Genomic DNA, 57,671 nt, shown 5'->3' with positions numbered 1-57,671 from the left:
GGACCTAAATCGATAATCCAATCGGCACATTTGATTAAATCTAAATTGTGCTCTATGACGATAATCGAATGGCCTTTTTCAATCAACGCATCAAACGAAGCCAAAAGCTTTTTAATGTCGTGGAAATGCAAACCGGTTGTTGGTTCGTCAAATACGAATAGTGCTTTTTCTTTGGTTACACCTTTTACCAAGAATGAAGCCAATTTGATTCGTTGTGCTTCTCCGCCTGAAAGTGTAGAAGACGATTGTCCTAATTGTACATAACCCAAACCAACATCTTGTAACGGTTGTAGTTTTTGAGTGATTTTAGTCTGTTTGTTTTCCGAGAAGAACATAATTGCATCATCGATGGTCATCGTCAAAATATCGTCAATATTTTTGCCTTCGAATGCGACTTCCAGCACTTCTTTTTTGAAACGCTTTCCGCCACAAGTATCACAAGGCAAAGAAACATCTGCCATAAATACCATTTCTACATTGATTGATCCTTCGCCTTTACAGGTTTCACATCTTCCGCCGTCAACATTGAAAGAAAAATGTTTGGCTTGATAACCGCGCACTTTTGATAGCTTTTCTTTGGCATACAAATCACGGATGTCGTCGTAAGCTTTAATATAAGTCACCGGATTCGAACGCGAACTTCTACCGATTGGATTTTGGTCAACGTATTCGATGTGTTTGATATGTGAAAAGCTTCCGGTCATTTCGGTAAATTGTCCGGCTTTATCTCCAATACCTTCGAGTTTCTTTTGCATCGCCGGAAACAATATTTTCTTCACTAACGTACTTTTTCCGCTGCCGGAAACTCCGGTGATTACCGTTAAGCTTTCTAAGGGGAAAGTGACGTCAACATTTTGCAAATTATTTTCTCTTGCGCCTTTGATTTCAATAAAGTTGTTCGACTTTCTGCGTTTTTTTGGTACCGAAATTTCCAATTGTCCATTTAAATATTTAGCTGTCAATGAATCTGCTTGTAGTATTTCGTCAAATGTTCCTTCGGCAACCAATTCACCACCAAAAGTTCCGGCTTCCGGACCAATATCGATGATTCTGTCAGCAGCTTTCATAATATCTTCATCATGTTCGACAACGATTACGGTATTGCCTAAATCACGAAGATTTTTCAACACTTTGATTAATCTCTCAGTGTCTTTCGGGTGTAAACCAATACTGGGTTCATCCAAAATATACATCGAACCAACTAAACTGCTACCTAATGAAGTCGCCAGATTGATGCGCTGTGATTCTCCGCCGGAAAGCGAAGCAGAGTTTCTGTTTAGCGTCAAATAATCCAAACCAACATCGCTCAAGAAAGCCAATCGGTTATTGATTTCTATTAAAAGGCGTTTAGCGACTTTGGCATCATATTCTGAAAGATTTAATTCGTTAAAGAAAGGAATCAATCTTTTAATCGACATATCGACCAATTCGGATATGGTTTTGCCGCCAACAGTAATGTAATTAGCTTCTTTTCTTAATCTCTTCCCTTTGCAAGTGTTGCACTTGGTTTTACCGCGATAACGGGATAACATCACACGGTTTTGGATTTTATAATTTTTTTCTTCGAGTTCTTTAAAGAAATCATCTAAACCCGTAAAGAGTTTGTTGCCTTTCCAAATCAGGTCTTTTTGTTCTTCTGTTAACTCGAAGTAAGGTTTGTGAATCGGAAAATCAAATTTATAAGCATTGTTGACCAATTGATCTCGATACCAACTCATACTTTCGCCACGCCAAGGATAAACAGCATTTTCATAAACAGAGAGTGAGGTATTCGGAATCACCAATTCTTCATCTATTCCAATGATATTGCCGTAACCTTCACAAGTTGGGCAAGCGCCATAAGGATTGTTGAAACTGAATAAATGAATATTAGGCTCTAAAAAAGTAATCCCATCTAATTCAAAATTGGCACTAAATTCCAATCGTTTTTTGGTGTCCAATTCTTGTAGGTAACAAATGCCTTTGCCTTCAAAGAAAGCGGTTTGTACAGCATCTGCCAAACGATTGTAAAAATCTTCATCTTCAGATGTTTCAGCATTTAACACGATTCGGTCGATAATCAGTAAAATGTCTTTATTGTCTAGCGAATGTTGGTCGATTTCATCCAAACGCACCATTTCGTTATTGACTAAAATACGAGCAAAACCTTGTTGAAGTAAAACTTTTAATTTGTCTTCCAATTGTCTTCCTTCTTCTAAATGAATAGGGGAAAGAAGCAACCATTTGGTGTCTAAATCAAACTCTTTAACCGCGATAACGACATCAGAAACAGTATCTTTCTTTACTTCATTGCCTGAAATTGGGGAGAATGTCTTCCCGATTCGAGCAAAAAGTAATTTTAAGTAATCATAGATTTCAGTAGAAGTGCCAACGGTTGAACGTGCATTAGTTGTATTTACTTTTTGTTCAATAGCAATAGCCGGAGCAATGCCTTTGATATATTCAACTTTAGGTTTGTCTAAACGACCCAAAAATTGACGTGCGTAGGAAGATAAACTTTCTACATAGCGACGTTGTCCTTCGGCGTATAAGGTATCAAAGGCCAAACTTGATTTTCCTGATCCGGAAAGTCCGGTGATGACGACCAATTCATTGCGCGGAATGACCACATCCAAATTCTTTAGATTGTGGATTTGTGCGCCTTTAATCAGGATATTTTTCTTTGGTTCTAACGTAGCAATTTCTGTACTTTTCATGGCTAAAAAGGAATGTTTGCAAAGGTAATCATTTCTCATATGGGAAATGATACCAATGGAATTACATTTTTTTGTTTTTTTATATTGATGAATTAAAAATGAAACGATATTTTTACCTATTCATAACAACCAAACCAAGTTTATGCGTTTTTTCCAATCGTTTTTTAATGCCATTTTGATTGTATTGTTGTTTGTTTCACAACTTACTGCTCAAGAATTACCACCCATTGTAAAATATGGCTCAACGGTTTATGGTGCAGGAAATCAAAACTGGATGGTTACGCAGGATAATAATCAATTTGTTTACTTTGCCAACAATGAAGGTTTGTTGGAATTTAATGGTTCAAATTGGTCACTATATCCATCTCCTAACGAAACAATTATACGTTCTGTAAAAGTGGTTGGTGATAAAATTTATAGCGGTTGTTATATGGAGTTTGGTTTTTGGAAACGACAAGCTAACGGTACTTTAAAATACAATTCATTAAGTCAAAAAATTAAAAGTAAACTTATAGAAGATGAGCATTTTTGGAACATTATCAACTTAGATCATTGGGTTTTATTTCAATCTTTTAACCGTATTTATGTTTACAATTCAAAAGACGGTAGTTTTCAGTTTATTGACAATCATCCCTATATTTTCAGATGTTATAAAATCAATAATTCTATTTATTTTCAGGCTGTAGGAGAAGGTTTTTATGAGGTAGTCAATGGTAAAAGTGTCTTGGTTTGTGATGATGACAGAATTAAAACCAACAGGATTGTTGAAGTTTACAAGCATAAAGACGGATTATTGTTTCAAACAGAAAGAGCAGGCGTTTTTAAATTGGAAGATAAGGTTCTGACACCTTTTTACTTTGAATCTGAGAGCGAGTTAAAACCAAATTCTATTTTTTGTGCCAAAATGTTGTCTGATGGTGGTTTTGCTTTGGGGACGATTTCAAACGGAATTTTCATACTTGATAAGCAAGGAAAAACTCGCTATCACATCACGCAGAACAGTGGTTTGAGTAACAATACTATTTTATCGATTAATGAAGATGATGATAATAATTTATGGTTAGGATTAGACAATGGAATTGATTGTATCAACTTGCAATCGCCTATCAAAAGCTACAAAGACGACTCGGGATTCTTAGGAACTGTTTATGCCTCGATTAAATTTAAAGACAAAATTTATGTTGGAACCAATCAAGGGTTGTTTTCCAAAAGTGCTTTAACCAATGAAGGTTTCAGTCTAGTTAATGGAACTAAAGGTCAGGTTTGGACGCTATTTGAGTATGATAATCAATTGTTTTGCGGACATGATTTGGGAACATTTTTAATAGGTCAGACCGGTATAAGTTTAATTTACAAGCAATCCGGAACATGGAAATTCAATAGTTTACCCAATCGGCCAAATATAATGTTACAAGGGAATTATAATGGAATTTCTGTTTTAGAGAAGAAAAATGGCAGTTGGACTTTTCGAAATAAAATTGAAGGTTTTGATATTTCCTCACGCTATTTCGAAGTAGACAATAAAAACGAGATTTACGTTGGACACGAATATAAAGGCATCATAAAAGTTACCGCCAATGCCGATTTTTCAAAAGCCAAGAAATTTGAGGTGTTAAAATCACCGAGTAAAGGTAAGCACATCAGTTTGGCCAAATATAATGGGACTATATATTATGCAGGAAGAAGCGGTATTTTTAGACTTAACGCTAAAACCGGTTCCTTTGAAAAGGATCATAATTTGAGTAGTATCCTTAAGAATAACGAGTATATTTCCGGAAAGTTAAACGTTGATAAGTCTAACAAAATGTGGTTTTTTACTAAAAATTACATTTATTATTTCACTTCAGGAAATTTTGACAAAGGCTTAAAAAAGCATAAAATCTCTATTCCTTTTTCTATAACTAATCCGATGATTGGTTATGAAAATATCACTCAAATATCTGATAATGAATATTTTGTTGGCAAAACGGATGGTTATTTTATCATTAACCTCTCGGATTTCAGAGTCAAAACGCACAATATTATACTCACTGAGGTAAGTGTAAATAAATTGAGCCAACCTCTTGTAAACTTGTCCATTTCCGAAGTTGGTGAGTTATCGCATGATGAAAACAACCTCATTTTTAATTATGCTGTTCCACAATACAACCGTTTTATAGACGTTGAGTACCAATTTATGTTAGAAGGACAGCAAGGACAATGGAGTGAATGGAGTGCTAAATCGAGTGTCAACTTTAAGAACTTAGAACCGGGAGATTATACTTTTAAAGTAAGGGCCAAGATAGCCAATTCTTTACCCGGAAATATCGTTGAATATAAGTTTACTATTTTAAAGCCTTGGTATGCGACCAATTTGGCTTGGTTAGTTTATTTATTACTGTTTATCACTATGGCATATTACATCAACAAAGCCTATAGAAATTACTACCGTAAACAAGAAGAAAAATTGATTGAGGAAAACAATTTATTGTTGGAAATAGCCGCTTTAGAAAATGAGCAACAGTTAATGAAACTTAGAAATGAGCAACTTTCACAGGACGTTGATGCTAAAAATAGGGAACTGGCTGTATCTACTATGAGTTTAATCAAGAAAAATGAGTTATTGAATATCATCAAAGAAGATTTGAAAAAATCATCAGAAGAAAATAGCGGCAGAAATATAAAGTCAGTGATATCAACGATTAACAGAAATATTACTGAGGATGATTCTTGGAATGTTTTCAAAGAAGCGTTTGATAATGCAGATAAAGACTTCCTTAAAAAGATAAAAGCCGCTCATCCGAGCTTGACACCTAGTGATTTGAAATTATGTGCTTATTTAAGGCTCAATTTATCCTCAAAAGAGATTGCTCCAATGTTAAATATTTCGATTCGAAGTGTCGAGATAAAACGATATCGTTTGCGTAAAAAACTCAATTTATTACATGACGATGGGTTGGCGAACTACATTTTAAGTGTATAACTATACAAGTTCTAGTTAAAATACCACAACATTACCTTTACAACAACCTTTTCGTAAACTACTTTCAATCTTTTTTTGGGGACTATTTTGTATAGTTACCTTTTTGTTTTATTCGGTTTTATTGACTGTTTTGTCAAATTCATAATTATCATTGCTTTAAATTTCATTATGTATATTTTTTGTTGTGGTTGATAATGCATATCGTATTTTTTAAATAAATAATTTAACAACATCTTAACAAGGCATAAAAAGTGTCTTAAAAAATTAACCAAAACCAATATAATATTAATCGCTTATGAATTTAAAGCTATTTTCTGAAAGAACTAGGAAAAATCTTTTCCTATTTTCTATGTTTTTTGTCTTTATTGTATCAGCCCAGGCTCAAAAAACAGTCACCGGAAGTGTTAATTCCGGAGGCTTCCCTTTACCGGGAGCCAATGTCGCAGCTAAAGGAACAACGGTAGAAACTTCTACAGATATTGATGGTAAGTTTTCCATTAATGTCCCTGCTAATGTTACAAAACTAGTTGTGTCATTTATAGGCTATGCAACTAAAGAAGTTACCATAACTGATGGTGACATGAAAGTTGAACTTACCGAAGAAAGCAACAACTTAGATGAAGTTGTGATCAACGTAGGGTATGGTACACAAAAGAAAAGTGTTGTTACAGGCGCTATCTCCAAAGTAACAGCTAAAGATTTGGAAAAAGTACCTAATGGAAGGATTGAACAATCGCTTCAAGGAAGAACAGCCGGTGTAACTATTGCTATGAATGCAGGTCAACCAGGAGCAGGATCTACGGTTCGAGTTAGAGGTATTACTACTTTGAATGGAGGAAACAATCCTATTTGGGTAGTAGACGGTGTAATTGTTGATCCGGGAGCTTTAGGGGCAATCAATCAATCCGACATCGAGTCGATTGAGGTATTAAAAGATGCCGCTTCTGCTATTTATGGAGCCAGATCTGCAGCGGGAGTAATTTTGGTTACCACTAAAAAAGGAAAATCCGGAAAAATGACGGTATCTTATAATGGATTCGAAGGTATTTCTTCTCCTGAAAGAACTTTAAGTTTGTTAAATGCAACTCAATATGGCGCTATTATGAATGAGCGTTATTTAAATGGTGGCGGAACAGGAAATGTTCCTTACCCGGATTTAGGTTCGCTTGGGAAAGGAACTGATTGGCAAAAAGCTATTTTTAATGATAATGCGAGACGTTATTCACACGAGTTAAGTTTGAGCGGAGGCGGTGAAGTGTCAAATTATTACTTTTCTTTTGGAACTCAAAATCAGGAAGGAATTGTGATGCCGGAAATTTCTAGTTATCAAAAGAAAAACATCCGTTTAAATACTACTCATAAAGTTAAAGACTGGCTTACTGTTGGTCAGACTATTGCTTATACTCATCAAAAATCAGTTGGAATTGGAAATACGAATAGTGAATACGGAGGACCTTTGAGTTCAGCTATTCACTTAGATCCAACCACGCCTATTATTGAAACAGATCCAATTTTAGCTAATGGAATAGCCTATACTAATCCATACGTAATAAGAGATGCAGATGGGAATCCTTATGGAATTTCACCTGTTGTTGGACAAGAAATGACTAATCCATTGGCTTATGCCAAAACCAGACAAGGTCAATACAACTGGTCAGACGATTTTATTGGAAATGTTTTCGCAGAAGTGAAACCAATGAAAGGATTAAAATTCAAAACGGCCATGGGAGCAAAGCTTGCTTATTGGGGTGGACAAGGATTTACACCATTGTATTATTTAAGTCCAACAGTCAACAATACTACATTGAATAACATTTCAAGAGTGGAAAACAGAGCTTTCAATTGGAATATTGAAAATACAGTTATTTATGACAAAGTGATTGATAACCATACTTTCTCAGCATTATTGGGACAAGGGTTTTACAAGGACAATGAGTTTTACAAGGTAACAAGTGCTACTCATTTTGGTTTATCAACGAATAGTTTTAGTGAAGCATCTTTTAATGATGATACTGTAATACAAGATAACAAAATAGGTTATGCCTACGATGTTGCCCCAAAAATAACCTCTTCATTATTTGCCCGTTTAACTTACGATTATAAAGAAAAATATTTGTTTACAGGACTGATTAGAAGAGACGGTTCTTCTCAATTTGGTGCCAATAATAAGTACGGAATTTTCCCTTCTTTATCAGCAGGTTGGGTTCTTACTAAAGAAGATTTCTGGAAAGAAAACAAAATCTTGAACACTTTGAAGATAAGAGGTGGATATGGAGTTACCGGTAATGATGTGTTTGATAATTTTTCTTATTTAGCACTTATTGGAGGATCACGTAACTATACTTTCGGAAATTCTGGAGCGGTAACACCGGGTTCAAGCCCGGGAAGGATTTCAAACCCTGATTTAAAATGGGAGGAAACTACTTTGACAAACATTGGTTTTGATGCCAAAATTTTAAATGATTTCACTTTAACTGTTGAATGGTATAACAAGGAAACATCAGGAATTTTAAGAGACAACCAAATTCCAGGCTATATAGGTGCTGAAGCACCACCATTTGCAAATATTGCAGATATGGAAAATTCAGGTTTTGAATTCGAATTGGGATACAGAAAATCAATCAATGAATTCAATATTTCAGCCAATGCTAACTTTGCAACGGTAAGAAATGAAATCACAAATTTGGGGACAAATGTTGATTTCTATGCAGGTCCTGGATTCCAATCTATGGGAGCTGTGACCAGAACACAAGTTGGTCATGCCTATAATACTTTCTATGGATACCAAACTATGGGAATCTTTCAAAATCAAGAAGAAATCAATTCTTACACTAACTCATCGGGAGGTTTAATTCAGCCAGGTGCAGTTCCGGGTGATTTCAGATGGAAAGATGTTAATGGTGACGGAAGTATAACTGCGGATGATAAAAAATTCTTGGGAAGTCCATTACCAAAAGTAACTTTCGGATTTACTTTAAATTTGGATTATAAAGGTTTTGATTTTATGGTTTTTGCTCAAGGAGCGGCAGGAAACAAAATTTTCCAAGGTTTACGTCGTTTGGATGTAGCTAACGGAAACTACTCAACCGAAGCTTTGAGCAGATGGACAGGTGAAGGAACTTCAAACTCATATCCAAGATTATCAACCAGTGATGCGAATGGAAACTTCACAAATATGTCTGATTTTTATTTAGAGGATGGAGATTATTTAAGATTTAAAATCGTTCAGTTTGGTTATTCTTTACCTTCTACAATTGTTAGTAAAGCAGGTTTACAAAAGGTACGTTTATATGTAACAGCTGAAAACTTATTTACTTTGACAAAATACACAGGTTATGATCCTGAAATTGGAGGAGATGTTTTTGGATTAGACAGAGGATACTATCCGCAAGCACGTTCTATCATGTTTGGAGCTAACTTACAATTCTAAATATTAAAAAAATATGAAAAATAACATAAAAATTTTAGCAATAGCAACATTAGCATCCTTGACGTTTGCCTCTTGTAGTACAGAAGATTTAGAGGTTGATCCAAAGGGATTGGAAGTTGAAAGCAATTATTACCAAAACGAAGCAGAAGCTTTCAGTGGTTTGGTTTCAGTATATGATTTGATGAGGAAAAATTCCGGTGGTTTCGAAAATATGATAACCATGTTTAATGCAGGATCAGATGATCATTATGCTGGCGGTGGTAACTCATCAGATGGTGCCGGTATACAATCATTTTCAAATTATACAATCAATACCAATACTGTACCGGACAGTTATTTTAGTGATTATTACAGAGGAATTTACAGAGCCAATCTTTTGTTGGTAAAATTACCGAATGTACCAATGCCTGATGCGACTAAAGCGAGATTTGCAGCTGAAGCCAAAGTATTAAGAGCATTTTATTACTTCAACTTGGTGAGAATGTTTAAAAATGTTCCTTTGATTTTGGAACCGCTTTCTGCCTCTCAGTTTTATTCAGTTACCCAAGCAGCTCCGGCTGATGTTTACGCTCAGATTGAATTAGATATCACAGAATCTATCGCAAATTTGCCGGTAACCGTAAATGTTTCCAGTGATGGGGGTCGTTTGACTCAAGGATCTGCCCGAGCCATTCTCGGTAAAGTATATTTGTACCAAGGTAAGAATTCTCAGGCTGCTGCTGAGTTGGCTCAAGTTAACGGAACTCCGGGAGGAACAAGTCAATATGGTTATAGCTTAGTAGCTAATTTCAATGACTTGTGGAACTTTTCTAACAGATTCAATTCTGAGTCAGTATTAGAAGTTTCTCATTCTGCTCAAGGCTCTTCTTGGGGAACTTGGGGAGGAAATCAAGATGAAGGAAATACCGTAAATCAAATGGTAGGTCCAAGAAGTTATGTGAGATTAAATCCAGCATTCGCTCCTGATCTTCCATCAGGATGGAGTTTCAATGTTTTCACAGAAGACTTTTATACTTTCATGCAAGGCGATCCAAGATTTAATGCTACAATATTAGATTTGAAAGCACTAAAACAAGCAGGACATGCAGATTACATTGGTGCTTATCAAGATACAGGCTATTTCCTTAACAAGTTCATGCCTAAACAATCAGATGTTTATTCAGGTCCCGGTGATGCAGTTTTGAATTTCAAACAAAACACTTACGCAATCCGATTGGCGGATACTTATCTAATGGAAGCAGAAGCTTTAGGGGCGACTGGTGCAAGAGCTCAAGCTTTATTAGATGCAGTTAGAGGCAGAGTTGGTTTAGGATCAGTTCCGGTATCTTTAACGGCTATCAAAAACGAAAGAAGAAGAGAATTAGCAGGTGAAGGACACAGATGGTTTGATTTAGTACGTTGGGGTGATGCGCCAACTGTATTGGCTAGCAGAGGGTTTGTGGCAGGGAAAAATGAAATCCTACCCATTCCGGCAAGAGAATTAGAAGGTACTCAATTAGTTCAAAACCCTATTTATTAAAATATTATGAAAAAAATAATTTTAAGTTTTGCAATTTTCTCATTATTGGCAGTTACCAGTTGTAGCGTTCCAGATGGAATTGATTCGGATTTATCATCGTTAAATTCTGCCGGATCAGCTAATTTTGATAGAATATTTGATATAAGTGCTGATAATTCAGGACGCGTTAAAATTACTCCTTTAGGAGAAGGTGTTTCAAAATCAGTTGTTACACTAGGTCACGGAAGTTCGGGAGAAATTACTTTATATCCGGGACAAAGTACTACGCACAGTTATCCGGAAGGAAGTTACACGGTTACTATAGTCTCTTTTGATATTGCCGGTAACCAAACCACCAATACCTATCCTTTACAGATGACTTATGTTGCACCAACAGATATTAATGCTACACAAAATTTTGCAGGAACAACATTGACATTAACGGCGACAGCTAATTTTGCCAATGGAATGTTGGTTACTTGGGGAGATGGAGGAGTAGGAGAAGCCCCAACGGTAATGTCAGGTACACTTGGTGGAACATTTACAGCTCCGGCACATACTTATGCTCCAGGTGTATACACTATGACAATTACAGCTTTAAGTGGTGGCGCTGCTACAACAACGGCAACTTATCCAATCACTGTTTTTGCACCCTTTACACTTCCAATCACTTATGATAGTCCAATACAAAATTATGGTATAGGCGGAACTTTTGGTGGTGTTGGAGTAGCTGTAGTGGCTAATCCATTTCCGGGAGGTTTAAATTCTAGTGCCAATGTTTGGAAATATACTAAACCAACAGGTGCCGCTTCTTGGAGTGGAACATGGACTCCATTGGCAACGCCTAATGGAACTCCAATAAACATCGACAACGGTAACAAAATTAAAGTTTTAGTGTATTCAACGGAAGTTGGAAAAATGTTAAATGTTGAAATCGAGCAAGGATCAAATGGAGTACCTAATCAAATTTTAAAAGTAGCTTCTACAGTGGCCAACCAATGGGAAGAACTTGTATTTGATTTCGGACCTGCTGGAATTCCTGCCGGAACTACTTTTAACCAATTGGTTTTCCGTTACAACGATATCGCCGATGGTGTAGGTGAAGTTATTTATATAGATAATGTTAGACAATCAAATTAGAAATACTATGAAAAACAATTTTAAATATTTGTCAGTGGTTTTCCTTTGTGTTGCATCTCTTTTTACAGGATGTCAAAAGGACGACTATTCTTTAGGAGAATTAACTGCTCCTTCAGGTTTGGTTATTCAGACCGATATTGTAGGACAAAACGGAGCTAATCCTAATGGTGATGGTTCAGGAAAAGTTAACATAACCGTAACTGCAGATGATGCTATGTCATTCAAAATAGGATACAATGATGTTACCGATTTAACAAGTGCTGTTGAATATGTTAGTTTACCAAGTACAATTACAGGTGGTATGCCAACAGGTTCTACCACTAAAAAATTCACTTCTCTTGGTTTACATACGTACCGTATTACTGTAGTAGCTTATGGAAGAGGAGGAACTTCAACCACTGCAACGACAGAAGTAGAAGTGATTAGTACTTTTGCTCCGGAACCGTCAATTGTTACTTATTTGACTAATGATTCCTCTAAAACTTGGAAAGTTGATAAAAGCGTTCCGGGACATTTAGGTGTTGGACCATGGTTAGGAGAAGTTACTCCGGTATGGTGGACTGCCGCTATTGATGAGAAAGTGGTTTGTTGTAATTGTTTTTACACTTCTACTTTTACTTTTACAAAAGTGGTAGCTTCCAATTCATTTACCATTCAATCCTCAACACCTGATGGTGCCTTTACTAAAACGGGTTCTTTAGCCTCAATACCGGGAATTCCTGGCTCTGGAGATGAAGGTTGTTATAGTTATGGTGGTGGAACAACTCCGTTCTCATTCATTCCTGCAAGTACATCAATCCCTGCAGAAACACCTTCGACGCAAACAAGTATCATGTTATCCGGTAGCACAACATTTATCGGATATGGTGCTTTGCAAAAAGAATATGAGATAATGGTTATTACAGAAAACTATATGTATTTGAGAGTTCAAGGTACCGAAACAGGAAACGCTTGGTATCTTAAACTGATACCAGCACTTTAATTTATTAATAGCCAACAGGAGTTGTATTTGATTTAACTCCTGTTGGTTTATCAGTTGCATTTTTTTATTAATTTTTAAAAGTATCATTTTGAAGTATAATCTTGCGTTGAAAAGGACTGGTTTTTTATTTAGCCTTTTAGCTGTGTTTACATTGTTGTTTATCAGTTGTAGTAGTGGCGGAAGTGATGGTGAAGAAAATACATTGCCAACAAACTTAGTCGTTAATTCTGTGATAGTTGGAGCAAACGCCTCTAATCCAAATGGAGACGGAAGTGGTGTCGTCAATTTTACAGTTTCGGCTGATAATGCTACATCCTATAAAATTTTAATTGGTACCGATGTTATTAACACAACAACAGGTGTATTCAGTCATACATTCACCCAATCAGGAACTAATAGCTATACAATTTATGTTTCTGCTTATAATGGTGCTCAATTTATTTCAACCTCAGTAGTAATAACCGTTTTTGTTACAACTACATTGGCTTGGAGTGACGAGTTTAATACTGATGGTCCACCGGACAGTTCAAAATGGACTTTTGAAACCGGCGCCGGAGGTTGGGGTAATAATGAATTACAACATTATACCAACAGACCTGAGAATGTTACCGTTCAAAATGGTGTTTTAAAAATTAAGCTTATCAAAGAATCATACAACGGAAGTAATTATACTTCTGCCAGAATTGTTACCAAAAACAAATATGAATTTCAATATGGAAGAGTAGATATCAGAGCAAAACTTCCTGCAGGTGGTGGTACTTGGCCAGCCCTTTGGATGCTAGGTTCTGATATAAATACAAACCCTTGGCCGGGTTGTGGTGAAATTGATATTATGGAACATGTGGGTAATAATCTCAACAGAATCTATGGTACTTTACACCATCCGGGTCATTCAGGTGGAAATGCTGATGGCGGCAGTGTAGTCATTAGCGATGCAACTACTCAGTTTCATATTTATTCTTGTGAATGGTCTGCTACAAACATTAAGTTTTATGTGGATAACGTATTGTTTTACACCTTTAACAACAATAGCAATCTACCATTCAACAAGCCTTTTTTCTTTATTTTCAATTGTGCTATGGGTGGAAATTTTGGCGGCGCAGTCGATCCGAATTTCACTTCAGCCACACTTGAAGTTGACTATGTTCATGTTTATCATTAATATTTTGTTTAAGTTAGATTAGATGTCCATTCATAGCTTCTATTAGCTGTTTAATAGAAGCTGTATTGGACTATTTTACTTCAATCTTAAAACAACAATTTACAGTCTCAAAGTCTCAATTAGAAACCAATTGCCTCACAGTATAGTTTTTATTAAAACATACTTAACCCCAAAAAACAAACTCTTACATAAAGTTAAAGGAGTAAAAAATTTCACCATAAATAATGATAAAATTTAATAAAATAAAGATTTTTTTCTTTGCCTCAATCCTAGGTTTTTTAACCAGTTGTGCTCAATCATCGGATGCTTCAAGTCCGGATCCCGATCCAACACCTATAACTAATGATGTCAGTTTTTGGCTTACCAAAGGCAACGGTACAGTTAAGTTAGAAAAGCAAACTGCAATACTCGGATTCAACAACAATAATAATGTTTATCCGAATATTGAAGTAAATGATACTCAAACTTTCCAAACTGTTGACGGCTTTGGCTATACTTTAACCGGCGGAAGCGTTCAGGTAATGAATCAATTGTCTGTTTCCAAAAGACAAGAACTTTTACAAGAACTTTTTGGTTCTTCCATCAACTCCATTTCGGTAAATTATTTGAGAATTAGCATTGGTGCTTCTGATTTGAACAGCACGGTTTTCACTTATGATGATATGCCTGCCGGACAAACTGATGTAAATCTGACCAATTTCAGTCTTGCTCCGGATGCGCAATTAATCCAAATGCTTAAAGATATTCTGCAAATCAATCCCAATATCAAAATCATGGCTACACCATGGTCACCACCAGTTTGGATGAAAGACAATGGAAGTTCCATAGGCGGAAGTTTATTACCGCAATATTATGGTGTTTATGCTCAATATTTTGTAAAATATATACAAGCAATGCAAGCAGAAGGAATTCGCATAGATGCTGTAACGCCTCAAAATGAACCCTTACATCCCGGAAATAATCCAAGTTTATTGATGTTGGCCACAGAACAAGCTGCTTTTATAAAAAATAATTTAGGACCTGCATTTCAAGCTGCTGGAATTACCACTAAGATTGTTGCCTATGATCATAATTGTGACAATCCTCAATATCCGATGACTGTGTTATCAGATTCAGGAGCCAATGCTTTTATTGATGGTTCGGCATTTCATTTATATGCCGGAGATATTTCTGCTTTAACGACTGTTCGCAATGCATTTCCAGCAAAAAATTTATACTTCACAGAGCAATATACTGCCTCAACCGGAAGTTTTGACGGAGATTTGAAATGGCATTTAAAAAATGTGATTATTGGCTCAATGCGAAACTGGAGTAAAACAGCACTTGAATGGAATTTGGCCAACGACGCCACATTCGGACCTCATACAAATGGCGGTTGCACCACTTGTAAAGGTGCTATTACAGTAACGGGGAATTTTAGCTACGAGAGAAACGTAGGCTATTATATTATTGCCCATGCTTCAAAATTTGTACCGGCAGGTTCAGTTAGAATTGCCTCAACACAATCAGGAAGCTTATACAATGTTGCCTTTAAAACACCCGAAGGGAAAAAAGTCCTAATCGTTGAAAATGACGGAGCAACACCGGCAGTATTTAATATCAAGTACAATGCAAAATGGGTTGCAGTTTCGTTAGAAGCTGGTTCTGTTGGAACGTTTGTTTGGTAACAAATTCAAAAAAACTTAAGATGAAAAAAGTAATATTAGTAATGTTGATGCTTTCAGTTTCTGCTTTTGCACAAAAAAAGCCGAAATCAAAACCATTACCATTTTCAACAAAAAACAAAACTGTTACTGTATACACTACTGCAGACAGTACCAATTTAAAATTGACTCAAACGGATAATTTACAGTTTAAAGAGTTGAAACAACCCTTGGAAACGCAGATTTGTATCTTTGTAAATCCTGATAAAACGTATCAAACATTTGTTGGTATTGGCGGAGCAATTACCGATGCAAGTGCGGAAGTGTTTGCCAAATTATCTCCCGAAAAACAGCAAGAATTCTTAAACGCTTATTTCTCTAAAGAGAATGGAATTGGTTATACTTTGTTGAGAACCAATATGAACAGCTGCGATTTTAGTTCAGGTTCTTATACTTACATTCAGGACGGCGATAAAGAGTTAAAGACTTTTGACATTCAACCCGACAAAAAGTTCAAATTGCCAATGATCAAAAAAGCCATGGCAATGATTGGAAACAAAGCCTCATTTTATATCAGTCCGTGGTCGCCACCGGCTTTTATGAAGGATAACAAAGACATGTTACACGGTGGAAAATTATTACCTGAATACCGTCAGTCTTGGGCAAATTATTACGTGAAATATATCAATGCATTACAAAATGAAGGCATTCCGGTTTGGGGTTTAACCATTCAAAACGAACCGATGGCCAAACAAATTTGGGAGTCTTGTATTTTCTCTGCTGAGGATGAAAGAGATTTTCTTAAAAATTATTTGGGACCAACATTGCAAAAAGCAGGTTTAGGTGATAAAAAAATAACCGTTTGGGATCACAACAGAGATTTATTATTACAAAGAGCGACGGCAATTTTGGAAGATCCTGAAGCCAGTAAATATGTTTGGGGAATAGGTTTTCATTGGTACGAAAGTTGGAGCGGTGGTGAACAAATGTATGATAATGTTGGTAAGGTAAACGAACTTTATCCATCCAAAAAATTAATGTTTACCGAAGGTTGTGTAGAAAAATTTGATGCCAATAAGTACCAATTATGGCAAAATGGTCAACGTTACGGAAAATCAATGATCAACGATTTTAATAATGGAACGGTAGCTTGGACCGACTGGAATATTCTGTTAGACCAAAATGGTGGGCCAAATCACGTGAAAAATTTCTGTTTTGCACCAATACATGGTGATACCAATACCGGCGAATTGATTTATACCCCTAGCTACTATTTTATTGGTCACTTTTCAAAATTCATTGATAAAGGCGCTAAAAGAGTTAGCAGCGCGGCCAGTAGAAGTCAGTTATTGACCACTTCTTTTATCAATAATGACGGAAAGGTCGTAACGGTTGTGATGAACCAAAGTAATTTGAAAATCACTTATAATTTATGCATCGGCACTACTGCCAGTGAAGTGACTATTTTACCAAATGCTATTCAGACATTAGTTTACTAAATTCAAATTTCCCTATCAAATCTTAACTATTAATGAAAATTCTACTCTTTAAGAAAATCAATGTTGTCTTTTTATTGTTATCAGTGACTTCTTTCGGTCAAGGGTTTTTACATAGAGACGGACAAAATATTGTCGATGGTAATGGTAAAAATGTTCTTTTACGAGGATTAGGAATTGGCGGATTAATGGTTCAGGAAGGTTATATGTTAAAAACAGCCGATTTCGCCGGACCACAATACCAAATCAGACAAAAAATAACCGATTTAATCGGTGAAAAAAATACCGAAGAATTCTATCAAGTTTATAAAAAAAATGGACTAACCAAACGCGATGTAGATTCATTAGCCGCTTGGGGATTTAATTCTATCAGGTTACCAATGCACTACAATCTGTATACTTTACCTATCGAAAAAGAGCCGATAGCCGGACAAAACACTTGGTTGCTTGAAGGGTTTCAAATGACTGATGACTTATTGAACTGGTGTGCTGCCAACAAAATGTATCTCATTTTAGACCTTCATGCTGCGCCGGGCGGACAAGGAATGGATGCCAATATTTCGGATTATGACACTTCAAAACCATCGCTTTGGGAAAGTACAGCCAATCAAGATAAAATGGTTGCTTTTTGGAGAAAATTAGCCGAGCGCTACAAAGACAATCCTTGGATTGGAGGTTACGACATTATCAATGAACCCAATTGGAATTTTTCCGGAACCAATAAAAACGGTTGTGACGAAACTAAAAACGAACCTTTGCGTGCGTTGCAAATGAGAATCACCAAAGCCATTCGTGAAGTCGATACCAATCATCTGATTATCATTGAAGGCAATTGTTGGGGTAATAATTACAAAGGAATGTTCCCGCTATGGGATGAGAATATCGCTTTGAGTTTTCATAAATATTGGAGCTATAACGATATGGCAACCATTCAGGAAATTGTAAATTACAGAAAAGAATACAATGTTCCGATTTGGCTAGGCGAAACCGGTGAAAACTCTAATGTTTGGTTCAAAGATGTTATCAGTTTAATTGAATCGAATAATATTGGTTGGGCTTTTTGGCCAATGAAAAAAATTGAGAATATCGCCGGAGTGACTTCTGTAAAAGGAACTGAAGGTTACGACAGACTTTTGCAATATTGGAAAGATGGAAAAAACAAACCGTCAGTAGAAGAAGCCCAAGCTATTTTGATGCAAATCGCTGAGAATTTCAAAATGGAAAATGTTATTGTAAAACCGGATGTTATAGATGCGATGTTCCGACAAATACAAACTACAGAAACAAAAATCTATAAAAAACATACTTTACCCGGAAAAGTATTCGCTTCAGAATATGATTTAGGCCAAATCAATCATGCTTATTTTGACAAAGATGTAGCCAATTATTGGGTTTCCAATGGTGGAAAACGAAGCGAATGGAACAGTGGTAACCAAATGAGAAACGACGGCGTTGACATTCAAAAATGTGATGATGTAGTTACCAATGGTTATGCCGTAAGTTATATAGAAGAAGGCGAATGGATGCAATATACTTTCGATTTGAATACGGATAAAACACTTGAAGTCAGCATAAGATTTTCAGCTGAAAAAGCAGGCGCGAAACTCTATTTAGCGGATGATAACGGCACCAAACTTTCAAAAGTAATTTCGCTTCCTGCTTCGGGTGGAAATTCTAAGTGGAAAACATTCTCTGTGGATACTATAAAACTAAAAAAAGGAATAAATAAAATTAGAGTTCACTTCGAAAATGGAGATTTTAATTTCAATTATTTGGAATTTAAATAGATAATTAATAAACCCAACCAAACCAACAGAATGAAAAATATCATTGCTACTTTCTTTTTAGCGACTTCACTGCTAGGATATTCCCAACAAAAAACCATAGACCAAAAGGTTGAAGAGTTGTTGAAAAAAATGACTTTGGAAGAAAAAATTGGTCAGTTGAATCAATACACGGGAGACAATACTGTGACCGGACCGTTGACTATTAATCCAAACAAGCAGCAAGAAATCAAAGAAGGCAAGATTGGTTCAATGCTGAATGTTATTGGTCATAAATACACGCGTCAATACCAAGAATTAGCCATGCAATCGCGTTTGAAAATTCCATTGATTTTTGGTTTGGATGTCATTCACGGACACAAAACAACATTTCCTTTGCCTCTTGCAGAAGCTGCTAGTTGGGATTTAAAAGCCATGGAACTTTCTGCCAGAATAGCCGCTACAGAAGCTGCTGCTTCGGGAATTCACTGGACATTTGCGCCAATGGTTGATGTTTCTCGTGACCCAAGATGGGGAAGAGTGATGGAAGGCGCAGGTGAAGATACTTACTTAGGTTCTCGAATTGCTTATGCTCGTGTAAAAGGTTTTCAAGGCAATCAATTAGGTGATTTAAATTCGGTTATGGCTTGTGCCAAACATTTTGCAGCTTATGGCGCAGCGGCTGGTGGAAGAGATTACAATTCAGTAGACATGAGCGACAGAATGTTGTGGGAAACTTATTTGCCACCATTTAAAGCGACAGTTGATGCCGGTGTGGCTACTTTTATGAATTCATTTAACGATATCAATGGCATTCCGGCCACTGCAAATAAATATATTCAGCGCGACATTTTAAAAGGCAAATGGAATTTCCAAGGATTTGTGGTGTCCGATTGGGGTTCTATCGGAGAAATGATTGCACACGGCTATTGTCAAGATGGCAAAGAAGCTGCTGAAAAAGCTGTTTTGGCCGGAAGTGACATGGATATGGAAAGTAATGCTTACCGCAATCATTTGGCACAATTAGTCAGTGAAAATAAAGTTCCCATGAGTGTTGTGGATGATGCCGTAAAACGTATTCTTCGCAAGAAATTCGAATTGGGTTTATTCGACGATCCTTTTAAATACTGTAATAAAGAACGACAAGAAGCTGCTTTAAACAATCCGGAACATACAAAAGCCGCGAGAGAAATGGCAACCAAAAGTATCGTTTTACTTAAAAACGAAAAAAGCATTTTACCCCTTTCCAAAGACACTAAAACCATAGCTTTCATTGGTCCGATGGTGAAACCAAAGCGTATCAATCACGGCTTTTGGGCTGTGGATTTAAAAGATGTAGATTCGACTTATATCGTTTCGCAATGGGAAGGTTTGCAAAATAAAGTGGGCAAAAAAGCCAAATTGCTTTACGCCAAAGGTTGTGGCGTTGAAGATACCAGCAAAGCCGGTTTTCAAGAAGCCATAGATGTGGCTAATCAAGCCGATGTCGTAATTTTAAGTATTGGTGAACGTTGGAATATGAGTGGTGAAGCCAAAAGCCGAAGCAATATTCATTTACCCGGAGTTCAAGAAGATTTAATCAAAGAATTGCAGAAGACAGGAAAACCAATCGTTATCCTAATGAATGCCGGCAGGCCTTTAATTTTTAATTGGACAGCCGATAATATGCCAACCATTGTCTATACTTGGTGGTTAGGTTCTGAAGCCGGAAATGCTATCGCAGATGTTTTATTTGGCGATTATAATCCTTCGGCTAAATTACCGATGACCTTTCCGAGAGAAGAAGGACAAATTCCGATTTACTATAATCATTTCAACACAGGACGACCATCAATTAATGAAGATAAAGTATACAAATCAGCTTATATAGATTTACCAAATTCGCCTAAATTCCCTTTTGGTTACGGACTAAGTTATACGACTTTTAAGTACGCTGACTTAAAGTTGTCAAAGCAAAAAATCAACAGCAATGAAACAATCGAAGTGACAATGACTATTAGCAATTCCGGAAAGTTTGCCGGAGAAGAAGTGGTTCAATTGTACCTTCAGGATAAATTTGGATCCGTTGTTCGTCCAATTATTGAATTAAAAGATTTCCAAAAGATTAAATTGGATGCCGGAGAAACCAAAACCTTAAAGTTTATCATCGACAATGAAAAATTATCATTTTACAATCAAGCCTTGGAATTCAAATCAGAACCGGGTGAATTTAATCTAATGATAGGTTCTTCTTCCACTGATATTCGTTTAAATAGTACCTTTGAATTAATTCCGTAATTTGTTGACATGAAAAAGTTATTGTTGTTAAATTTATTGTCTTTTAGTTTTTGCTTGGCGCAAAATGAGTCCCGAAAACTAGTTTGGGAAGAAAATTTCAACGGAAAGCAATTAGATGAAACCGTTTGGAATTTTGAATTAGGTAATGGTTGTCCAAACAATTGCGGTTGGGGAAACAATGAAAAGCAACTTTACACGAATAGAAATCATTCGCTTCAGGAGGGCAATTTGGTTATTAAGATTGAGAAAGAAGCCACGCATTATACTTCAACGAGAATTACCACAGCAGGCAAGAAAGAATTCCAGTATGGTAGAATGGAAGCCAGAGCCAAAATCCCAATCGGTAAAGGCATTTGGCCTGCTTTCTGGATGTTAGGTTCCAATATTGGTAAAGTGGGTTGGCCGCAATGTGGCGAAATTGATATTTTGGAATATGTAGGTAGAGAACCGGATATGGTTTACACATCATTACACACCCAAGACAGTCACGGCAATACCATTAATTCCAAAAAAACGGCTTTTCCCAACATAGAAGAAGGTTTTCATGTATATGCTATCGAATGGACAAAAGACAAGATTGAGTTTTTTGTTGATAACCAATTGGTTTACACCTTTGCACCCGAAGTAAAAGATGGAAACACTTGGCCGTTTGACCAGCCGTTTTTTTTCATAGTGAATGTTGCTGTTGGAGGTAATTTTGGAGGTCATGACGTTGATAATAGTATCTTTCCGCAAGAATATTTAATAGATTATATAAGAGTTTACCAATAATTTGGTGAGTTCATCGTTTTTTTAAGTTTTTTTCAGATTTTATTTGTTTTTTAAATAAATTTTATGTTAAATTTGGCTTATAATTAACTCTTAAACCCGATTTGCCTATACACGACCATTACTTTTTAGATTAAAAATTCTTTTTTTAACCCTTACTAAAAGGTAATGTTATGGCTAAATCTCAACTTCCGGATGCTATATTAGTTGATAAATACGTTGCAGGCGATGAAAACTCGTTGGCAATTCTTATCGAAAGGCACCAATCAAAAATTTATGGGTATATCTATTCCAAAGTTTCGGATAGAGATGTGACTGAAGATATTTTTCAGGAAACATTCTTCAAAGTAATCCATACACTCAAATCAAGAAAATACTATAACGAAGAAGGTAAGTTTTTATCTTGGGTTTTGCGTATAGCCAGTAATCTGATTATCGACAAATTCCGTAACGATAAAAAAATGCCATTGAATCGCGATACCGATGAGTTATTAATTTTCTCCAGAATCACTGATGACTCCCTAAACATTGAGCGCCGATTGATTAAAAATCAAGTAGAAATTGATATCAAATCCATCATTGAAAAGTTACCTCATGACCAAAAAGAAGTGATTATGATGCGCTATTTTTTAGATATGAGTTTTAAAGAAATAGCTGATTTTACTGGTGTTAGCGTAAATACCACTTTGGGAAGAATGCGTTATGCTATCACAAATCTGAGAAAGGTGATTGAAAAAAATAAAATTTATTTGCCTTCTTAGACAATAAAAAGTATTTTTTTGCGTTTTTATATAAACATCTCAAACCAATAGATTTTATATATGGCAAAACTTTACTCTAAAAGAAAATTAGCACCAAAAAAAATGTTACCTAAAAAAGAAACCATACGTCTAATACTTCAATATTCTTGTGCATTGAATATTATAAAAGTGGGCAACATGAACTTCGAATCAATTGCTAATTAAAAAACATCCCGGTAAAACTATCGGGATGTTTTTTTATAGTATTCTTCCAAAACGTCTTTTCTACCAATGGTTTTGGTAATGATATCTTTTTCTAAATCCCAACCACGCGCAGGCGAATATTGGCGACCATACCAAATGATTTGCAAGTGTAATTCGTTCCACAATTCTCGTGGAAAAATGGCTTTTGCATCTTTTTCTGTTTGCTGAACGTTTTTACCGCTAGTCAAATTCCAACGATACATCAAACGATGAATATGAGTATCAACCGGAAAAGCCGGAACACCAAAAGCTTGTGACATCACTACACTGGCGGTTTTATGGCCTACTGCCGGTAATCTTTCCAAAGCTTCAAAACTTTGTGGTACTTCGCCATGGTGTTCTTCAATTAAGATTTTAGACAATCCGTAAATTCCTTTTGATTTCATGGGAGATAATCCACAGGGACGAATAATATCCTTGATTTCTTCGACAGAAAGTTTGACCATGTCATAAGGATTATCAGCTTTAGCAAATAGAATAGGAGTAATTTGGTTTACTCGAACATCGGTGCATTGTGCCGAAAGCAAAACTGCAATCAACAAAGTGTAAGCATCTTTATGATCAAGCGGAACAGGGATTTCGGGATAGTATTCTTTTAACGTATTTATAACGAATGTTGCACGCTCTTTTTTGGTCATTTTAACTAAATTTGAGACGTAAAAATACTAAATAAAACCCAGCAACTTTAAAAAATGACAACACTACAAAAAGGCGACAAAGCACCCCATTTCTCCGGAAGTGACCAAGATGGAAACGTTCATACTTTAGCCGATTACAAAGGCAAAAAATTAGTAGTTTTCTTTTATCCAAAAGCCGATACACCGGGTTGTACCGCGGAAGCTTGTGATTTGAGAGATAATTTTGAACGCTTTAAAGCCAATAATTATGCTTTGCTTGGCGTTAGTGCCGATAGTGCTAAAGCACAAAGCAAGTTCAAAACCAAATATGAATTTCCTTTTCCTTTATTGGCTGACGAAGATAAATCGGTGATTGAAGCCTTCGGTGTTTGGGGACCTAAAAAGTTTATGGGAAGAGAATACGACGGCATTCACAGAACGACTTTTGTTATCAATGAAGAAGGTATCATTGACGAAGTGATTTCAGCAGTTAAAACCAAAGAGCATGCAGCGCAAATTTTAAAATAATTTATACAAAAATTGATTCCTAGAATAAAATGCTTGGAATCAATTTTTTGTATTGTCTATTGGAATAGTATTCTTTTACTACTTCAATTTATGCGTTTGCCAACGAGTCTCTCATCAATTTAACTTTGTCATGGTCTGCTTTTAGTATTGAGTGTTGTGATCTGATCATGATTTGTTGTTCTGATGTCAAATGTTCCAAATCATCTTTTAATACTTTTTCATAAGTGCCTTTTGCTGCGTCTTCACCAAATTCACATGAGTTTAGAATTGTTTTGCGGTCTTTGCCGGTGAGTGCTGCTTTTACATCCATCCAAACCCGAAAGAATTTTCCTGAAATCATAGTGCCTTCAGCGACCTCGCCTCCAAGTCGGATTACTTCGCTTATCAACTCCCGTTTGCATTGTTGGCTAGTGGAAGTAAATTGTGAAAACAATGCTTTTAAATCTTGTTCTTCTGTCTCTTTTGTTGCTGTTTCATAACCTTCTATTCTATCGTTGTTAATAGTGATAAGTTTGTTTAATGCATCAATTGTTTTTTCAGTTTCCATCGTATTTGTTTTTAATTAGAAAAATTGCTTTAAAATTTATTGGATAATCTTTCTCACGAGTTGGTTTTAATTTACTATTTCTTCTTGATTTAAGATTTTCCTAATGCAAAGTTGACTTTCTTAATTTAGTTATAGGTTGTAGAATCTTTTGCAATGATTATATGATTCACACATATAAAAAATGTGATTGTATAAATAAAAAACTCCGAACTGTTTTCACAATTCGGAGTTATATGAGTGTTTCCGATAATTCGGAATTAATTATTCTACTTTTTGCAATATTCGATTCGGGTCATAACCGAATAGTTGGTGCTGTTTGATAATATCTGAAATTCCTTGTGGTAAAAGATTTTCCCAACCCGGAGTTCCGCTACTGATCATTTTCAATACTTCACGAGAGAAGATTTTTAAATGGTCTTTGTCGAAATCGGTGATGTCAACTACTTTTCCGTTGTAAGCAAAGAATTTATACAACTCTTTCATACGAGGATGTACTTTCAAGTTTTGAGAGTTTACGATTTCTCCGTTTTCGTCTTCCATTGGATACAAGAATACTTTTAAATCGCGATAGAATAATTTACCGAAAGCTTCCAAAATTCCACCACTTAAATGGCGATAATATTTTTCGTCAAAAATATCTACTAAGTTGTTTACGCCCATCGCTAATCCCATACGGGCTTTGGTATAACTAGAGAAATATTCCACTACTTTATAGTATTCTTGGAAGTTGGATATCATTACCGTTTGGCCTAACGAACAAAGCAACTCGGCCCTGTCCATAAAATCTCTTTCGTCAATTTCACCTTCTGAACGTAAGTTAGAGAGTGTAATCTCAAAAATAACCAACGTATTCTCTTTATCAACTTTACTTTCTTCAAGGAACATATTCAATGATTTCTCATACATGTCCATGTTTACTTGGGTAACAGGTCGGAAACTGCCTCTCAAAGCCAAAATATTTTTCTTGTAAAGAATTGATGCCGGCAAGATGTTTTTTCCGTCCGGACCAAACATTACCGCATCGGTCATGCCATTTTTAACCAATTGCAAACTCATCAAGCGATTGTCAACATTGGCGAAACGTGGACCAGAGAAATTAATAGTGTCAATTTCCAATTGGTCTTTGTCTAAATGGTCATATAAATAACGCAATAATTTTTTTAGGTCGTTGTATTTGTAATAAGCGCCATAAATTAAGTTTACACCCAAAATCCCCAAAGTTTCTTGCTGTAATTTGGCATCAGTTTCTTTAAAACGAATGTGAAGTGTTATTTCGTTGTAATCTTCATCAGGTTCAACTTGGTATTTTATTCCAACCCAACCATGACCTTTAAACTGTTTGGCAAAGTCAATAGTCGCTACAGTGTTGGCATAACTAAAGAAAATTTTATTCGGATGCTTGTCTCTTTTTAAGCGTTGTTCTATCAGTTCCACTTCGTGAGAAAGCATTTTTTTTAAACGGCTTTCCGTTACGTAACGACCATCATCTTCAATTCCGTAAATAGCATCACTAAAATCTTTATCATAAGCAGACATTGCCTTTGCAATAGTACCAGATGAACCACCGGCTCTAAAAAAATGTCGCACCGTTTCCTGACCCGCACCAATCTCTGCAAATGTTCCGTAAATATTATCATTTAGGTTAATTCGCAAAGCTTTATCTTTGATTGCAGGAATCTGTTCAATGGCTTTATCGCCTTTCAGTTTTATAATAGAAACAATATTGTCCATAGTAGCGTAAGTATTCTTTGCAAAGTTAGTAAAATAGCTATTTTATTAAAAGATAATTAAGTCTATTTTTGTAATTAATTACGTTTTAAAGTCGAACTTCAAAATTATTCCACAAAAACCATGCTATGATGCAAGTTTATTTTCTCGGAACCGGAACATCTCAAGGAATTCCTGTTATTGGAAGTAGTCATTCTGTTTGCAAAAGCGAAGATTTTAAAGACAAGCGTTTGCGGGTTTCGGTCTGGGTTACTTTTGACGAAGTTTCATTGGTGATTGATTGCGGTCCCGATTTTAGACAGCAAATGTTAACTTCAGGTTGTGAAAAGTTGGATGCCATCTTATTTACTCATGAACATGCCGATCATACTGCAGGCTTAGATGATATTCGACCGTTTTTTTTTAAACAAAAGAAAGACATTCCAATTTATGCACATCAAAGGGTTTTAGAAAATTTTAAAAAACGTTTTGACTATATTTTTGAAACAGAAAATAAATATCCCGGAGCTCCGGGCGTTCAAACTTTTGAAGTTAAAAACAATGCAGATTTTGAAATTGGCAAAGCCAAAATAACGCCTATTAATGCAAATCATGCAAATCTTCAAGTTTTTGGTTATCGAATTCAAGATTTTGTATATTTAACGGATGTTAAAACTATTGATGATTCTGAAATCGAAAAGCTAAAAGGGGTAAAAGTGTTGGTTGTGAATGCCTTGAGAGAAGAACCACATCATTCCCATTTTAGCTTGCAGGAAGCGCTGGATTTTATATATTTGGTACAACCGGAAAGAGCCTATTTAACACATATCAGTCATCTATTAGGTTTTCATGAAGAAGTCCAGAAACGATTGCCTGCGAATGTGTTTTTGGCCTATGACAATTTGAAAATTACAGTTTAATATTATGAAAAAATCATTGTTTTTGTACTTATTTATTATTGCGGTTTTGATGAATATTTTTACCTATAAATATTTCACCTCAAAAGAATCCGCAGAAAAAAAGCCGGTAGTCGCTAAAGATTCCAAAAAGTTGAATGATAGTATAAACCTATTAACAGACCAACTCTATGATGCCAATTATTTTTCTTTGGAAGCTAATGACAGAGCGCAAAACTATTTAAACCAAAGCGATATTAACGCCTTTGCAGAAAAAGTTACGCAAGCACTTTTAGCTTATAATGATTCCCCGGAAGGAAATCAATATACTGATCAAGTCAAAATGGGCGAACAAAAGTTCATTATCTCCAAAGTAAAGTTATTAAACCACCGCTGGATAATAGCAAGTTACAGTAACGGTAAACTTTGGGGTGAAGTAATGCTAAAATATTTTATCAATGATGACCAAACTGTTTCGTTTGAAATCATGAATTCCTATCTATATCCTGAACAATTAAACTAGAATTTTAAGGCATGAAAAAAATATCTCTCCTCTTAATCACTTCAATTGTCTTGTTTTCGTGTAAGTTAACGGATCAAAACGAAACAGAATCAGAAGAAGAAAAAGTTCCTTTGGCAGTTAAAGATTCTACTGTTGTCAATGACAAAGACGAACACGGATGTTTGGCTACCGCGGGTTATATTTGGTCAAAAATGAATAAGGAATGTGTTAAAGGGTATACGGGTATTCCATTAAATCCAAATGACAAGCCTGAAAATGAAGATGAAACTTTGAGTGCCTTCGTGCTTTTTAGCGAAGATTTAGACAAGGCAGAAGTTTTTTTACCGAATGAAGTTAATTCTATTGTGTTAACTCGATTGGCAGAAGGCAAGCCATGGGTTTTTGAAGATTGGCAATTAGTGCCTTGGAAAGGATATGTATTGAAAAAAGGATCTGAAATAAAATACGCGGGCGACGGACAAATAGGTAAAAAAATAACCGGTAGCGATACGCAAGAATAAACAAAAAGTCCCGAGTAATCGGGACTTTTTTTATTTAGATAACCAATGTTTAAAATCAAAGAAGTTTTGTGGCGCTACGCCGTGTCCAACCATATATTCTTTAAAAACAATGTCAATCCCTAAAACTTGTAGCATCGGAATTGATTTTCGCGCCCATTCTACAGGAATGACTTGGTCAACCGTTCCGTGTGAGGCAAATATTCTTAATTTACTTAAATCATTTTCGGTATAATCATCTACTGCAATTTCCGGATTGAAATAACCGCTCATGGCTACAACGCGTTGCACTTTTTCTGGATAAGACAAAGCAACAGCATAGCTCAATATACAACCTTGACTAAAGCCGATAAGTGTAACGTTATCAGCATCGATAGGATATTCTATAACTAATTCATCAATAAAGTTCGCGATAATATCTCTCGAAGCTCGAGCTTGACCAATATCGGAAAACTTATTCTCATCTGCATCAAAATTAATCGCATACCAAGCATAGCTTCCATACATCATATCAAAAGGTGCGCGTGCGGAAACGACAAAGTATTCTTCTGGTAATTCACCAGCGAAGGAAAACAAATCTTCTTCATTACTGCCATAGCCGTGTAGCAATAGGAGTAAAGGGTTCTTGTCTTTTTTGTCTTTTGGTTCTCTGATTAAATGGTGAAGTGATAAACTCATTATAAATTTTTAAATAAGGTTTGAAAAAATCCACCAACTACAGGTATTTCTCTTTTTTGGCCTTGAGCCGCACCTAAAAAACCATAAATCCAAAGGATAAAATAGAACAGATAAAAGGCAGAAGTCGCTGTCCAACTATTGGCATAACCTACAAAATAACCCAACAAAAAGAAAGAGATAAACAATCCCAACGCTTGTCGGATGTGAAAAGAAGCAAACTCTGATTTGTTTTCTTCCTGATTCATAAAAATGGCAATTACAGTTCCAATGATTGTTAGGTAAGCTACAATTGCAGTGTTCTTTGCTTTTTCAATATTTTCCATAATAATTTAGGCTAAAACCAATTTTCCTTGATTGTAAATTCCAATCGCCTTTCCTTTCATGACTTGTCCAAGGAAAGCAGAATTTTTTGATTTTGATAGAATGTGTTCTTTCGTAAAAGTCCAATCAGAATCGGTTTGAAACAAACTTAAATTAGCTTTATTTTCTTTTTTAATTATTTGACTTTCAAAGTTTAAAATTGACTTACCGAAAGTTAATTTTTTTATTATTTTTTCCAAAGGTAATACCGTTAATAAAGCACCAAAAGCACTTTCTAAACCAATGGTTCCGTTTTTAGCCAAATCAAATTCCATCTTTTTATGCTCGATATCCATTGGATTGTGGTCTGAAGTAATACAGTCAATCGTATTGTCTAAAACGCCTGCTATTAAAGCTTTTCTGTCGGCTTCCGTTCGCAATGGTGGTGAAACTTTATAACGTGTATCAAAACCGTCCAGTTTTTCATCAGTCAATACTAAATGATGCACGGCAACGCTACAAGTCACGTTCAAACCTTTCGCTTTCGCTTCCTTAATTAATGCTACTGATTTTGCGGTAGAAATCGTCGGTATGTGCAATTTTCCACCGGTATATTCCAGTAAAAATAAGTTTCTGGCAACCATGAGTTCTTCAGCTAAGTTGGGAATTCCCTTTAAGCCTAATCTAGTAGAAACAATGCCTTCATTGGCAACGCCATTACCTTTGATGTTGTCATCTTGGCAATACGCCATTACCAAACCATCAAAATCCTGAGTGTATTGCAATCCTATTTTTAGCAGATTGGCATTCGCCAAATTTTTCCCATAATCTCCGAAAGCAACAGCTCCGGCGTTTTTCATGTCGTAGAGTTCGGCTAAATCTTTGCCTTCACTGTTTTTAGTTAAAGCACCAATCGGAAACAATTCGGTTGCTGAGTTGGCAGCTTTTTGTTTGACAAAATGAACTTGTGATTGGTTGTCAATGATTGGATTTGAATTGGGTTGCAAAGCGATTCCGGTAAAGCCACTTTTCGCAGCGACATTCAATCCGTTGGTGATGGTTTCTCTGTCTTCAAATCCGGGTTCGCCTAAGGAAACACTCATGTCAAACCATCCTTGCGAAAGATGCAACCCTTCGTGTTGGAATTCCTGATGCGTATCAATATTAAGAATTGAAGCTCCTATTTCTTCGATTATGCCTTGTGTAATTTTCACATCAACGATTTGGTCGTGAAATGGACTTTGTGGGTCAACAATTTTGGCTTTTCGGATGATTAGGTTCATTTTACAAATTTTTGAATGAGTAGTTCTAATACTAAAAAGAGTAGTGTAAGCAATACAAACCATTTCCAGATTTGTGTATCAGTTCTATCGGTTTGTATGGTATTAAAAACCGTTTCTATATCGTCAATTTCCTTGTAATTAGCCGCAATATCCGTATTGGCTAAACTCAGGTTACTTTCTGTTCGTGTGTAATTAAAGCTGATATTTTGCACCAAATTGGTTCCGTTAAAGATACCAAAATTTCCGGCTTCGATTGGATTATCACCAAAAGTTATTTTGACTTTGGTATTCAACAATTGTTGCACCGGAATAAAACTTTCAGGCGTATTTTTTACGGTTAGAATTTCATCTTTGGATAATAAAGCATCCACCACAAAAGGTTGGTCTTCACCAATGATAATCGCATTCACGCCGGTTTTTTGACTGTTTTGCGCCATGTTGTAAAACGTTGGCACAATCAACGGCGAATTTTGAAAATTACTATTTGTTTTGTTGATTGGTGCCGCAAAAACATACACTGATGACAACGGATTTGAAATCGAAGTTAAGAAAGCACTTTGGTCTTCATAACTTAAAATCGCTGGCGTTGTACTATTGATCCCAAAGGCAGTTTTGGTCGATGGATATTGGAAATTGTCGATTTTCTTCTCAAATACATTGCTAAACAACGGATGATTGAAATTGATTTTGGTCACTTTTTTATCGCTGGTTGCAATGGCTTTTAGTTGAATTGCGCCAAAGTTGGCTAAGAAACTATTCATCGCGTTCACATTGCTTTCCTGCGCCGGAATAATGACAACGTTTCCACCTTTGTTTACAAATGATTTCAAGGTGGTTTGCAACGCTTGCGGAACGTCTTTTAACTCATTCAATACAATCGCATCTTGCTTTTCCAATAAGTTATAATCCAAATTGGCTATTGGGAAATTGGTATAAGCAAACTCATCATTGGTATAAATTCTTGACAAGAAATTGCTTTTGTCCGTGTCGCCAATACTTATTACATTGGTTTTGCTTGGTTTTGAAATACTGAAATAATAAGTGTTGTCGTAGGCCAAACCTTTATCGGTAATCGAAACATAGCCGTGGAAATCTTCTTTCGGAATGGTGAATTTAATCGTTTCAGTAGTATTTTTGAAATCTATTAAAGTTTTTGCTGTTAATTTGTTTTGGTTGTATAACGCGATCGGAACTGTGGTAATATCTTCTCCATTGGCGGATAATTTAACCCCAATTTCATAAAAGTTATCCAAAGTTTGTTCGATATAAACGCTGTCGATGGAAACATTATTTTTTTGTTCGGCTTCGGGAATAATAAAATAGACATTGTCTTCCTTTTTAAAACTTTTCGCCTGATTGGTTTCCAAACCAACACCATCGGTAATCACAATGATGTCTTTGTTGAAAGCAGATTTTCGCGCATTGACTTTCGCAATCAAATTGTCTAAACGAAAAGGTGTTGCACTATATTTTAAATCCTGTAAATCCTTTTGAATCGATTTGATATCGGTGTTCCAAAACGTTTCCGAGTTGGTAATCAAAGAAAAATTCTGTGCTTCCGGAGTATGTTCTAATAAATCTTGAACGACACGTTTGAGCAATTCCCCTTTTTTGCCTTTGGCTTGCATGCTATAGGAATTGTCCAAGATGATGTACATTTCGTTAGTTGCTTTTAGACTTTCTTTTGCGGTGAAAAAAGGTTGAGCGAAAGCCAAAATCAAACAGGCGAGAAGCAATAAACGTGTGAAAAGCAACAACCATTTTTTGATGGTCGAACTTTTTCGGGTTTGGACAGAAAGTTCTTTTAGGAATTGTACGTTGGTGAAGTATTCTTTCTTAAAACGTCGCAATTGAAATAAATGCACCAAAATTGGAATCACCAATAAAAAAAGAAAATATAGAATTTCCGGGTGTTTGAACTGCATTCATCTAAAGTTTGTCAAAAATAGCACTTTTTATCATTTGGCGAAGCCGTTTTAAGAATTTTAAATGATAAAAAAATCGATTCTAATGGTATTCGGTTATTTTTGTGTTTCGATAAAATCATTACGATGACAAAATTTTTAGTGCTCGTTGCCACCATATTCTTCTGTATTTCCAATCAAGCGCAAGGAAATAAAACCAATTTATTCATTGGAACTTATACCAAAACCTGCGACAGTAAAGGGATTTATCTTTATGAATTTGATACTGTAACGGGAGAAACCAAAGTAAAGACAGCAACTGAAAACGTTGTCAATCCAAGTTTTTTAACGCTTTCAAAAGAAGGAAAATTTGTTTATGCGACTAATGAAGATGGCGACAATAGTGCGGTAAGTGCTTTTCGATTTGATTCGAATACAAATCAATTCACCTTTTTGAATTCCCAAAAGTCAGAAGGTAATGATCCTTGTCATATCATCAATGATGATCAAAATGTTATTGTAGCGAATTATAGCGGTGGGAATATTACGGTTTTTGGCAAAAATATGGACGGAAGCATTGGAAAACACAAGCAAATAATGAAGCACGAAGTGCAAACGGTCAGTGAAACCAAACCGGAGACTTCACACATGCACATGTTGCAATGGTCACCCGATAAAAAATACCTCATCGCCAGTGATTTAGGAAAAGATTATCTCTATGTTTATAGTTATAATCCCGAAGCTAAAAGCGCTGTTTTAGAGTTTAGCTCTTTTGTTAGAGTGAAGCATGGCGCCGGACCAAGGCATTTTACTTTTAGTCAGGACGGAAAATATGTCTACTTAATTAATGAGTTGGATGGTACGTTATTGGTTTTTAAATACCTTGAAGGCAAGTTGCAATTTATTCAGGAAACGACTGTTGTAGCTAGAGATTTCAAAGGAAAAACCAGCGCTGCAGATATTCACATTTCAGCTGATGGGAAGTTTCTTTACGCAACAAATCGTGGTGATGCCAACACAATATCGTGTTTCGAAATCAAAATGAATGGCAAGTTAAAGTGGAAACAAACGACCAGTACTTTAGGCAAAGGACCGCGTAACTTTAGCCTTGATCCAACAGGAAATTTTCTTTTAGTTGCACACCAATACACGAATGATGTAGTGATTTTTAAAATCGATAAAGAAACGGGAATACTTTCAGATTCAGGAAAGAGAATCGAATTGTGTTCACCGGTTTGTCTAGTATTTCAATAGAACTGAACACTCACAACTGAACACTGAACACTATTTCTTCTTACGCTTCGCCGCTCTGGTCTTCAAAATATTTCTATTCACAGAAGTTCCGGTTTTCTTTTTAGTTTTCGATGGTCCGCCCAGATTGACTTTAGTGTTCTTCTTGGCTTTTTCGTGAAAGGACGCGCCACCTTCTAGTTTGTTGGTTTTCAGAATGACTTTCATTTTCTTTCTGTCCTTTTCAAACTCAAGTAAACGTTCCGCAATCACAACTGTTGCAGGCAAAGGCAAAAAAGTAAGTTCTTTTTCCATCAACATTTCGGCCTCGATCATGATTTCTTCTTCTCGCGGACTGATTAAACTAATCGCAATACCCGATTTATCGGCACGACCGGTTCTACCGATACGGTGAATGTATTGTTCCTGAATTTCGGGAAACTCAACGTTGATAACGTGCGTGATATCCGAAATATCTAAACCTCTCGCCATTACGTCAGTAGTTACAATTCCACGGATTTCTCCGGCTTGGAAAGTAGCCATCGTCTGCAAACGATAGTTCTGAGATTTATTAGAGTGAATGGTTCCGAATTGCTCCGGATACACTTCTTCTAATTTTTCCGCCAATAAATCGGCTGTTTTTTTATTGTTGACAAAAAGCAATACGCGTTCGTAAGCATCGTCTTTTAGTAATTCTATAATCAAATTGACTTTCGTCAAAAAGTTAGGTGTTTTGTAACCCAATTGTTCAATTTGTTCCAATGGCGTTCCGCTTGGTGCCAGCGACACTTCTTCGGGAAATTCAAAATATTCTTCCAGCATGCCATCAACTTCATCCGTCATTGTTGCTGAAAACAAAATGTTCTGGCGTTTGGTTTTAATCATCGTTAGGATAGAAGTCACTTGAGAACGAAAACCTAAGTTTAGGATTTCGTCAAATTCATCGATAACCAATTTTTGCAAACTGTCAAAACGAATCACATTGTCCAAAGCCAAATCCATGATTCTTCCCGGCGTTCCAACTAAGACATCAATTCCTTGATATACGGCTTTCTTTTGCGTATTAATATTTACACCACCATAAACGCCTAAAGTTCGCACCGACATAAATTGAGTCAGTTTTTCAACTTCGGCAGCAATTTGAACTACCAATTCACGCGTTGGAACCAATATGACAACTCGTGGTGTATCAGTTGCAACAAATTTCCATTGTTTGAGTATTGGTAGTAAGTAAGCGAAAGTTTTTCCGGTACCGGTTTGTGCAATTCCCATCATATCGCGTCCAGACATAATCACCGAAAATGATTTTTCCTGAATTGGCGTTGGTGTAGTCAAACCTAATTCGTCAACGGCTTTTTGTAGTGATTTTGGAAGATTGAATTGCTCAAAAGTGTTCATTGTATCTGTAATTTGGCGCAAAGGTAAGGAATTCTATTTTGGCAATGTTTTAGCCGATTGGATTTTGCTAATCACCAAATAGTCAAACTTTTAATATGAACTTTCTTGCTATTGAATTATTTTATTATATTTATAAAAAAAAATCCTGCTTTTGATATAAGATTTCCCAACCTACCGAATTCGATTTGTTAAATCACCAGTTAAGTAAAGCCATAAGTGACTAAATTTATTTTCCTTTTATAGTTGGTCTATGACAAGCTTTCAGACTAAATTCAAATACGACAAAGGATTATCTTTAAATGATTATTTGTAAACCAATGTAAAATCAGAATTGCTACTTAAGCCATAAAATAATACCATGAAAAAGATAGTCATCATCGTTTTACTATTTAGTTTTAAAATAGTATCGGCACAAAAAAACAATTACAGCGAACTTATTGCCAAAAAAGCCACTCAGATTGAACAAAAAGTTATTGATTGGCGCCACGATATTCACCAAAATCCTGAACTCGGAAATAGAGAAACTCGAACAGCAGCTTTAATTACCAAACATTTGCAATCACTTGGCATCGAAGTTAAAACCGGTGTTGCAGTAACCGGCGTGGTTGGAATTTTAAAAGGTGACAAACCCGGTCCGGTAATAGCTTTGAGAGCCGATATGGATGCTTTACCGGTAATAGAAAACAACAATTTACCTTTTGCTTCAAAAGTAAAAACTACTTATAACGGAAAAGAAACAGGAGTAATGCATGCTTGCGGTCATGACGGACACGTAGCCATATTGATGGGCGTAGCCGAAATTCTTTCCGGGATGAAGAAAGAGTTGCAAGGAACGGTTAAATTTATATTCCAACCGGCTGAAGAAGGTGCGCCTGTAGGTGAAGAAGGTGGTGCTGAATTGATGGTAAAAGAAGGTGTTTTGCAAAACCCCAAAGTAGATGTGATTTTCGGGTTGCACTTGAGCTCCGGAACAGAAGTGGGCAAAATTAATTATCATCCCGGTGGAACTATGGCTTCTTCTGCTGATGTAAAAATTATTGTAAAAGGCAAACCGGCTCACGGTGCTTATCCATGGCAATCTGTTGACCCAATAGTGGTTTCGGCACAAATTATCAATAGTTTACAGACTATAGTCAGTAGAAATGTGCAACTCACTCACAATCCTGCGGTGGTAACAATTGGTTCAATTCACGGCGGTAATCGGCATAACATTATTTCGGAAGAAGTCGAAATGTTGGGAACCATTCGAACCTTTAGCAAATCTGACGAAGAACTGATATTTGAGCGTATTAGGCAAATTGCCACCAAAACAGCAGAAGCTGCCGGAGCAACTGCTGAGGTAAAATTACCTTATTCCTCTTACAATCCCGTGACTTTTAATGATGTTGATTTGACCGAAGCCATGCTGCCATCCTTGCAAAAAACGGCCGGAAAGGAAAATGTAAATTTGGTGCCTGCAGTTACCGGAGCAGAAGACTTCTCCTTTTATCAAGAAAAAGTACCCGGTTTGTATTTCTTTGTGGGTGGCATGAAAAAAGGTCAAGATCCAAATACGGCAGGGCCACATCATACTCCTCAATTCATTATTGAAGACAGCGCTTTTAAAACCGGAATTAATGCGTTATGTAATTTGGTTTTTGATTATATAGAAGTGAATAAAAAATAAATCAATCACATAGCAACATGGCAAAGTTTTTTGGTAAAATAGTTTTTAACCTAAAACCCTTCAAAAACACCCAAGCCAAACAGCGCAAAATCATATTTTACCGGATCGTTTTTATCCAGTTTTCGCAATTCGGTGTCTAGTTCTAATAAAGCTTTAGCGTCGTTTTGTTTTCGGGTGAGCAATCCGAGTTTTCGAGCAACATTTCCGGAATGAACATCTAACGGACAAGATAAAGCAGTAGCCGAAATGTTTTTCCAAAGCCCAAAATCAACGCCATTGTTGTCTTGACGAATCATCCAACGCAAGTACATGTTAATGCGCTTTGCAGCGGAACCTTGCATTGGATCTGAAATATGTTTGGTTGTTCGTTGCAGATGATCTACTTCAAAGAAATATTTCTTAAAGGCCGAAATCGCCGGTTGCATGGACAAATCTTCTTGTTTATTGGTAAAGAAGGTTTCCAAACCACCATGATTTTGATACAAATTTTGCAAAGCTTTGATGAAAGTTTTAAAGTCGTTACCATTGAACGTTCTGTGAACAAATGTTTCTAAATTTTCCAAGTGATAATCCTTGTGATTCATCACAAAATCATAAGGCGAGTTGCCCATTAAATCCATCATTCTTTTAGCGTTGTTGATAATCATCTTGCGGTTTCCCCAAGCAATAGTCGCCGTTAGAAAACCTGCAATTTCTATGTCTTCTTTTAGTGAAAAGCCATGCGGAATCTGAATTGGGTCGCTTTCGATAAAGTTAGGATTGTTGTAAAGGGCAGCCTTTTCGTCCAGAAATTCCTTAAGTTCAGTTTTAATCATTGGTTTTTAGTTTTTTGGCGTAAAAACCTTCCTGTAAAGTTTTCCCACGCAATTGCGGAATGACATTGAAATTGGTTTCAAAATAATCCAATTGCTCTTTGTTTGCACAAGGCAAATCACCATTGCCGGTTATCCAAAAAATGGGAGTTTCGGTAGGCGAGTAGTAGTTTAAATTGCCTTTAGTAATTTTGATGTAATTGAGGTTATCTCGAGTGTTGGGTTTTGGATGAATAACATTCTCCAGTTGAAACGTACTGTTTTTAGCTAATAACTTGTTTTGAGTTAAAGCGCTGAATGACATTGGCACAAAGAGCAAAACACCGATTGCTAATAAACTGAAACTAAGTAATCCCAAGATGATTTTCTTATTGGTGAACATGACGGAAAGGAATACAAGTCCGAAGAAAATTGTGAAATAAACAAAGAAACGATATTGTGGCGAGCTGAAAACTAATAAAATTAATGCTAAGACAAATACAAAGTAAACATCACGAATTCTTTGTTTTGGGTAATATTTTGAAATTATAAATGGTGAAATCAAGAGTAAAAATACAGTCGCTAAACCAATGATACTGTCAATTCCACTGTGCAAAAAATATTGTTTAACCAAGATAAAAAAAGTAGCATTTTCAAAAACACTAAAAGGAATATAAAAAGAATGCATCATGTCTCGACTAAAGAAAAAATCCATAATTTCCATTGGTACCAAGTAATCAGCATTTGAATTAGGGAACACAGTTAACGGATAAAAAGGATAACCGGTCAACATAATATTTTTGATAACAAAAAGAAACAAAACCAATCCACCTAAGAACCGAAACGGAATGAGCTGGCTTCTTACTACAGCTATATGTTTTATAAAAAGCAAAAGCGGGAAAGCTAACAACACTAATGCGGTTATTTTGATATAAATCGCAAAAAGAACGAATATAGTTATGAAGTTAAATTTCTCAAGTACATTATCCTTGTGTATTTCCAAATACATTGAAAGCACTATAAAACTGATAAGGTAAACCGGTAAATCAGGTGATGGCGCGCTGATGAATTGGAATAGGAAAACATAAGTCAAAGGCAGTAAGCCAAAAACCAAATCCAATCGATTGGCATTGGTAAAATAGGAGTGAAGCTTTTGAAATGCCCAATAATTAAAGAGTAAAAACAAATAACCATTCAAGTCATTTAAGCTGTCATAAAGAAATGAAAACGAATAAACGCTCTGTGTGATGTGCCAACCGCTCGTTTGTCCTAAAAACAAGTGCAAATTTGCCAAACCGAGAACAAATCCGTATTCGTTCAACCATTTGATAGTTTGGATGTAATAGGTTTCATTGTCAACAATAAAAGGCAAAGTAGCACTTTGTAACAAAATTAAAATGCTACTGATACTAAAAAGTGCTTTTAATGCTAGTGAGAAGGAATTTAGTCGCGTTAGAATACTTTGGGTAATATCTTTTAAATCGCTTTTCAAATAAAATCCAAGAGTGATTGATGTTATTATCAAAAAAGCATGAAATTCTATATTTATCGGACCAAATATCGCCCATGAGCTCGCCAACAATGTAATTCCAAATAATCCGAGAATACCGGCAAAAACAATAGTCAAAGATTGAATTCGAAAAAGCTTTGAAAACCCTATTCCTAAAATAATGGAAGTGAGAAAAAGATACAGCCAACTAAGTAGAATAAGCACCATATTATCATACGATTAAGCCATCTTTCATGACTAATTTTCTATCAGCCATGTTGGCTAATTCCTCGTTGTGCGTAACAATGACAAAGGTTTGTCCAAATTCTTCTCTCAATTTAAAAAATAACTGGTGTAAATTTTCCGCCGAAGTCGTATCTAAATTTCCCGAAGGTTCATCGGCAAAAATCACAGCCGGTTTGTTTATCAGAGCGCGCGCTACAGCAACGCGTTGTTGTTCCCCTCCGGAAAGTTCGTTAGGCTTGTGATGACTTCTTTCGGCTAAACCTAAATAATCGAGTAAACGTTTGGCTTCATTTTCGGTTTCCTTTTTTTCTTTTCCGGCAATGTATGCCGGAATACAAACGTTTTCCAAAGCGGTAAATTCCGGCAATAATTGGTGGAATTGGAAGATAAAGCCTAAATGCAGATTCCTGAACTTAGATAATGTTTTATCGTTCATTTTCAATATGTTTTCACTATTTATCTCAAGTGAAGTATTATTTGATTTTGCGGCATTGTCAAGTGTTCCGAGTATTTGCAACAAGGTAGTTTTTCCCGCACCGGAAGCACCAACAATAGATACAATTTCTCCTCTTTTTATATGTAAATCTACACCTTTTAAAACGTGCAAACTATCGTAGTATTTGTGAATGTCTTTGGCAATAATCATCAATCGAATTTTTCACAAAGTAACAAAGTATTTTCTTTTAATAGATGATATCAATTTTTTTTATGAGTGAATAAATTATAAAATTGTGTTAAGTATAATTTTTTGTTTAATTATTTATTACATTTGTTAAACAAAAAAATAATTAATTCTTATGAACACACCCATTGAAAAAGAATTATTTGAATTGATAGGTGACAATCATCAAATGACTTCTGCGGAGACGCCTTTGCGTCCTGACGCCTTTATCAAGACAGATAAACAAAAGATGGACAACATCGAAAAGCATTTCCATAGCATTATGGAAGAAATGGGTTTAGATATGACCGATGACAGCTTGAAAGGAACGCCACATCGTGTTGCAAAAATGTTTATTCAAGAAATATTTTCCGGTTTAAATCCTGCGAATAAACCAAAGATTTCGGTTTTTGACAATTCGTATCAATATGATAAAATGTTGGTTGAAGCGGATATTAGTTTTAATTCTACTTGTGAACATCACTTTCTGCCTATTATAGGCAAAACTCACATTGGCTATGTTTCCAGCGGAAAAGTGATTGGTTTATCAAAGCTTAACAGAATTGTAGACTATTATTCGCGGAGACCGCAAGTTCAAGAGCGTCTCATTATGCAGATTTTTAATGAATTGAAAAAAGTTTTAGAAACGGATAGCGTTATGGTAGTAATGGAAGCCAAACATCTTTGTGTGTCAAGTAGAGGAATTCAGGATGAAAGCAGTTATACTTCAACCATTCAGTACGGAGGAATATTTAAAGATAAAGAAAACAGAAATGATTTTTTCAATTTGATCAAAAAAGACAAATAGAATTTTAGTAAATTTAAGTTGAGTATTTTGGTGAAAAGTCCTGGGTATTAATTTACTCGGGATTTTTTTTATTGGGAAATAAAAAGCCCAATCCCATACTTTTCAACATCTTCTTTTCAAAGGCCCAAAAAAAAGTAAACTGCCCAAAAATAAACCCGAAACTAACCAACAAAACCTGATAAATGGGGAAGATGAGGATGAGGTATAACGGATAGTAAAGCCAATTGGAAACGTCTCCTTTTACAATACCGAATAATTCTAAAACAGGCTTGGAAAGTAAGGCTGAACTTGAACCCGTAACGGCAAATACCACAAGGATGACAAAGACTTGCCAATTTGATTTGATATTCCAGCGTTCTTTAAAACTTGCCATAAACTAATTTTCTACAAATATAACAGTTTATGGAAAAGGAACAATACCGCCCAATCGCTGATTGTAGGTGACTTGAAAATAAACAAAATAGTTAAAAATTAAATAATTCACTTCATAGCCATAACGGATAGATGGATCGTAGTCAATTCTCGTGTCGTATAAATTATTATAACGTTGTGGTTGTAAAGCTCTGGAGTTCCATTCGTTAACATATACTTGATTTTTATTTTCTAGATAACTCTCAGAATAATAACCTCTAGGTCTGGCTCTACTTGCAATCCAAGAACTAAAACCGGGATCAATGATGATGACTTCATATTCAAGTTCTTCATTGGCAATTTTAACCGTATCGGAAACTTTTGATGTTGTATCCGAGGCAACCACTGCGTTTTTGGAACTGTGGCACCCAACAATAATCAACAAAATAAGCAAAAGTGATACTAAAGTTTTCATCGCTCAAATTTTTAATAAATTTACGTAAAATCGCTTGAATTCAGTCTTTTCAATATGTTAAAAAACCTTGTCACAGCTTAGACTGCAACAAGGTTTCTTACTAACCCAAATATTAAACAATTAATTAAAAACCTAAACCTAGTGCCATCGCTGTAGCTTGTATGTTAAAATCTGCTCCTTTTGTGGCTGCTCCGGTTGTTAAATTGATTGCGTACACTGAAGTTACACCATTTACTTTTAAAAGTGCAAAAGCAGTATTGCTACTTCCTCCAATGTCAAATCCGTTTTCTGCTTCAACATTAAAACCTAAAGCGCCAACAGCAACTAATGTTCCGTTATTTGGCGGATTTTGAAGATATAACATATCAGTAGAAGCGTCAATAACAAATAAGGAAGTAGTGGTAGATCCTCCAAAACTGTTGGTGTAAGCCGCTGCATTTACAGAAGGAGTTCCCGGATTTAGACTGCCATCTGTAAAAACAACTGTTCCTAAATCTGGATGTAATCTAAGGTTTTGTCCTGTATTGCTAACCAATCTGATTCGGTCAACTGTAGGATTGAAATCAAATCCAAACGAAGTACCCGAAAGCGAAGGCGTTAAGGTAGAACCAACTTGTGTCAACTGACCATTAGCAGTATTAACAGTCATAAGTCTACTCTGACTGGTAACAGCATATAGTGTTCCTGTAGCAGGTCTGAAATCTAATCCAATTACAGTTTCTCCACCGGAAAGTCCGGCAAATGCTACCGAATTCATTGTTGGATTCGTTGGGTTAAATCGGTAAAGCATATTGTCTGAACTGGCTGCAAAGGCAACTGGATTGGTTTTGAAAGCCAAACTGACAACCGGCAAACCAAAGGTTCCAACATCAACCGCTTTTCCTGTGGTTAAATCGATAGTGTATAATTTTGATACACTATTGTTGTTGGTCACAGCCAAAGCTTGTGAATTGTCTGCAAGGATATCAAAATCGCCTTGTCCTTCAAAATCAATAGTTAAATCGCCTACAAGCTGTAAACCTCCATCGTTTGGCGGACTTTGGATATACAATTTATCTTCTCCAAAGTCAACATCATACAAAGTGGTTGTACTGGCTCCAGCCATACTATTGGTATAAGCAACAGCACCAATTCTTGTATTGGCATTGCCGACAATAGAAATGTCAGTAGCGGCAACTGTACCAAGTTCGGGATGTAAACGTAAATTTTGTCCTGATTCTGTGACCAATCTGATTCTGTCCACTGTTGGATTAAAATCTAATGAAACATTAGCACCGGAAACAGCTGGTGTAAATGAAGCATTGCCTAAAGCCGTAGCTGCACCGGATTCTTCATTGATAAAATACAGTCTGCTTGACGAACCCAATGCATACAATTGTCCGGTTGCCGGTCTGTAGTCAATGCTTACGATTTGTTCACTACCGGCTAATCCTGTGATTGGCGTAGTGGAAATAGGAGAGGTTAAATTTCTGGCATTGTACTTAACAATAACATTGTTATTTGTCAATACAGTAAAATTAACATTTGGAGCTTCTACAGTTGTATTATTGTTGTCATCATCATCACTACAAGATACGGTAGTTACAGCCAAAGAAGTCATTAATAAAAATGCCGCGATTCTAAATTTGATTTTGTAATTTTTCATAATAAAAATGTTTTTTGTTTTCCTCATTTACGAGAACAAATTAATCTTGGTTTTTATTATGACATTTTTTTAAGGATATACAAAAAAGCCACACTTTTCAGTGTGGCTCAAAATATATTTTCACGTCTTAAACTTTCTCCGATTTCAACAAACTGATAATTTGTTCTGCTAATTCAGTCCCGATTCGGTCTTGTGCTTCTAAAGTCGCAGCACCAATATGTGGTGTCAACGAAATTTTCGTGTGCATCAGGATTTGAATTTCCGGAGTTGGTTCGTTTTCAAAAACATCTAAACCGGCAAACAATACTTTATCCGAATCTAAAGCTTCTACCAAAGCCACTTCGTCAATTACTCCACCGCGAGCGCAGTTTACAATACCAACGCCTTCTTTCATCAATTCAAATTCGGATTTGCCAATAACATAACCATCTTGCGCCGGAACGTGAAGCGTAATAAAATCGGAATGTTTGATCACATCTTCTAAAGGTTCGGTTTCAAATTCTACATTGATAAACTGACCATTGTAAAAATCTACTTTTACTTCCGCTTTGTCAACATATTTATCGGCAGCAATGACTTTCATGCCTAAACCAAGCGCCATTTTGGCGACAGCCTGACCAATTCTTCCAAAACCAATAATCCCTAAAGTTTTGCCACGCAATTCAATTCCGTTAGCATACGCTTTTTTCAAACCGTCAAAGTTGGTATCACCTTCTAAAGGCATGTTTCTGTTCGAATCATGTAAAAATCTCACGCCCGTAAACAAATGCGCAAACACCAATTCGGCCACACTTTCCGAAGAAGAAGCCGGCGTGTTGATTACATGAACCCCTTTACTGCGAGCATAATCTACATCAATATTGTCCATACCAACACCGCCGCGACCAATGATTTTCAATCCCGGACATGCATCAATAATATCTTTTCTAACTTTCGTAGCACTGCGCACCAAAACCACCGAAATGTTATTGGCGTTGACATAATTGGCTACTTGCTCTTGCGCTACTTTGGTTGTGATCACTTCAAAACCACCTTTTTCTAAAGCTTGAATGCCGCTTTTTGAAATTCCGTCGTTGGCTAATACTTTCATTGTTTATAATTTGTAATTTTTTAGGAGCTCGTGTCCCGCTTTTCGCAGTATCTTTTTTTTTGTCACCTCGAGCGCAGTCGAGAGGCTTTCCCTCAAAAAAAAAAGGATACTTGCTGCAATCGGGGCTATTTTTCTGCTAATTGCGACTGATTGCTGTAAACCGTTTCCAATTCCTTCATCACATCAACTAAAACTTGAACGCTTTCTAACGATAACGCATTGTACATAGAAGCGCGGTAGCCGCCAACAGAACGATGTCCCGGTAAACCTGAGATTCCGGCTGCTTTCCACATTTTGTCAAACGTTTCTTGATGTTCAGGATTGACCAAAAGGAAAGTCGCATTCATAAAACTTCTGTCCGCTGGATTTGCAGTTCCAATGAACAACGGATTTCTGTCGATTTCTGTGTAGAGTAAATTGGCTTTCGCTTCATTAATTTTTTCAATCGCTGCAATACCGCCTTGTTTTTTTAGCCATTGTAAAGTCAACAGACAAGTGTAAACCGCAAAAACGGCAGGCGTATTGTACATGCTTTCGGCTTTAATATGTTTCTCATAATCCAAAATACTCGGGATCGTTCTGCCTGATTTACCCAAGATTTCTTCTTTTACCACAACCAATGTTGCACCGGCTGCGCCCATATTTTTCTGAGCACCGGCATAAATTAAGTCAAACTGTGTAAAATCTAAAGTGCGTGAAAAAATATCCGAACTCATATCACAAACCACCGGAATATCGGTTTTTGGGAATGACTTCATTTGCGTCCCAAAAATGGTATTGTTACTCGTGCAATGGAAATAACTCGCATCAGCAGGAATGGTATAATCGGTTGGAATATGATTGTAATTGTCTTCTTTGGAAGAACCAACGACAACTGTTTCTCCAAATAATTTAGCTTCTTTAATCGCATTGTTCGCCCAAGTTCCGGTATCTAAATAAGCGGCTTTGCCATCGACTTTCATTAAGTTATAAGGTACCATTAAGAATTCCAAACTCGCGCCACCTTGCAAAAACAATGCTTGGTAGCCTTTGCCTTCCAAACCTAAAAGCTCTAAAACCAAAGCTCTTACTTCATCCATTACGGCTACAAAATCTTTGCTGCGGTGTGACATTTCCAATAAGGACAAGCCCGAGTTGTTGAAATTTAAAACCGCTTGAGCAGATTTTTCAAAAACTTCTTGTGGAAGAATACACGGTCCGGCGCTGTAATTGTGTTTTTTCATGATGGATTTTCAAAAAAATTATAGTGCAAATTACGGAAATAGGGCTAAAATATGCCGTTAGAATTCCGCAATAATAAGCCTATGTTATTAACGAAAACGTTTTAGTTTATAACAATTATTGACAATAATTTAAAATAGCAGTTTAAATCTTTACAATTCTTTTACAAGTGTAAGAACCGTTGGCCATAGTTACTTTTAAAAGATATACTCCATTTTGGAATTCTTTGAAAGAAATTGGACTTTGCAAATAATTAATTGTTTTCATCAGCTTTCCATCTAACTGATAAATACCTATAGTACTTATGTTTTCCGCTAAATTGCTAGTCAAATGAACTAGGTGGGAAGTTGGATTAGGGTATGCTTTTAAGTCATTCAATGTGTTTTCGTTAATTCCTAAAGTTACATCAAAAGTGTAAGCACGTCCACTAAAAGCCGAAGGCAATTGCTCTGTAGGAGCACCAATTACTACAATATCATCCGTAATAGCAATTTGAGTACCAAAAGCATCTTCTTGTTCAAATGGGCCTTCTCCATAAATTAGTTCTTGGAAAGTCCAGTTGTCATTTATTTTTCTATACACTGACACAGGAGTTTTGGAAGTATAGAGCAACGCATGGAAATTAAGACTAACAAACATAATATCATTTTTAACCTTAAAATTTGTGGCCATTTTTTCATTGTAATTTAATGGCGTGATTGTAGTGTTTAAACTCCAGTTGTTCGCAATATCGTCGTAGACATATATACTGGAAGCCATAGCGTTGAATGGTAAAATAAAAAGCTGATTGTTATCCAAATCAAAATCACTTATAGATTCGTTGATTGGATTGACTGGAGTAATTGAGGATGAAAAGTTCCAAGTGTTTGCATTGTAGTGATACGTATGCAAATAGGCTGTCCCAAAACTTGAAGCTGAAGCCACTACAAGTTTACTGTCAGAAACTCTCATTTTAATTCCAAATTGATAACTCCCACTAATTGTTATTTTTTGTGAATAAATCCAGCTGGCACCATCGAAATGATATACGTATACAGCACCACTATTGGTAGAAGTTGGTTGTCCGATAGGTTCATTATTAATTGCACTTACAAAAAGTTGGTTTCCAATAACTTTAACATCAGAACCAAAGTAATCATCCGCCACACCATCAAAGGCAGTTATCTTTTGAAAAAACATCCAATCGCCATCCACTTTTCTATACATATAAACAGCTCCGGCATTCGATGCTACTTGATCATTTAATCTCGAGCTGGCTGCAATGAAGTCATTGTTTATGGATATATTATCACCAAAACTGTCATAAGGAGCGACGTCATAAGGAGTGAAGAAAGTCTCTTGGCTAATTATGTTGCCATTTTTTTCAAAGACAAAAAACCTTCTTTGAGAAATATCTAATGGGTAGTTAGCAGAAACTACTATTTCATTGCCAAAAGCATCAAGAGAACTTGTAAAGCTACTTGAAGGAATATCCGCTGTGAAAGGAGTTAAAACTATCTGAGCAAAAATTACTTGGACCAATAATAGCAAAAAGCAAAAGATAATTTTTTTCATAACCTACAAGTTTAGATAGTAAATGTAGGAATTAAATTGTCGATAAAAAAGTTAAAGTATCGATATTGTCAGCATAATCCCAAAGTTCCGGTTGTTGGGTTTTACCAAACGGAATCGAATTGGGAATCAGATTATTAGAAACAACACATTGAATTTGATCCGCATCGTTTTCCAATTGCTTTTTAATGTCTTCCAAGTTTTCATAGTATTCATAAAACACTGAGGAAATAGGCGAGGCGTAACTGGTATCTTCTTTTAAAGTTAAGAATTCATTGTCCAATAACTTAAAGTTACTCATTAAGAAAACGGCTTTGTTGTAGTCGTAATTGTTAGAATATTTTTCATAAAATATTACGTCTTTGTATTCATAAATCGCCTGAAAAAAAGGTTGGAAGTCGTATTCTTTTGGGACAAATAATTTGGACACATTTCTGCATCCTAAACCAAAGTAGCGGAAAATATCTTCTCCTAAATTCATTAAATCTTCTTGGGTTTCATTTCCGGTTAGAAGTGCGACTGAGTTTCTGTTTTTACGAATAATACTCGGCTTATCTTTGAAGTAAAATTCAAAATAACGAGCGGTGTTGTTGCTTCCGGTAGCGATTACGGCATCAAAGTTTTCCAACTTGCCATCGGTAAATGTGATGTAATTTTCTATTTCAGCATTGACTGCGACAAGATATTTAGCTAAAAACTTGATTAAATGTTGGTCATTGGAAGAAGTTTTCACTAAAACTTTATGACCCGAAATTAATACGGAAAGAAAATCGTGAAATCCAACCAGCGGAATATTTCCGGCTAGAATTAATCCAACAGTTTTTGGCTGTACTTTCGAGAAATCGTATTTAGACAACCATTGTTTTAAATTGTCTTCTTGCAAAGCTTTAGCCCATGATTGAACTGAATGATAAACTTGTTCCGGGGTAAACCAACCATTGTGTGATTGCGACAACTGGATCAAATCTACAAATCTATCGAAGAATAAATCGTTATGAAGAACCGCTTCATTTTTATGGTTTTGTTCCAAAGAGAATTGGCTTAAAAACTTCCCTAATTCAATAAAACATTTTTTTTTCTCGATTTGTAACATCAGTAGCTTGTTTATGAATGGTTTTGATTGTAATTTTGCGCAAAAATAAGGTTTTTTGGCTTTAAGCAATACGCTTTAAGCATTAAGCACTTAATAATACTTTAATTAATAAAAGCTTATAGCATTTTGCTTACAGCATAAAGCATATAAAATATGGCTATCATAATAACTGACGAATGTATCAACTGTGGTGCATGTGAACCGGAATGTCCTAATACTGCTATTTACGAAGGTGCTGATGATTGGCGTTATAAAGACGGAACCAAATTAAAAGGTAAAGTCATTTTACCTGATGGAACCGAAGTTGACTCTGATGCAGCGCAAACTCCAATTTCTGACGATATCTATTATATAGTGCCTGGAAAATGTACCGAATGTAAAGGTTTCCACGAAGAACCACAATGTGCGGCAGTTTGTCCGGTGGATTGTTGTATTCCTGATGACAATCATGTGGAAAGTGAAGAAACGTTGCTCAACCGACAATCTTTTTTACACAACGAATAATAAAAAAAACCTCAAGTTATTGAGGTTTTTTTTATTCCGTGAAATCTCAAAAAAAAGCCCAAGCATTTAGCCCGGGCTTCCCTAACAAAACATGAATTATATTAAGGCTTCACAACAATATATTTTTCAAGAACTACTGTGTCTGTTTTTTCGTCGTAGGTTTCTACCACTAGGTTTCCTTCGGTATCGAAATAACCAACAGAGAGTTTGTCCTTGTTTTTAAAAATATAATTGTTATTGGAAGTTCTTCTTAAAATCGTTTTTTCATTGGCATCAGGCAACGTCATTGTATAACCGCTATTGTCAATAGCAACCTGATATTTTTGTCCGTTGTAAGTGTAATATGCTGAACGGTCAACATCAACAAATTTAGTCACACCATCGACAGAAACTTGTGTTTTAGTAGTAACATCAACTTGGCTCGGTTTCGTTGGAATATTTAAGGTGTTGTTTTTTTCTTGTTCTAATTTAATTTTCTGTGTTTCTTTAGTTTCTTCAGTTTTTACAATTTTTTTCACACCATCAGAATCTTTTACAGTTGTGGTGGTGGTTTTAACTTCGGATTTTTTATTTGTGTTTTGCGCTTGGCTATTAATAGATAATAACAAAGCTAGTATACTTATTACTATAGCTTTCATAATCATTTGTTTTATTGGTTTGTACATTACAAATTTAATTCTTAACGAGTTCTTTTGTGTTACATAATTCTTTCTAAATGTTATAGGATAATCATAAAATCAGTGTTGAAAATTATAATCTGTTTTTTTATGAGGTTAAAGTGGTTTATCGGATACAATGTGATTACGTCAAACTTTTTTAACAATCTCAATAAATTTATTTTTAATTATTTAACCATCACGATGGTGTATTATCAATTTAAAATGAAATTTTACTAAATTTGTTCAAACCTAGTCTAAGGATGAAGCAACTTTACCTGCTGTTTTTATTAGCTTTTAGTGTTTCAATATACGCTCAATCTGTTGAGAAGACATTGATATTGAAAGACGCTTTAACCAATCTTCCTATTGAGGACGTTACGGTTTACATTATAAAAACCAAACAGACTTTATTGAGTAATGCTGAAGGAAAGGTGGCTTTTGTTCTAAATGGTTCCTCAAATATTCAGGTTACGCATTCTTCTTATGCAAAAGTAACAGTGCGTTCATCGGCTTTACTGAAGACTGATAATACGATTTACTTGAAAAGCAATGTCAATGATTTGGATGAAATTATTGTCACCAAACAACATCCGCAAAAAATATTGAAAAGTATAGTTGCAAATTCAGTCAAAAAACTTACGGTTCCGGCGCGATTAAAAGTCTATTCCAGAGAGTTTTTCAAAATGGATGGCAATTATGCTTATTACAATGATGGTTTGATGAATTTCCAATTATTCGGCAAAGAAAAAAACTTTAAAAGCAATATTTTAGTAGAACAAAACAGGTCATATGGTTTGGTATTTGACCAAATTAACTCTGATGTCTTAGGGTACAATCTCAACGACATCATGCAGAATTATTACAATTTCAAATATTTGAATCCAATATTGGATGCTGTCGCCAAAAAGAAATTTGACTTTATCATCAAAGGCTATTCTGCCAATCAAGATTACAATGTGATGTTAGTAACGCCATTGGATAATAATGACGATTTAAGCGATGACTTTAGAATCATTTACGACTGGAAAAAGAAAATTATCATTGAAGTAAGCACCGTTATCTCTCCAACAACTATTGCAAATGTTAAAGAGAGAAAAGCGGTTGGTTCCAAGAATATTTACAAATCTTTATTTAAAACGATTTACAGATTAGATGGTGAAAATTATTATTTAATTAGTTCTAAAGAAGAGATTGGTTTTGAGCGAATTGACAAAAATAAAACTACCGATATTGAAGTCCGAAATTACTTTGTAACCACCAATTTCAGCAACCAAAATTACAGCTTCAAAGAAAGCGAAGTCTTTAAAGACAAAACACTTTACAACAAGAAAAATACCATTCTTTCCACTTATTGGGATATCTCGGGATTAACTTCAACCGAAGAAGAGCAAGCCATCATCAATCAATTGCAAGACAGAGCAAATTAACTTCAAATTTTTGCTTTTTCATCCACTTTGTTACTTGGTTTTATTACGCTATATTTGCACACTTTTTATAATAAAACATTGATATGAAAGCAGGAATTGTAGGATTGCCAAACGTAGGGAAATCAACTTTATTTAATTGTTTATCAAATGCCAAAGCACAAAGCGCGAATTTTCCGTTTTGTACTATTGAGCCAAACATAGGCGTTGTAAACGTTCCTGATCCAAGAATCAACAAATTAGAAGAATTGGTAAAACCGGAACGAGTTCAAATGGCTACCGTTGATATCGTTGACATCGCCGGATTGGTAAAAGGAGCAAGTAAAGGCGAAGGTTTGGGAAATCAATTTTTGGCCAACATCAGAGAATGTAACGCTATCATACACGTTTTGCGTTGTTTTGACAATGATAATATTATCCACGTTGATGGCAATGTGAATCCTATTCGCGACAAAGAAACCATCGATATCGAATTGCAGTTAAAAGACTTAGAAACTGTTGAAAAACGTTTGGAAAAAGTCAACCGCGCTGCCAAAACCGGAAACAAAGAAGGCCAAGTTGAAAAAGCGTTCTTAGACAGAATCCGCGAAGCTTTATTGCAAGCCAAATCAGCAAGAACAGTAATTCCTCAAAATGCCGACGAAGAAGCGTTGATGGAAGATTTCCAATTAATCACCACAAAACCGGTTCTTTATGTTTGTAATGTTGACGAAGAATCAGCGGCTACAGGCAATAAATATGTTGATTTAGTTCGTGAATTGGTTAAAGACGAAAATGCTGAAGTAATCGTTTTAGCCGTTGGAACAGAAGCTGATATCACCGAATTAGAGACGTATGAAGAACGTCAAATGTTCTTGGAAGATTTAGGTTTAAAGGAACCGGGTTCCGCGGTTTTAATTCGGGCTGCTTATAAATTATTGAAACAACAAACCTATTTCACTGCCGGCGTTAAAGAAGTTCGTGCTTGGACAATCAACATAGGCGATACGGCACCAAAAGCAGCCGGAGTAATTCACACCGATTTTGAAAAAGGGTTTATCCGTGCCGAAGTGATTTCGTATGAAGACTATGTGCTTTATGGTTCAGAAGCCAAAGCCAAAGAAGCCGGAAAATTCAAAGTAGAAGGTAAGGAATACATCGTAAAAGATGGTGATGTAATGCATTTCCGTTTTAATGTGTAGTTAGTCATTAGGCATAAGCCAAAAGGCAATAGGAAAAAGCCGAAAGTTAGTACTTTCGGTTTTTTTTTTTGACACTAAATGTTATTTCTAGAATGAGGAAAATCATCTAATTCAACAACTTTAAACTATTGTCTTTTGTCTTATGCCTATTGCCTCATTTTGTCAATATCATTCTTAATAACTTTGATAAATATCATTTCAAAAATCACCCTAATTCCACTATATTAGCAGACCCGAGGTTGTTGCAAAAGGCAACGACCGAATTGAACGCAGTTAAAATCGTTAGTTTTTAAAATGTCAGAACAAAATCAATATACCGAAGACAATATCCGTTCGCTCGACTGGAAAGAACACATCCGAATGCGTCCCGGAATGTACATCGGGAAACTCGGTGACGGTTCTTCACCCGATGATGGTATTTACATATTGCTCAAAGAAACCATCGACAACTGTATCGATGAATTCGTCATGGGTGCCGGAAAAGTCATTGAAGTGACGATCAAAGACAAATTGGTTACCGTACGCGATTACGGTCGTGGTATTCCGTTAGGGAAAGTCGTTGATGTGGTTTCCAAAATGAATACCGGAGGAAAATACGACTCCAAAGCGTTTAAGAAATCTGTTGGTTTGAATGGAGTAGGTACCAAAGCCGTCAATGCTTTGTCCAATTATTTCCGTGTGGAATCGGTTCGGGACAACCAACAAAAAGCCGCCGAATTCTCCGCCGGAAATTTAACCCTTGAAGAGGACTTAGTAGAATCGACCAAACGAAGAGGAACCAAAGTGTCTTTCGTAGCCGATGAAACCATTTTCAAAAACTATAAATACCGAAATGAGTATGTTATCAAGATGCTCAAAAACTACTGTTATTTAAATCGTGGATTAACGATTTATTACAACGGTGAAAAATACCTTTCCGAATACGGATTAAAGGATTTACTCGAAGAAACCATTTCGGAGGAAGACATGCAATATCCTGTAATTCATTTGGAAGGTGATGATATTGAAATTGCTTTAACACACAGTAAATCACAATACTCAGAAGAATACCATTCGTTTGTCAATGGTCAGAATACAACCCAAGGTGGAACGCATTTAGGTGCTTTCCGCGAAGCAATTGTCAAAACCATCAAAGAGTTTTACAACAAACCTTTTGAAGCGTCTGACATTCGTAAATCGATTGTTTCTGCTATTGCGGTAAAAGTCGAAGAACCGGTTTTTGAATCACAAACGAAAACCAAATTAGGCTCAACCGATATTGGTCCGAAAGGTCCATCAGTGCGTACTTTTGTTAACGATTTCATCAAAACCAAACTCGATAACTTTTTACACAAAAACCCTGAAGTAGCCGATTTACTATTGCGCAAAATTCTTCAAGCCGAACGCGAGCGTAAAGAATTATCGGGTATTAGAAAATTAGCCAAAGACAGAGCCAAAAAAGCGAGTCTGCACAATAAAAAACTACGCGATTGTCGCGTGCACTTAACCGATGCCAAAAACCCAAGAAGTTTAGAAAGCACGCTTTTCATTACGGAAGGTGATTCGGCTTCCGGTTCGATTACCAAAAGTCGGGATGTGAATACCCAAGCCGTATTTAGTTTGCGTGGTAAGCCATTGAATTCTTATGGCATGACCAAAAAAATTGTTTACGAAAACGAAGAGTTCAATTTGCTTCAAGCGGCTTTAGACATCGAAGAAGACATGGGTGATTTGCGGTACAACAATATCGTAATTGCCACCGATGCCGATGTTGACGGGATGCACATTCGTTTGTTGTTGATTACTTTCTTTTTGCAATTCTTTCCTGAGCTAATTAAAGACGGCCATTTGTATATTTTGCAAACGCCTTTATTCCGCGTGCGAAACAAAAAGGAAACCATCTATTGTTACAGCGAACAAGAGCGAATTGATGCTATTGAAAAACTAAAACCAAAACCTGAAATCACCCGATTCAAAGGATTAGGGGAAATTTCACCCGATGAGTTCAAACATTTTATTGGCGAAAGCATTCGACTTGATCCGGTGATGTTAGACAAATCCACATCGATTGAAACCTTACTCGAATTCTATATGGGGAAAAATACACCGGACAGACAGGTTTTTATTATCAATAATTTGAAAGTGGAATTGGATGTGGTGGAGAAGTAGGTTTTTGGTGCACGAAGTATCACAATGTAAAGCACAAAGTCACACAAAGAAATTTTAAAAACATTGAGAGACTTTGTGATTGACTTTGAGTAACATAGTGTAACAGTTAAATTTATTATGAACGAAGAAAACGAAATTAGTCGAATTATATTGGATTGCGCTTATAAAGTCCATACTAAATTAGGTTCTGGTTTGTTGGAAAAAGTTTATAGAGAATGTTTAGCTTATGAATTGATGAAACATGGATTAGAGGTTAAACAAGAACAACCTTTTCCCGTTATTTATGAAGATATAAAAATGGATTGCGGATACCGAGTTGATTTAATTGTAAACAATAAAGTGATCGTTGAATTAAAAGTTGTTGAGGATTTTACAATTGAACACACTGCTCAATGTCTAACTTACATGCGTCTTTCAGAATGTAAGTTAGGTTTACTTTTAAATTTTTATAAAAAGTCATTAAAAGACGGAATAAAAAGATTGATATTATGAAGTTAGTAACACAAAGTTCCACTATGTAAAGCACAAAGTTTCCCAAAGAAATTTTTAAACATTGTGAAACACTGTGAAAACTTTGAGTAACATAGTGCTACAAAAAATATGAAAGACGAAGAAGAAGACGATATCATCCCAAACGAAGACGAGATCAACGACGAGTTGAACGAATCGACAAGCGATGACGCAATGGAAGAAGGCTTTGAAGACATTAAATCTTCGGGCAACCATTTCTACGAAAACGACGAAAACCCGGAAGACACCATTACCAAAGTTACAGGCATGTACAAAGATTGGTTTTTGGATTATGCTTCCTATGTAATTCTCGAACGTGCGGTTCCTGCGATTGAAGACGGATTCAAACCGGTGCAACGCCGTATTATGCATTCCATGAAAGAGTTGGATGATGGTCGTTATAACAAAGTGGCGAACATCGTTGGACATACCATGCAGTATCATCCACACGGTGATGCAAGTATTGGTGATGCGATGGTGCAAATAGGGCAAAAGGATTTGATTATCGACATGCAAGGAAACTGGGGAAATATTCTAACCGGCGATAGTGCTGCGGCTTCGCGTTATATTGAAGCGCGTATTTCTAAGTTTGGCCACGATGTGTTGTATTCTCCCAAAATCACCCAATGGGGAATGTCATACGATGGTCGACGTGCCGAACCGATTAATCTTCCGGTAAAGTTTCCGTTGTTGTTAGCGCAAGGTGCCGAAGGAATTGCCGTAGGTTTATCGACTAAAGTTTTACCACATAACTTTAACGAACTGATAGATGCTTCGATTAAAATATTAAAGAACAAACCATTTACTTTATTTCCTGATTTCCCAACCGCAGGTATTGCTGATGTTTCCAATTACAATGATGGTTTGCGTGGCGGACGAGTGCGTGTGCGTGCCAAAATTGGTCAGCTCGACAAACAAACGTTGGTGATTACCCAAATTCCATTTTCAACCAATACGTCAACGCTGATTGATAGTATTTTGAAAGCCAATGAAAAAGGGAAAATCAAAGTCAAAAAAATAGAAGACAATACCGCTGCCGAAGTAGAGATTTTAATCCATCTTCCGCCGGGCGTTTCTCCGGATAAAACCATTGATGCACTTTACGCATTTACCGCTTGTGAAACTTCTGTAGCGCCATTAGGTTGTGTAATTGAAAACCACAAACCGTTGTTCATCGGTGTTTCGGATATGTTGAAGATTTCGACACACCGAACGGTTGATTTGCTCAAACGCGAATTGGAAATTCAGTTAGACGAATTAGAAAACAAATGGCATTTCTCAACGTTGGAGAAAATTTTCATCCGAGAAGAAATGTACATCGACTTCAAATTGTACTCCGACAGAGAATCGCTTTACGTTTATATGTATGACCGATTTAAGCCTTTCTTGAAATCGTTTGTTAGAGAAATCAATGATGACGATTTGCAAAAATTGACGCAAATTCCAATGATTCGTATCACGCGTTTCGACTCGGACAAAGCCGATGATGCGATTGCGAAGTTGGAAGCTGAAATGGAAGAAGTAAAACACCATTTAGACCATATCATTGACTATACGGTGGATTTCTTTCAAAAGCTCAAAGACAAATACGGCAAAGGTCGAGAACGTCTAACCGAGTTGAGAAGTTTTGATACGATTGAAGCGACGAAAGTGGTTTTAAGAAATACCAAACTTTACGTCAACAAAGAAGAAGGTTTCTTTGGAACCGGTTTAAAGAAAGACGAATACGTAGCTGATTGCTCTGACATTGATGATGTGATTGTCTTCTTGCGTGACGGAAAAATGATGATTGCCAAAGTAGACGACAAAAAGTTCGTTGGCAAAGACATTATCCATATTGCGGTTTTCGATAAAAATGACAAACGCACGATTTACAATATGATGTACCGCGATGGTAAAAACGGCTCAACGTTTATCAAGCGTTTCAATGTTTCGGGCGTTACTCGTGATAAATTCTATGATTTGACTCAGGAAAAAGCCGGAAGTCAAGTATTGTATTTTTCTGCGAATCCGAATGGTGAAGCAGAAACGGTGACGATTTTATTGCGCCAAATAGGTAGCGTCAAAAAACTCAAATGGGATGTCGATTTCTCTGATATTGCCATCAAAGGAAGAGCTTCGCGTGGTAATACCGTGACCAAATATCCAATTAAGAAAATTGAACTCAAAGAAAAAGGCATTTCGACTTTGCGTCCGCGTAAAGTGTGGTTTGACGATACGGTTCAAAGATTGAATGTCGATGGAAGAGGTGAGTTGTTGGGTGAATTCAGACCCAATGACCGTTTGCTCATTATCAACCAATCGGGGAAATTGAAAACGATTGTTCCTGAGTTGACCACGCATTTTGAGGAAGATATGATTGTCTTAGAAAAATGGCATCCGAAGAAACCAATTTCAACCATTTATTATGATGGAGAAAAGGAACGTTATTTCGTGAAACGCTTTTTAGTAGAAAACGAAAACAAAGAAGAAATCTTTATCACTGAACACGAAAAATCCCAATTAGAAATCGTTTCAACCGATTGGCGACCAATGGCGGAAATTGTTTTTGCCAAAGTCAAAGGTGTGCAAAAAGATACAATTACTGTTGATTTAGAACAATTTATTTCAGTGAAAGGGATTAAGGCGATTGGTAACCAATTGACCACAGACAAACTAAAACAAGTCAATTTATTAGAACCATTACCATTCGAGGAACCGGAAGAAATCCAACCGGAAGATGTTGAAGTAACCGGAGAAGATAATGTTTCGGATGATATCCAAACAGAAACGGACGATGACGGACAGATTACATTGTCATTAGAATAATTAAACCTGACAGGTTTTAAAAACTTGTCGGGTTTCTGTAAATTTCCGGTGGTTGTGATTTATTCAATGTTATTGGTTTCGGCAGATTTTTTGACGATATCACGTATGATATCATCCAGTTTATTGGCCGATTCACTAATATAATCAATAAGATTTTCATCGTTTATACCTAAGCTTTTATTGTCTTTCATAAGATTAATGAGACCTAAAATATTTGCAAGTGGAGCTCTTGCCATATGTGATTGAGTCCATGAAATGTCTTTTAATACCTTATTTTGCATTTCAATCTTACGCATTCTTTCTAAAGTATCAGTTAAATCAATCATAGCACCTAATACTCTGGTCACTTTGCCGTTAATGTCTCTTATTAAAACACTCCGGTGCTGTACGTAAGCAACATCTCTGTTGGCTTTTAAAAATC

At 36.1% G+C, this 57,671-nt stretch carries 46 protein-coding genes (2 of these 46 running past the window's edge); 25 read left to right on the top strand and 21 right to left on the bottom strand.

Going from position 1 to position 57,671, the window contains the following annotated elements; translation table 11 throughout:
- Window positions 1-2,696: the 5' portion of an excinuclease ABC subunit UvrA gene (uvrA, locus tag C8C84_RS11740; protein ID WP_121313829.1), read on the bottom strand. It extends 106 nt beyond the left edge of the window; the window shows 2,696 of its 2,802 coding nt (coding positions 1-2,696); the start codon lies at window positions 2,694-2,696; its stop codon lies beyond the left edge, outside the window.
- Window positions 2,697-2,838: 142 nt separating this feature from the next.
- On the opposite strand from uvrA, the gene C8C84_RS11735 reads away from it, so the two are divergent.
- From C8C84_RS11735 to C8C84_RS11680, 12 genes are all read left to right on the top strand, one after another.
- Window positions 2,839-5,658, top strand: a complete 2,820-nt coding sequence (locus tag C8C84_RS11735; protein WP_121313828.1) for a triple tyrosine motif-containing protein — start codon at window positions 2,839-2,841, stop codon at window positions 5,656-5,658.
- A 349-nt stretch (window positions 5,659-6,007) separates the two neighbouring features.
- A complete protein-coding gene (locus C8C84_RS11730) occupies window positions 6,008-9,088 on the top strand; it encodes a TonB-dependent receptor (RefSeq protein ID WP_121313827.1) in 3,081 nt (1,026 codons plus the stop codon).
- 13 nt (window positions 9,089-9,101) lie between these two features.
- Window positions 9,102-10,607 carry a RagB/SusD family nutrient uptake outer membrane protein gene (locus C8C84_RS11725; RefSeq protein ID WP_121313826.1) on the top strand — a complete coding sequence of 502 codons (1,506 nt, stop codon included), beginning with the start codon at window positions 9,102-9,104 and terminating at the stop codon, window positions 10,605-10,607.
- Between the two features lie 6 nt (window positions 10,608-10,613).
- Window positions 10,614-11,726 (top strand): hypothetical protein, encoded by a 1,113-nt coding sequence (locus tag C8C84_RS11720; RefSeq protein WP_121313825.1) that lies wholly within the window; start codon window positions 10,614-10,616, stop codon window positions 11,724-11,726.
- Between the two features lie 7 nt (window positions 11,727-11,733).
- The gene (locus C8C84_RS11715) at window positions 11,734-12,708 is read left to right on the top strand and encodes a hypothetical protein (protein ID WP_147406844.1); all 975 of its coding nucleotides are present in this window, start codon (window positions 11,734-11,736) and stop codon (window positions 12,706-12,708) included.
- A gap of 88 nt (window positions 12,709-12,796) precedes the next feature.
- On the top strand, window positions 12,797-13,870 hold the full coding sequence (locus tag C8C84_RS11710) for a glycoside hydrolase family 16 protein (protein WP_233549785.1): 1,074 nt from the start codon (window positions 12,797-12,799) through the stop codon (window positions 13,868-13,870).
- A gap of 224 nt (window positions 13,871-14,094) precedes the next feature.
- Window positions 14,095-15,537, top strand: coding sequence for a glycoside hydrolase family 30 beta sandwich domain-containing protein (locus tag C8C84_RS11705; protein WP_121313822.1), 1,443 nt, complete (start codon window positions 14,095-14,097; stop codon window positions 15,535-15,537).
- Window positions 15,538-15,557: 20 nt separating this feature from the next.
- Complete coding sequence (locus tag C8C84_RS11700) at window positions 15,558-17,012, top strand: glycoside hydrolase family 30 beta sandwich domain-containing protein (RefSeq protein ID WP_121313821.1); 1,455 nt, start codon at window positions 15,558-15,560, stop codon at window positions 17,010-17,012.
- Between the two features lie 32 nt (window positions 17,013-17,044).
- On the top strand, window positions 17,045-18,796 hold the full coding sequence (locus C8C84_RS11695; protein WP_121313820.1) for a cellulase family glycosylhydrolase: 1,752 nt from the start codon (window positions 17,045-17,047) through the stop codon (window positions 18,794-18,796).
- 30 nt (window positions 18,797-18,826) lie between these two features.
- Window positions 18,827-21,049 (top strand): beta-glucosidase BglX, encoded by a 2,223-nt coding sequence (bglX, locus tag C8C84_RS11690; protein ID WP_121313819.1) that lies wholly within the window; start codon window positions 18,827-18,829, stop codon window positions 21,047-21,049.
- A gap of 9 nt (window positions 21,050-21,058) precedes the next feature.
- On the top strand, window positions 21,059-21,820 hold the full coding sequence (locus C8C84_RS11685) for a family 16 glycosylhydrolase (protein WP_121313818.1): 762 nt from the start codon (window positions 21,059-21,061) through the stop codon (window positions 21,818-21,820).
- 170 nt (window positions 21,821-21,990) lie between these two features.
- Window positions 21,991-22,578, top strand: a complete 588-nt coding sequence (locus C8C84_RS11680) for an RNA polymerase sigma factor (protein ID WP_121313817.1) — start codon at window positions 21,991-21,993, stop codon at window positions 22,576-22,578.
- A gap of 221 nt (window positions 22,579-22,799) precedes the next feature.
- Here C8C84_RS11680 and nth read toward each other — a convergent pair whose 3' ends face one another.
- Window positions 22,800-23,459 carry an endonuclease III gene (nth, locus tag C8C84_RS11675; RefSeq protein WP_121313816.1) on the bottom strand — a complete coding sequence of 220 codons (660 nt, stop codon included), beginning with the start codon at window positions 23,457-23,459 and terminating at the stop codon, window positions 22,800-22,802.
- 54 nt (window positions 23,460-23,513) lie between these two features.
- Here nth and bcp point away from each other — a divergent pair, with 54 nt between their 5' ends.
- Entirely contained in the window at window positions 23,514-23,966 is a 453-nt protein-coding gene (bcp, locus tag C8C84_RS11670) for a thioredoxin-dependent thiol peroxidase (protein WP_121313815.1), read from the top strand.
- Window positions 23,967-24,054: 88 nt separating this feature from the next.
- Here the strand turns inward: bcp and C8C84_RS11665 are convergent, their stop codons facing one another.
- Both C8C84_RS11665 and C8C84_RS11660 read right to left on the bottom strand, forming a co-directional pair.
- Window positions 24,055-24,513: a PA2169 family four-helix-bundle protein gene (locus tag C8C84_RS11665; RefSeq protein ID WP_121313814.1), complete on the bottom strand. Its 459-nt coding sequence runs from the start codon at window positions 24,511-24,513 to the stop codon at window positions 24,055-24,057.
- A 261-nt stretch (window positions 24,514-24,774) separates the two neighbouring features.
- Window positions 24,775-26,244: a TonB-dependent receptor gene (locus C8C84_RS11660; RefSeq protein ID WP_121313813.1), complete on the bottom strand. Its 1,470-nt coding sequence runs from the start codon at window positions 26,242-26,244 to the stop codon at window positions 24,775-24,777.
- 128 nt (window positions 26,245-26,372) lie between these two features.
- Here C8C84_RS11660 and C8C84_RS11655 point away from each other — a divergent pair, with 128 nt between their 5' ends.
- Genes C8C84_RS11655 through C8C84_RS11645 form a run of 3 tightly spaced genes read left to right on the top strand, consistent with a single transcriptional unit; the run spans window position 26,373 to window position 28,139 of the window.
- Window positions 26,373-27,140, top strand: a complete 768-nt coding sequence (locus C8C84_RS11655; RefSeq protein WP_121315053.1) for an MBL fold metallo-hydrolase — start codon at window positions 26,373-26,375, stop codon at window positions 27,138-27,140.
- Between the two features lie 4 nt (window positions 27,141-27,144).
- Window positions 27,145-27,639: a hypothetical protein gene (locus C8C84_RS11650; protein ID WP_121313812.1), complete on the top strand. Its 495-nt coding sequence runs from the start codon at window positions 27,145-27,147 to the stop codon at window positions 27,637-27,639.
- A gap of 11 nt (window positions 27,640-27,650) precedes the next feature.
- Window positions 27,651-28,139, top strand: a complete 489-nt coding sequence (locus tag C8C84_RS11645) for a hypothetical protein (RefSeq protein ID WP_121313811.1) — start codon at window positions 27,651-27,653, stop codon at window positions 28,137-28,139.
- Between the two features lie 30 nt (window positions 28,140-28,169).
- On the opposite strand, the gene C8C84_RS11640 is transcribed toward C8C84_RS11645, so the two are convergent.
- From C8C84_RS11640 to C8C84_RS11625, 4 genes are read right to left on the bottom strand one after another with little or no spacing between them, the layout of a single operon-like run.
- A complete protein-coding gene (locus tag C8C84_RS11640) occupies window positions 28,170-28,814 on the bottom strand; it encodes an alpha/beta hydrolase (protein WP_121313810.1) in 645 nt (214 codons plus the stop codon).
- Window positions 28,814-29,137: a DUF4870 domain-containing protein gene (locus C8C84_RS11635; protein ID WP_121313809.1), complete on the bottom strand. Its 324-nt coding sequence runs from the start codon at window positions 29,135-29,137 to the stop codon at window positions 28,814-28,816. The genes C8C84_RS11640 and C8C84_RS11635 overlap by 1 nt, the downstream gene beginning before the upstream one ends.
- Before the next feature lie 6 nt (window positions 29,138-29,143).
- Window positions 29,144-30,397: a dihydroorotase family protein gene (locus tag C8C84_RS11630; protein ID WP_121313808.1), complete on the bottom strand. Its 1,254-nt coding sequence runs from the start codon at window positions 30,395-30,397 to the stop codon at window positions 29,144-29,146.
- Window positions 30,394-32,322: a BatA domain-containing protein gene (locus C8C84_RS11625; RefSeq protein WP_121313807.1), complete on the bottom strand. Its 1,929-nt coding sequence runs from the start codon at window positions 32,320-32,322 to the stop codon at window positions 30,394-30,396. The genes C8C84_RS11630 and C8C84_RS11625 overlap by 4 nt, the downstream gene beginning before the upstream one ends.
- Before the next feature lie 126 nt (window positions 32,323-32,448).
- On the opposite strand from C8C84_RS11625, the gene C8C84_RS11620 reads away from it, so the two are divergent.
- Entirely contained in the window at window positions 32,449-33,555 is a 1,107-nt protein-coding gene (locus tag C8C84_RS11620) for a lactonase family protein (protein ID WP_121313806.1), read from the top strand.
- Between the two features lie 30 nt (window positions 33,556-33,585).
- Here C8C84_RS11620 and C8C84_RS11615 read toward each other — a convergent pair whose 3' ends face one another.
- Window positions 33,586-34,929 (bottom strand): DEAD/DEAH box helicase, encoded by a 1,344-nt coding sequence (locus tag C8C84_RS11615; RefSeq protein WP_121313805.1) that lies wholly within the window; start codon window positions 34,927-34,929, stop codon window positions 33,586-33,588.
- Window positions 34,930-35,287: 358 nt separating this feature from the next.
- On the opposite strand from C8C84_RS11615, the gene C8C84_RS11610 reads away from it, so the two are divergent.
- A complete protein-coding gene (locus C8C84_RS11610) occupies window positions 35,288-36,595 on the top strand; it encodes an amidohydrolase (RefSeq protein ID WP_121313804.1) in 1,308 nt (435 codons plus the stop codon).
- A 50-nt stretch (window positions 36,596-36,645) separates the two neighbouring features.
- Here C8C84_RS11610 and C8C84_RS11605 read toward each other — a convergent pair whose 3' ends face one another.
- The 3 genes from C8C84_RS11605 to C8C84_RS11595 are packed head-to-tail and all read right to left on the bottom strand — an operon-like array spanning window position 36,646 to window position 39,767.
- Window positions 36,646-37,410: a TIGR02757 family protein gene (locus C8C84_RS11605; protein ID WP_121313803.1), complete on the bottom strand. Its 765-nt coding sequence runs from the start codon at window positions 37,408-37,410 to the stop codon at window positions 36,646-36,648.
- On the bottom strand, window positions 37,403-39,103 hold the full coding sequence (locus C8C84_RS11600) for a hypothetical protein (protein WP_147406843.1): 1,701 nt from the start codon (window positions 39,101-39,103) through the stop codon (window positions 37,403-37,405). Before C8C84_RS11600 ends, C8C84_RS11605 begins: the two co-directional genes overlap by 8 nt.
- A 4-nt stretch (window positions 39,104-39,107) precedes the next feature.
- Window positions 39,108-39,767: an ABC transporter ATP-binding protein gene (locus C8C84_RS11595; RefSeq protein WP_121313801.1), complete on the bottom strand. Its 660-nt coding sequence runs from the start codon at window positions 39,765-39,767 to the stop codon at window positions 39,108-39,110.
- A gap of 151 nt (window positions 39,768-39,918) precedes the next feature.
- On the opposite strand from C8C84_RS11595, the gene folE reads away from it, so the two are divergent.
- Window positions 39,919-40,590 carry a GTP cyclohydrolase I FolE gene (gene folE, locus C8C84_RS11590; RefSeq protein ID WP_121313800.1) on the top strand — a complete coding sequence of 224 codons (672 nt, stop codon included), beginning with the start codon at window positions 39,919-39,921 and terminating at the stop codon, window positions 40,588-40,590.
- A gap of 52 nt (window positions 40,591-40,642) precedes the next feature.
- Here folE and C8C84_RS11585 read toward each other — a convergent pair whose 3' ends face one another.
- The 7 genes from C8C84_RS11585 to C8C84_RS11555 all read right to left on the bottom strand — a co-directional run bounded on the left by C8C84_RS11585 (window position 40,643) and on the right by C8C84_RS11555 (window position 48,016).
- Window positions 40,643-40,963 carry a DUF6787 family protein gene (locus C8C84_RS11585; RefSeq protein ID WP_121313799.1) on the bottom strand — a complete coding sequence of 107 codons (321 nt, stop codon included), beginning with the start codon at window positions 40,961-40,963 and terminating at the stop codon, window positions 40,643-40,645.
- Between the two features lie 27 nt (window positions 40,964-40,990).
- A complete protein-coding gene (locus C8C84_RS11580) occupies window positions 40,991-41,416 on the bottom strand; it encodes a DUF6146 family protein (protein ID WP_121313798.1) in 426 nt (141 codons plus the stop codon).
- Between the two features lie 124 nt (window positions 41,417-41,540).
- Window positions 41,541-43,061 carry a DUF4394 domain-containing protein gene (locus tag C8C84_RS11575; protein ID WP_121313797.1) on the bottom strand — a complete coding sequence of 507 codons (1,521 nt, stop codon included), beginning with the start codon at window positions 43,059-43,061 and terminating at the stop codon, window positions 41,541-41,543.
- A 127-nt stretch (window positions 43,062-43,188) separates the two neighbouring features.
- The gene (locus C8C84_RS11570) at window positions 43,189-44,151 is read right to left on the bottom strand and encodes a D-2-hydroxyacid dehydrogenase (protein WP_121313796.1); all 963 of its coding nucleotides are present in this window, start codon (window positions 44,149-44,151) and stop codon (window positions 43,189-43,191) included.
- 125 nt (window positions 44,152-44,276) lie between these two features.
- Window positions 44,277-45,374, bottom strand: coding sequence for a 3-phosphoserine/phosphohydroxythreonine transaminase (gene serC / locus C8C84_RS11565; RefSeq protein ID WP_121313795.1), 1,098 nt, complete (start codon window positions 45,372-45,374; stop codon window positions 44,277-44,279).
- 142 nt (window positions 45,375-45,516) lie between these two features.
- The gene (locus C8C84_RS11560) at window positions 45,517-46,926 is read right to left on the bottom strand and encodes a T9SS type A sorting domain-containing protein (RefSeq protein WP_121313794.1); all 1,410 of its coding nucleotides are present in this window, start codon (window positions 46,924-46,926) and stop codon (window positions 45,517-45,519) included.
- A gap of 31 nt (window positions 46,927-46,957) precedes the next feature.
- Complete coding sequence (locus tag C8C84_RS11555; RefSeq protein WP_121313793.1) at window positions 46,958-48,016, bottom strand: acyl-CoA reductase; 1,059 nt, start codon at window positions 48,014-48,016, stop codon at window positions 46,958-46,960.
- A 153-nt stretch (window positions 48,017-48,169) separates the two neighbouring features.
- Between C8C84_RS11555 and C8C84_RS11550 the strand changes: the two genes are divergently transcribed.
- On the top strand, window positions 48,170-48,520 hold the full coding sequence (locus C8C84_RS11550) for a 4Fe-4S dicluster domain-containing protein (protein WP_121313792.1): 351 nt from the start codon (window positions 48,170-48,172) through the stop codon (window positions 48,518-48,520).
- A gap of 101 nt (window positions 48,521-48,621) precedes the next feature.
- On the opposite strand, the gene C8C84_RS11545 is transcribed toward C8C84_RS11550, so the two are convergent.
- Window positions 48,622-49,158 (bottom strand): hypothetical protein, encoded by a 537-nt coding sequence (locus tag C8C84_RS11545; RefSeq protein WP_121315052.1) that lies wholly within the window; start codon window positions 49,156-49,158, stop codon window positions 48,622-48,624.
- A gap of 281 nt (window positions 49,159-49,439) precedes the next feature.
- Between C8C84_RS11545 and C8C84_RS11540 the strand changes: the two genes are divergently transcribed.
- The 5 genes from C8C84_RS11540 to C8C84_RS11520 all read left to right on the top strand — a co-directional run bounded on the left by C8C84_RS11540 (window position 49,440) and on the right by C8C84_RS11520 (window position 57,250).
- A complete protein-coding gene (locus tag C8C84_RS11540) occupies window positions 49,440-50,606 on the top strand; it encodes a hypothetical protein (RefSeq protein WP_121313791.1) in 1,167 nt (388 codons plus the stop codon).
- A gap of 83 nt (window positions 50,607-50,689) precedes the next feature.
- On the top strand, window positions 50,690-51,784 hold the full coding sequence (ychF, locus tag C8C84_RS11535) for a redox-regulated ATPase YchF (RefSeq protein ID WP_121313790.1): 1,095 nt from the start codon (window positions 50,690-50,692) through the stop codon (window positions 51,782-51,784).
- A gap of 294 nt (window positions 51,785-52,078) precedes the next feature.
- Window positions 52,079-53,932: a DNA topoisomerase IV subunit B gene (locus tag C8C84_RS11530; RefSeq protein WP_121313789.1), complete on the top strand. Its 1,854-nt coding sequence runs from the start codon at window positions 52,079-52,081 to the stop codon at window positions 53,930-53,932.
- Between the two features lie 117 nt (window positions 53,933-54,049).
- Window positions 54,050-54,424 carry a GxxExxY protein gene (locus tag C8C84_RS11525; protein ID WP_121313788.1) on the top strand — a complete coding sequence of 125 codons (375 nt, stop codon included), beginning with the start codon at window positions 54,050-54,052 and terminating at the stop codon, window positions 54,422-54,424.
- A gap of 108 nt (window positions 54,425-54,532) precedes the next feature.
- Window positions 54,533-57,250, top strand: coding sequence for a DNA gyrase/topoisomerase IV subunit A (locus C8C84_RS11520; protein WP_121313787.1), 2,718 nt, complete (start codon window positions 54,533-54,535; stop codon window positions 57,248-57,250).
- Between the two features lie 59 nt (window positions 57,251-57,309).
- Here the strand turns inward: C8C84_RS11520 and C8C84_RS11515 are convergent, their stop codons facing one another.
- Window positions 57,310-57,671: the end of a PAS domain-containing protein gene (locus C8C84_RS11515; protein WP_158592568.1), read on the bottom strand. The gene runs 1,285 nt beyond the window's last position; only the last 362 of its 1,647 coding nucleotides appear in the window; its start codon lies beyond the right edge, outside the window; the stop codon is at window positions 57,310-57,312.

The sequence above is a fragment of the Flavobacterium sp. 102 genome, assembly GCF_003634615.1.
Classification (GTDB): domain Bacteria; phylum Bacteroidota; class Bacteroidia; order Flavobacteriales; family Flavobacteriaceae; genus Flavobacterium.
This window is presented reverse-complemented; position numbering and strand designations above follow the sequence as displayed.

Bases quoted from the DNA above. Each gene is read 5' to 3' on its own strand.
- C8C84_RS11560 (WP_121313794.1), bottom strand. From the start codon at position 46,926: ATGAAAAAAATTATCTTTTGCTTTTTGCTATTATTGGTCCAAGTAATT.
- C8C84_RS11550 (WP_121313792.1), top strand. From the start codon at position 48,170: ATGGCTATCATAATAACTGACGAATGTATCAACTGTGGTGCATGTGAA.
- C8C84_RS11735 (WP_121313828.1), top strand. From the start codon at position 2,839: ATGCGTTTTTTCCAATCGTTTTTTAATGCCATTTTGATTGTATTGTTG.
- C8C84_RS11605 (WP_121313803.1), bottom strand. From the start codon at position 37,410: ATGATTAAAACTGAACTTAAGGAATTTCTGGACGAAAAGGCTGCCCTT.
- C8C84_RS11600 (WP_147406843.1), bottom strand. From the start codon at position 39,103: ATGGTGCTTATTCTACTTAGTTGGCTGTATCTTTTTCTCACTTCCATT.
- folE (WP_121313800.1), top strand. From the start codon at position 39,919: ATGAACACACCCATTGAAAAAGAATTATTTGAATTGATAGGTGACAAT.
- C8C84_RS11520 (WP_121313787.1), top strand. From the start codon at position 54,533: ATGAAAGACGAAGAAGAAGACGATATCATCCCAAACGAAGACGAGATC.
- C8C84_RS11680 (WP_121313817.1), top strand. From the start codon at position 21,991: ATGGCTAAATCTCAACTTCCGGATGCTATATTAGTTGATAAATACGTT.
- C8C84_RS11655 (WP_121315053.1), top strand. From the start codon at position 26,373: ATGCAAGTTTATTTTCTCGGAACCGGAACATCTCAAGGAATTCCTGTT.
- C8C84_RS11700 (WP_121313821.1), top strand. From the start codon at position 15,558: ATGAAAAAAGTAATATTAGTAATGTTGATGCTTTCAGTTTCTGCTTTT.
- C8C84_RS11685 (WP_121313818.1), top strand. From the start codon at position 21,059: ATGAAAAAGTTATTGTTGTTAAATTTATTGTCTTTTAGTTTTTGCTTG.
- C8C84_RS11620 (WP_121313806.1), top strand. From the start codon at position 32,449: ATGACAAAATTTTTAGTGCTCGTTGCCACCATATTCTTCTGTATTTCC.
- C8C84_RS11570 (WP_121313796.1), bottom strand. From the start codon at position 44,151: ATGAAAGTATTAGCCAACGACGGAATTTCAAAAAGCGGCATTCAAGCT.
- C8C84_RS11625 (WP_121313807.1), bottom strand. From the start codon at position 32,322: ATGCAGTTCAAACACCCGGAAATTCTATATTTTCTTTTTTTATTGGTG.
- C8C84_RS11525 (WP_121313788.1), top strand. From the start codon at position 54,050: ATGAACGAAGAAAACGAAATTAGTCGAATTATATTGGATTGCGCTTAT.
- C8C84_RS11640 (WP_121313810.1), bottom strand. From the start codon at position 28,814: ATGAGTTTATCACTTCACCATTTAATCAGAGAACCAAAAGACAAAAAA.
- C8C84_RS11575 (WP_121313797.1), bottom strand. From the start codon at position 43,061: ATGAAAAATTACAAAATCAAATTTAGAATCGCGGCATTTTTATTAATG.
- C8C84_RS11645 (WP_121313811.1), top strand. From the start codon at position 27,651: ATGAAAAAAATATCTCTCCTCTTAATCACTTCAATTGTCTTGTTTTCG.
- C8C84_RS11555 (WP_121313793.1), bottom strand. From the start codon at position 48,016: ATGTTACAAATCGAGAAAAAAAAATGTTTTATTGAATTAGGGAAGTTT.
- C8C84_RS11630 (WP_121313808.1), bottom strand. From the start codon at position 30,397: ATGAACCTAATCATCCGAAAAGCCAAAATTGTTGACCCACAAAGTCCA.
- serC (WP_121313795.1), bottom strand. From the start codon at position 45,374: ATGAAAAAACACAATTACAGCGCCGGACCGTGTATTCTTCCACAAGAA.
- C8C84_RS11695 (WP_121313820.1), top strand. From the start codon at position 17,045: ATGAAAATTCTACTCTTTAAGAAAATCAATGTTGTCTTTTTATTGTTA.
- ychF (WP_121313790.1), top strand. From the start codon at position 50,690: ATGAAAGCAGGAATTGTAGGATTGCCAAACGTAGGGAAATCAACTTTA.
- C8C84_RS11545 (WP_121315052.1), bottom strand. From the start codon at position 49,158: ATGAAAGCTATAGTAATAAGTATACTAGCTTTGTTATTATCTATTAAT.
- C8C84_RS11585 (WP_121313799.1), bottom strand. From the start codon at position 40,963: ATGGCAAGTTTTAAAGAACGCTGGAATATCAAATCAAATTGGCAAGTC.
- C8C84_RS11715 (WP_147406844.1), top strand. From the start codon at position 11,734: ATGAAAAACAATTTTAAATATTTGTCAGTGGTTTTCCTTTGTGTTGCA.
- bglX (WP_121313819.1), top strand. From the start codon at position 18,827: ATGAAAAATATCATTGCTACTTTCTTTTTAGCGACTTCACTGCTAGGA.
- C8C84_RS11580 (WP_121313798.1), bottom strand. From the start codon at position 41,416: ATGAAAACTTTAGTATCACTTTTGCTTATTTTGTTGATTATTGTTGGG.
- C8C84_RS11595 (WP_121313801.1), bottom strand. From the start codon at position 39,767: ATGATTATTGCCAAAGACATTCACAAATACTACGATAGTTTGCACGTT.
- C8C84_RS11530 (WP_121313789.1), top strand. From the start codon at position 52,079: ATGTCAGAACAAAATCAATATACCGAAGACAATATCCGTTCGCTCGAC.
- nth (WP_121313816.1), bottom strand. From the start codon at position 23,459: ATGACCAAAAAAGAGCGTGCAACATTCGTTATAAATACGTTAAAAGAA.
- C8C84_RS11540 (WP_121313791.1), top strand. From the start codon at position 49,440: ATGAAGCAACTTTACCTGCTGTTTTTATTAGCTTTTAGTGTTTCAATA.
- C8C84_RS11615 (WP_121313805.1), bottom strand. From the start codon at position 34,929: ATGAACACTTTTGAGCAATTCAATCTTCCAAAATCACTACAAAAAGCC.
- C8C84_RS11665 (WP_121313814.1), bottom strand. From the start codon at position 24,513: ATGGAAACTGAAAAAACAATTGATGCATTAAACAAACTTATCACTATT.
- bcp (WP_121313815.1), top strand. From the start codon at position 23,514: ATGACAACACTACAAAAAGGCGACAAAGCACCCCATTTCTCCGGAAGT.
- C8C84_RS11725 (WP_121313826.1), top strand. From the start codon at position 9,102: ATGAAAAATAACATAAAAATTTTAGCAATAGCAACATTAGCATCCTTG.
- C8C84_RS11705 (WP_121313822.1), top strand. From the start codon at position 14,095: ATGATAAAATTTAATAAAATAAAGATTTTTTTCTTTGCCTCAATCCTA.
- C8C84_RS11635 (WP_121313809.1), bottom strand. From the start codon at position 29,137: ATGGAAAATATTGAAAAAGCAAAGAACACTGCAATTGTAGCTTACCTA.
- C8C84_RS11610 (WP_121313804.1), top strand. From the start codon at position 35,288: ATGAAAAAGATAGTCATCATCGTTTTACTATTTAGTTTTAAAATAGTA.
- C8C84_RS11660 (WP_121313813.1), bottom strand. From the start codon at position 26,244: ATGGACAATATTGTTTCTATTATAAAACTGAAAGGCGATAAAGCCATT.
- C8C84_RS11720 (WP_121313825.1), top strand. From the start codon at position 10,614: ATGAAAAAAATAATTTTAAGTTTTGCAATTTTCTCATTATTGGCAGTT.
- C8C84_RS11730 (WP_121313827.1), top strand. From the start codon at position 6,008: ATGTTTTTTGTCTTTATTGTATCAGCCCAGGCTCAAAAAACAGTCACC.
- C8C84_RS11650 (WP_121313812.1), top strand. From the start codon at position 27,145: ATGAAAAAATCATTGTTTTTGTACTTATTTATTATTGCGGTTTTGATG.